This window comes from Cytobacillus kochii (genome assembly GCF_020171845.1).
Taxonomy (GTDB): domain Bacteria; phylum Bacillota; class Bacilli; order Bacillales; family Cytobacillaceae; genus Cytobacillus; species Cytobacillus kochii.
This window is the reverse complement of record NZ_JAIVAM010000016.1, coordinates 1-57,671: the sequence shown is the minus strand read 5'-3', so window position 1 is coordinate 57,671 and position 57,671 is coordinate 1. Positions and strand designations below refer to the sequence as shown.

46 protein-coding genes, 8 tRNA genes, 2 rRNA genes and 5 pseudogenes are annotated in these 57,671 nt (G+C 34.7%); 9 read left to right on the top strand and 52 right to left on the bottom strand.

What is annotated here, in order from left to right:
- The first annotated feature begins 266 nt into the window (after nucleotides 1-266).
- Nucleotides 267-617, top strand: coding sequence for an AbrB/MazE/SpoVT family DNA-binding domain-containing protein (locus LCM23_RS22750; RefSeq protein WP_066194450.1), 351 nt, complete (start codon nucleotides 267-269; stop codon nucleotides 615-617).
- Between the two features lie 827 nt (nucleotides 618-1,444).
- Here the strand turns inward: LCM23_RS22750 and LCM23_RS22745 are convergent.
- The 3 genes and pseudogenes from LCM23_RS22745 to resA form a co-directional block, all read right to left on the bottom strand.
- Nucleotides 1,445-1,780: a hypothetical protein gene (locus LCM23_RS22745; protein WP_083957290.1), complete on the bottom strand. Its 336-nt coding sequence runs from the start codon at nucleotides 1,778-1,780 to the stop codon at nucleotides 1,445-1,447.
- A gap of 509 nt (nucleotides 1,781-2,289) precedes the next feature.
- A pseudogene (locus tag LCM23_RS22740) lies at nucleotides 2,290-2,549 on the bottom strand (disulfide bond formation protein B); the annotation flags it as partial.
- 41 nt (nucleotides 2,550-2,590) lie between these two features.
- Nucleotides 2,591-3,118: a thiol-disulfide oxidoreductase ResA gene (gene resA / locus LCM23_RS22735; RefSeq protein WP_066194453.1), complete on the bottom strand. Its 528-nt coding sequence runs from the start codon at nucleotides 3,116-3,118 to the stop codon at nucleotides 2,591-2,593.
- Between the two features lie 483 nt (nucleotides 3,119-3,601).
- Here resA and LCM23_RS22730 point away from each other — a divergent pair, with 483 nt between their 5' ends.
- From LCM23_RS22730 to LCM23_RS22720, 3 genes are all read left to right on the top strand, one after another.
- Nucleotides 3,602-3,778, top strand: coding sequence for a hypothetical protein (locus LCM23_RS22730; protein ID WP_157090510.1), 177 nt, complete (start codon nucleotides 3,602-3,604; stop codon nucleotides 3,776-3,778).
- An 840-nt stretch (nucleotides 3,779-4,618) separates the two neighbouring features.
- Nucleotides 4,619-5,272 carry a recombinase family protein gene (locus LCM23_RS22725; RefSeq protein ID WP_224938932.1) on the top strand — a complete coding sequence of 218 codons (654 nt, stop codon included), beginning with the start codon at nucleotides 4,619-4,621 and terminating at the stop codon, nucleotides 5,270-5,272.
- Nucleotides 5,273-5,580: 308 nt separating this feature from the next.
- The gene (locus LCM23_RS22720; protein WP_224938887.1) at nucleotides 5,581-6,072 is read left to right on the top strand and encodes a hypothetical protein; all 492 of its coding nucleotides are present in this window, start codon (nucleotides 5,581-5,583) and stop codon (nucleotides 6,070-6,072) included.
- A gap of 344 nt (nucleotides 6,073-6,416) precedes the next feature.
- On the opposite strand, the gene LCM23_RS22715 is transcribed toward LCM23_RS22720, so the two are convergent.
- The 19 genes from LCM23_RS22715 to LCM23_RS22620 form a co-directional block, all read right to left on the bottom strand.
- Complete coding sequence (locus tag LCM23_RS22715; protein WP_224938886.1) at nucleotides 6,417-6,827, bottom strand: GNAT family N-acetyltransferase; 411 nt, start codon at nucleotides 6,825-6,827, stop codon at nucleotides 6,417-6,419.
- A gap of 273 nt (nucleotides 6,828-7,100) precedes the next feature.
- Nucleotides 7,101-7,322 (bottom strand): hypothetical protein, encoded by a 222-nt coding sequence (locus LCM23_RS22710; RefSeq protein WP_224936466.1) that lies wholly within the window; start codon nucleotides 7,320-7,322, stop codon nucleotides 7,101-7,103.
- 437 nt (nucleotides 7,323-7,759) lie between these two features.
- A complete protein-coding gene (locus tag LCM23_RS22705) occupies nucleotides 7,760-8,200 on the bottom strand; it encodes a pyridoxamine 5'-phosphate oxidase family protein (protein ID WP_224938885.1) in 441 nt (146 codons plus the stop codon).
- Nucleotides 8,201-8,289: 89 nt separating this feature from the next.
- On the bottom strand, nucleotides 8,290-9,090 hold the full coding sequence (locus LCM23_RS22700; RefSeq protein ID WP_224938884.1) for a GNAT family N-acetyltransferase: 801 nt from the start codon (nucleotides 9,088-9,090) through the stop codon (nucleotides 8,290-8,292).
- 259 nt (nucleotides 9,091-9,349) lie between these two features.
- Nucleotides 9,350-15,940 (bottom strand): SNF2-related protein, encoded by a 6,591-nt coding sequence (locus LCM23_RS22695; protein ID WP_263624398.1) that lies wholly within the window; start codon nucleotides 15,938-15,940, stop codon nucleotides 9,350-9,352.
- 25 nt (nucleotides 15,941-15,965) lie between these two features.
- Nucleotides 15,966-16,949 (bottom strand): Fic family protein, encoded by a 984-nt coding sequence (locus LCM23_RS22685; protein WP_224938883.1) that lies wholly within the window; start codon nucleotides 16,947-16,949, stop codon nucleotides 15,966-15,968.
- Between the two features lie 134 nt (nucleotides 16,950-17,083).
- On the bottom strand, nucleotides 17,084-17,530 hold the full coding sequence (locus tag LCM23_RS22680; RefSeq protein ID WP_224938882.1) for a hypothetical protein: 447 nt from the start codon (nucleotides 17,528-17,530) through the stop codon (nucleotides 17,084-17,086).
- A gap of 44 nt (nucleotides 17,531-17,574) precedes the next feature.
- On the bottom strand, nucleotides 17,575-18,924 hold the full coding sequence (locus tag LCM23_RS22675; RefSeq protein ID WP_224938881.1) for a DUF3991 and TOPRIM domain-containing protein: 1,350 nt from the start codon (nucleotides 18,922-18,924) through the stop codon (nucleotides 17,575-17,577).
- A 46-nt stretch (nucleotides 18,925-18,970) separates the two neighbouring features.
- The gene (gene mobP2 / locus LCM23_RS22670; RefSeq protein ID WP_224938880.1) at nucleotides 18,971-20,194 is read right to left on the bottom strand and encodes a MobP2 family relaxase; all 1,224 of its coding nucleotides are present in this window, start codon (nucleotides 20,192-20,194) and stop codon (nucleotides 18,971-18,973) included.
- Nucleotides 20,194-20,610: a hypothetical protein gene (locus LCM23_RS22665; protein ID WP_224938879.1), complete on the bottom strand. Its 417-nt coding sequence runs from the start codon at nucleotides 20,608-20,610 to the stop codon at nucleotides 20,194-20,196. Before LCM23_RS22665 ends, mobP2 begins: the two co-directional genes overlap by 1 nt.
- Before the next feature lie 24 nt (nucleotides 20,611-20,634).
- Nucleotides 20,635-20,877 carry a hypothetical protein gene (locus LCM23_RS22660; protein ID WP_224938878.1) on the bottom strand — a complete coding sequence of 81 codons (243 nt, stop codon included), beginning with the start codon at nucleotides 20,875-20,877 and terminating at the stop codon, nucleotides 20,635-20,637.
- A 328-nt stretch (nucleotides 20,878-21,205) separates the two neighbouring features.
- Nucleotides 21,206-22,018, bottom strand: a complete 813-nt coding sequence (locus tag LCM23_RS22655; RefSeq protein ID WP_224938877.1) for a coiled-coil domain-containing protein — start codon at nucleotides 22,016-22,018, stop codon at nucleotides 21,206-21,208.
- Nucleotides 22,019-22,037: 19 nt separating this feature from the next.
- Nucleotides 22,038-23,123: a bifunctional lytic transglycosylase/C40 family peptidase gene (locus LCM23_RS22650; RefSeq protein WP_224938876.1), complete on the bottom strand. Its 1,086-nt coding sequence runs from the start codon at nucleotides 23,121-23,123 to the stop codon at nucleotides 22,038-22,040.
- Complete coding sequence (locus LCM23_RS22645; RefSeq protein ID WP_224938875.1) at nucleotides 23,107-23,736, bottom strand: hypothetical protein; 630 nt, start codon at nucleotides 23,734-23,736, stop codon at nucleotides 23,107-23,109. Before LCM23_RS22645 ends, LCM23_RS22650 begins: the two co-directional genes overlap by 17 nt.
- Complete coding sequence (locus LCM23_RS22640) at nucleotides 23,737-25,632, bottom strand: VirB4 family type IV secretion system protein (protein ID WP_224938874.1); 1,896 nt, start codon at nucleotides 25,630-25,632, stop codon at nucleotides 23,737-23,739.
- Between the two features lie 4 nt (nucleotides 25,633-25,636).
- Entirely contained in the window at nucleotides 25,637-26,221 is a 585-nt protein-coding gene (locus LCM23_RS22635) for a hypothetical protein (protein ID WP_224938873.1), read from the bottom strand.
- Nucleotides 26,211-26,528: a DUF5592 family protein gene (locus LCM23_RS22630; protein ID WP_224938872.1), complete on the bottom strand. Its 318-nt coding sequence runs from the start codon at nucleotides 26,526-26,528 to the stop codon at nucleotides 26,211-26,213. Before LCM23_RS22630 ends, LCM23_RS22635 begins: the two co-directional genes overlap by 11 nt.
- A complete protein-coding gene (locus LCM23_RS22625) occupies nucleotides 26,528-28,396 on the bottom strand; it encodes a hypothetical protein (protein WP_224938871.1) in 1,869 nt (622 codons plus the stop codon). The genes LCM23_RS22630 and LCM23_RS22625 overlap by 1 nt, the downstream gene beginning before the upstream one ends.
- Before the next feature lie 161 nt (nucleotides 28,397-28,557).
- Nucleotides 28,558-29,127 carry a cupin domain-containing protein gene (locus LCM23_RS22620; protein ID WP_223254522.1) on the bottom strand — a complete coding sequence of 190 codons (570 nt, stop codon included), beginning with the start codon at nucleotides 29,125-29,127 and terminating at the stop codon, nucleotides 28,558-28,560.
- A 300-nt stretch (nucleotides 29,128-29,427) separates the two neighbouring features.
- Between LCM23_RS22620 and LCM23_RS22615 the strand changes: the two genes are divergently transcribed.
- Nucleotides 29,428-30,345 carry a class I SAM-dependent methyltransferase gene (locus LCM23_RS22615; RefSeq protein ID WP_224938870.1) on the top strand — a complete coding sequence of 306 codons (918 nt, stop codon included), beginning with the start codon at nucleotides 29,428-29,430 and terminating at the stop codon, nucleotides 30,343-30,345.
- A gap of 161 nt (nucleotides 30,346-30,506) precedes the next feature.
- On the opposite strand, the gene LCM23_RS22610 is transcribed toward LCM23_RS22615, so the two are convergent.
- The 4 genes and pseudogenes from LCM23_RS22610 to LCM23_RS22595 all read right to left on the bottom strand — a co-directional run.
- Nucleotides 30,507-30,980, bottom strand: coding sequence for a GNAT family N-acetyltransferase (locus tag LCM23_RS22610; protein ID WP_036578618.1), 474 nt, complete (start codon nucleotides 30,978-30,980; stop codon nucleotides 30,507-30,509).
- Nucleotides 30,981-31,238: 258 nt separating this feature from the next.
- On the bottom strand, nucleotides 31,239-31,595 hold the full coding sequence (locus LCM23_RS22605) for a glyoxalase superfamily protein (protein ID WP_036578620.1): 357 nt from the start codon (nucleotides 31,593-31,595) through the stop codon (nucleotides 31,239-31,241).
- Nucleotides 31,596-31,802: 207 nt separating this feature from the next.
- The gene (locus LCM23_RS22600; RefSeq protein WP_141130782.1) at nucleotides 31,803-32,153 is read right to left on the bottom strand and encodes a VOC family protein; all 351 of its coding nucleotides are present in this window, start codon (nucleotides 32,151-32,153) and stop codon (nucleotides 31,803-31,805) included.
- 215 nt (nucleotides 32,154-32,368) lie between these two features.
- A pseudogene (locus LCM23_RS22595) lies at nucleotides 32,369-33,634 on the bottom strand (DUF4158 domain-containing protein); the annotation flags it as partial.
- A gap of 285 nt (nucleotides 33,635-33,919) precedes the next feature.
- Here LCM23_RS22595 and LCM23_RS22590 point away from each other — a divergent pair.
- Both LCM23_RS22590 and LCM23_RS22585 read left to right on the top strand, forming a co-directional pair.
- On the top strand, nucleotides 33,920-34,765 hold the full coding sequence (locus tag LCM23_RS22590) for an AraC family transcriptional regulator (protein ID WP_010731423.1): 846 nt from the start codon (nucleotides 33,920-33,922) through the stop codon (nucleotides 34,763-34,765).
- Nucleotides 34,766-34,904: 139 nt separating this feature from the next.
- Nucleotides 34,905-35,240: pseudogene (locus LCM23_RS22585) on the top strand (recombinase family protein); the annotation flags it as partial.
- 276 nt (nucleotides 35,241-35,516) lie between these two features.
- On the opposite strand, the gene LCM23_RS22580 reads toward LCM23_RS22585, so the two are convergent.
- Nucleotides 35,517-35,780, bottom strand: a complete 264-nt coding sequence (locus LCM23_RS22580) for an AbrB/MazE/SpoVT family DNA-binding domain-containing protein (protein ID WP_373370967.1) — start codon at nucleotides 35,778-35,780, stop codon at nucleotides 35,517-35,519.
- Between the two features lie 270 nt (nucleotides 35,781-36,050).
- Here LCM23_RS22580 and LCM23_RS22575 point away from each other — a divergent pair.
- Nucleotides 36,051-36,422: pseudogene (locus LCM23_RS22575) on the top strand (glutathione-dependent formaldehyde dehydrogenase); the annotation flags it as partial.
- Between the two features lie 283 nt (nucleotides 36,423-36,705).
- Here LCM23_RS22575 and LCM23_RS22570 read toward each other — a convergent pair.
- The 14 genes and pseudogenes from LCM23_RS22570 to sigW all read right to left on the bottom strand — a co-directional run bounded on the left by LCM23_RS22570 (nucleotide 36,706) and on the right by sigW (nucleotide 54,557).
- Nucleotides 36,706-37,686, bottom strand: a complete 981-nt coding sequence (locus LCM23_RS22570; RefSeq protein WP_001993829.1) for an SDR family oxidoreductase — start codon at nucleotides 37,684-37,686, stop codon at nucleotides 36,706-36,708.
- A 390-nt stretch (nucleotides 37,687-38,076) separates the two neighbouring features.
- Entirely contained in the window at nucleotides 38,077-38,241 is a 165-nt protein-coding gene (locus LCM23_RS22565; RefSeq protein WP_002006642.1) for a hypothetical protein, read from the bottom strand.
- Between the two features lie 239 nt (nucleotides 38,242-38,480).
- Complete coding sequence (locus LCM23_RS22560) at nucleotides 38,481-39,614, bottom strand: zinc-dependent alcohol dehydrogenase (RefSeq protein WP_000649059.1); 1,134 nt, start codon at nucleotides 39,612-39,614, stop codon at nucleotides 38,481-38,483.
- Nucleotides 39,615-39,877: 263 nt separating this feature from the next.
- Nucleotides 39,878-41,410 carry a Tn7-like element transposition protein TnsE gene (locus tag LCM23_RS22555; RefSeq protein ID WP_000043576.1) on the bottom strand — a complete coding sequence of 511 codons (1,533 nt, stop codon included), beginning with the start codon at nucleotides 41,408-41,410 and terminating at the stop codon, nucleotides 39,878-39,880.
- Entirely contained in the window at nucleotides 41,391-43,259 is a 1,869-nt protein-coding gene (locus LCM23_RS22550; RefSeq protein WP_224938869.1) for a TnsD family transposase, read from the bottom strand. The genes LCM23_RS22555 and LCM23_RS22550 overlap by 20 nt, the downstream gene beginning before the upstream one ends.
- Nucleotides 43,260-43,270: 11 nt before the next feature.
- Nucleotides 43,271-44,962: an ATP-binding protein gene (locus LCM23_RS22545; RefSeq protein WP_043897415.1), complete on the bottom strand. Its 1,692-nt coding sequence runs from the start codon at nucleotides 44,960-44,962 to the stop codon at nucleotides 43,271-43,273.
- Nucleotides 44,937-46,811 (bottom strand): Mu transposase C-terminal domain-containing protein, encoded by a 1,875-nt coding sequence (locus LCM23_RS22540; RefSeq protein WP_224938868.1) that lies wholly within the window; start codon nucleotides 46,809-46,811, stop codon nucleotides 44,937-44,939. The genes LCM23_RS22545 and LCM23_RS22540 overlap by 26 nt, the downstream gene beginning before the upstream one ends.
- Nucleotides 46,812-46,978: 167 nt before the next feature.
- A pseudogene (locus LCM23_RS22535) lies at nucleotides 46,979-47,121 on the bottom strand (hypothetical protein).
- A 151-nt stretch (nucleotides 47,122-47,272) separates the two neighbouring features.
- Entirely contained in the window at nucleotides 47,273-49,072 is a 1,800-nt protein-coding gene (glmS, locus tag LCM23_RS22530; RefSeq protein WP_224938867.1) for a glutamine--fructose-6-phosphate transaminase (isomerizing), read from the bottom strand.
- Between the two features lie 487 nt (nucleotides 49,073-49,559).
- Complete coding sequence (glmM, locus tag LCM23_RS22525; RefSeq protein WP_224938866.1) at nucleotides 49,560-50,906, bottom strand: phosphoglucosamine mutase; 1,347 nt, start codon at nucleotides 50,904-50,906, stop codon at nucleotides 49,560-49,562.
- 36 nt (nucleotides 50,907-50,942) lie between these two features.
- A complete protein-coding gene (locus LCM23_RS22520) occupies nucleotides 50,943-52,271 on the bottom strand; it encodes a CdaR family protein (RefSeq protein WP_224938865.1) in 1,329 nt (442 codons plus the stop codon).
- Complete coding sequence (gene cdaA / locus LCM23_RS22515) at nucleotides 52,264-53,106, bottom strand: diadenylate cyclase CdaA (RefSeq protein WP_095371070.1); 843 nt, start codon at nucleotides 53,104-53,106, stop codon at nucleotides 52,264-52,266. Before cdaA ends, LCM23_RS22520 begins: the two co-directional genes overlap by 8 nt.
- Nucleotides 53,107-53,350: 244 nt before the next feature.
- Nucleotides 53,351-53,980, bottom strand: coding sequence for an anti-sigma factor family protein (locus LCM23_RS22510; protein WP_095371071.1), 630 nt, complete (start codon nucleotides 53,978-53,980; stop codon nucleotides 53,351-53,353).
- A 13-nt stretch (nucleotides 53,981-53,993) separates the two neighbouring features.
- Complete coding sequence (gene sigW / locus LCM23_RS22505) at nucleotides 53,994-54,557, bottom strand: RNA polymerase sigma factor SigW (protein WP_095371072.1); 564 nt, start codon at nucleotides 54,555-54,557, stop codon at nucleotides 53,994-53,996.
- A gap of 321 nt (nucleotides 54,558-54,878) precedes the next feature.
- Between sigW and LCM23_RS22500 the strand changes: the two genes are divergently transcribed.
- Nucleotides 54,879-55,043 (top strand): aspartyl-phosphate phosphatase Spo0E family protein, encoded by a 165-nt coding sequence (locus LCM23_RS22500; RefSeq protein WP_095371073.1) that lies wholly within the window; start codon nucleotides 54,879-54,881, stop codon nucleotides 55,041-55,043.
- 24 nt (nucleotides 55,044-55,067) lie between these two features.
- On the opposite strand, the gene rocF is transcribed toward LCM23_RS22500, so the two are convergent.
- The 11 genes from rocF to LCM23_RS22445 form a co-directional block, all read right to left on the bottom strand.
- Complete coding sequence (rocF, locus tag LCM23_RS22495; protein WP_224938864.1) at nucleotides 55,068-55,964, bottom strand: arginase; 897 nt, start codon at nucleotides 55,962-55,964, stop codon at nucleotides 55,068-55,070.
- A gap of 413 nt (nucleotides 55,965-56,377) precedes the next feature.
- Nucleotides 56,378-56,450: transfer RNA gene (locus tag LCM23_RS22490), tRNA-Lys, on the bottom strand.
- 5 nt (nucleotides 56,451-56,455) lie between these two features.
- Nucleotides 56,456-56,530: transfer RNA gene (locus LCM23_RS22485), tRNA-Gln, on the bottom strand.
- 79 nt (nucleotides 56,531-56,609) lie between these two features.
- Nucleotides 56,610-56,693, bottom strand: a tRNA-Tyr gene (locus tag LCM23_RS22480).
- Between the two features lie 18 nt (nucleotides 56,694-56,711).
- Nucleotides 56,712-56,787, bottom strand: a tRNA-Thr gene (locus LCM23_RS22475).
- Between the two features lie 20 nt (nucleotides 56,788-56,807).
- Nucleotides 56,808-56,883, bottom strand: a tRNA-Val gene (locus LCM23_RS22470).
- Between the two features lie 4 nt (nucleotides 56,884-56,887).
- A tRNA-Glu gene (locus LCM23_RS22465) sits at nucleotides 56,888-56,962 on the bottom strand.
- Between the two features lie 24 nt (nucleotides 56,963-56,986).
- Nucleotides 56,987-57,059 (bottom strand) — tRNA-Thr (locus tag LCM23_RS22460).
- A 31-nt stretch (nucleotides 57,060-57,090) separates the two neighbouring features.
- A tRNA-Asn gene (locus tag LCM23_RS22455) sits at nucleotides 57,091-57,165 on the bottom strand.
- A 19-nt stretch (nucleotides 57,166-57,184) separates the two neighbouring features.
- Nucleotides 57,185-57,301, bottom strand: a 5S ribosomal RNA gene (gene rrf / locus LCM23_RS22450).
- 273 nt (nucleotides 57,302-57,574) lie between these two features.
- Nucleotides 57,575-57,671 (bottom strand): 23S ribosomal RNA (locus tag LCM23_RS22445); the annotation flags it as partial.

Below are 57,671 nucleotides of genomic sequence, written 5' to 3'. Positions count from 1 at the left end.
TTATTTATATTATCGTAGCATCATATTAAAAAAAATTAACAAAAAAAAATATTTCATTTTCTTTTCAATTAATATTAATAATAAAGACATTAAGCGCGTCAAAGGCATATTTTTAATATCCAAAAACTTTGCTACTAATTTCATATTATCTGCACAAAATAATCATAAGTTTTCAGTATAGTAATAAGGAAACTAAAAGTAGAGTTATTAGCTATTCTACATTATTAATAAACTTTTTTATTTGAATAAAGGAGTTAGTTAAAATTATGTATTATCTCAGAAAAATCACAACAAATGGTCAAGTTTCGATACCTAAAGTTTTCATTGATCTCCTTCAAATTAATGATGGAGATTATGTATTTATATATGTAGAAGGAGAAAAACTCATTATCAGAAGGTTTCATCCTGATAGTAGGTTAAACCAATGTATTTTTCGAAACGGGAAATTAACAATCCCCATTGAAATACGGAAACAATTTAACATAACAACTATTACTGTTTTACTTGTGCAATTAGTTATCGAGGATTCAAAAATTGTTATTTCTCCTAATTCTTCAGATGTGTCTTCTAGGTATTTGGAGAATCAGTGTGGTAGATTAACTCAATTAGAATGCTAAAAGTATTTATTATGTTTTAAATTTAAAATACACAATATTATCTAACCCCGCACTGGAGTAGCTGTTTAAGATACTTACATCAAAAAAAGCAGGTCCACTTCTTCTATTGCATGTTCAAATTGAAAGTTAAATAAACATCTAACGACTTAGTATAAATTATTCAAACGATGGAAATATTAAATCGTGTGTCTGCTCCCCCCTTATTTCATAATTCAATTAAAACTATAATTATAGTTTTCTAGTAAGTACTATGTATATAAAGGAATATGTTTTTTTAAATGAGGAAAATGAATTAACTTATATAATTGATATTTCGGAGCTTAAACAAATTGAAATAATAAGTGGAATATGTATAATAAGATATCTATGATTAAAACTGAAAGTATTAAAAATATAGAACAGCAAATTTTAGATATTCAATCTTAGAGGTGAGGTAGGGAAAAATCATGATGAGAGTACTAAGATTGAATATCTAAAATTTCATCCCCCTTTTAACAACCAATTAAATTTAGGTGTTACTCATGATATAAAAGGAAAAAGGTGGAACACTGATATTTGGGAAGGTATCTTCAGTAGGTTCCTCCCAAAAATTAAAAAATTTTTTAAACTGTTGAGGGTAAAAAACAATTTATGAATCATTAATTATTGACACAGATAATTTAGTTGAAGAATTTTTAGGTAGAACATTAGAGCTTATAAAAGAAAACCAGTTGGTTTCACTTTCACCATTAATGACCACTTGAAATACTAATTTTATTCAGCAATACATTATACAATATATTGGCTATAAATTTCCTTTTTAAAATTATGAATAAAACTCTTATACTCTACCAATTATCCCATAATTTATCTATTATCCCTATTTCTTTTAAGATACTTACAAACATATTATCTTTTTCCGCTTTTAAAGCTTTTTCGGTACATGCTGAATGTGGTTTATAATTTAATTTTTGTGCAGATTCTAAAGTAGAATCTGCAAGGAAGTTCGTAGGGTTAGATTCTTCAAAGCATGTAGGTGCAATATAAGATTGATAAGTATGTTCTAAAATAATTCTAGTATCGGGAGATGGTAAAGTATCCCTTGGAATATTTAAAGTTATAAAAATTAACAGAATAACTGAAAAGGGAAAGAAAATAAAAAATAAGGTGCGCTTTCTTATCATAGTATCAATCCTCTATACTTAATAATTTTATATCTGATACCATTTCCTCTAAAGGAAATTCAAGCCATTATATTCCTTTACGACATATCCTTCTTTATCTATTAAATAAAAGGATGAACCATGTATAACTTGATTACTAGCATCGTCTTTTTTTACACTAGTCTTAAAATTCTTTAATGCATAATCTTCAATCGTTTGTTGGGATTTATCCAGTTAATAGATTCTAATTGTTTGAATCCAATTTATAATTTCTAGCATATTCCTTTTAAACTTCAGAAGTATCTATATCTGGATTGGCACTGAATGAAACAAATTCTATATCTAGTCCTTCTTCTTTCATTTACGTTGAATTTTTGCCATTTAGTCATCATAAGTAGACAAACACAGTGGTACAGTTTGTAAATACAAAACCTGCTTCCCATATCTCCCCCTTTAGATTCTGTAAACCAAAATCTTTCACATCTTTATTTATAAAATCAATTCATCTAATTTCCATTCTTAAGAATTCTTAATACCCTTGAGTTACAGGGAATACCGTTGGCACAAGGTTTTATTTCTGCTAGTACTGGTATTTTTTGAATCAAGTAATGATAGAATGAATACACGATCCTATTGAAGCCATTGGTAGTAAAAACTTCTTAATAGATGAATCACCTTAAAATGTGACAATTCCGAGGATAATTATCAAAGGATACATGAGAATACGTTTATACGAGCATAGTTCACAAGGTATAAAGCTACGTATTTTGCTAAAGTAAAGACTCTCAAGGGTTTTGTTCCAATTTCATTCATCTAACTAAATATTATTATTTATGGTTGAATTAGTTTCATGTAATTTATTATATCCTCTTCAGACATAGTACCTGTTATTACTTTAACTATTAAACCATCCTTATCAATTAAGAACGTAGTTGGAATAGGGGTAATGTCATAAGCTTCTGTCACTTCTCGGTTTCTATCTTTTAATATACTAAAAGTAAGTTCATGCTTGCTTTTAAAAGTATTGATGGCCAAATCACTTTCCCCAATATTGACTGCAAAAGTTTCTACACCTAATTCTTTAAATACTCTATATTGATTTTCCATATAGGGCATTTCTTTTTCACACGGTTTACACCATGTTCCCCAAAAGTTAAGAAAAACTCCCTTCCCTCTATAATCAGATAGTTGGATTTCATTCCCAACCATATCCTCTAGAATAAAGTCTGGTGCTTGATCTCCTGCCTGAACACGCACATTTTCTGTGAATAAATTTTGATAAAGCGTATAGGCAATTGCTGCAGTCATTATAAGTAATAAGCTAGAACGGATTAACAACCTAGTTTTCTTATTTTTCATAGGAATACCCCCATTTAAAGTTTTTTAGTTAGGCTTAGTATGGATTTTCTTAGAGAAAAGGAAAAATGGTAACATTCAAAAAAATACTCAATCAAAATATAAAATGTTACGAATATTAATTCTGTATAAATCATTATTCCAATAAAAAATGATTTGTTTATAACAAGAGGAGATATATAAGGATTAGTAATTTATAGCATCACCCACAAAATTTTCAATACTAAACATTAGAGCCCAAACATTAACTTGATATTAGTAGCTGCTAATTATTCTGTCAATTATGTTACCAAAAATGTACAAAAATATATCTTTCTACAACACACTTTCTTAATATTTATAATAGAACTATCGTTATAGTTAAGGTACATACATACTACTGAACTATTAATTCTTGCAAGTTCCACTCTTTTTAAATCAACGTTATGTCTCTTCAATATGATTCAGTACGTTTATCTAATATCATAATAGATAGGAAGAAGTATTTTGAGGAAAAAATCTAAAGGGTTTACACTTCATTATTTTGAAGAATATACAAAAGAAGAAAAAGTTTATCATATTTATAAAACAGACTTTAATAAAGCAGAAAGACAAGCTTTACAAAAGTTATCTGAAATCAGAAGAATCGACTTCAAAAAAAGATATAATCACCTTAAAAAGTAATAAATCCGGTACAGTTTATCATGCTAAATGGATTAAACCTAGTCCCATAATGGATAAGAAGAAAAAGTTTCAACTTGAGAAATTTGTTTATAAGACAATGAACAAGAAAAGTAAAAATAAGAAAGTGGACATATTCGGAATAGAGATATATCTTCTCGCTATATTAACTTTTATGGTAGGAGTAATTTTGACAACATTCACTGAGTGTATCCCCCTTGAATTATCACCTTACTTAGATGGTTCATTTTTATTTATGCTATTAATTTTCACACTGATCAAAGATTTTTTATATGAGAAAATTCATATAAATATTAAAAATGAAAGGATAATAGGTGTTCATATATTATTATTTAAAGGTTTCTTAGCCTTTGGTAACTTCACTACAATCTTTTCGTTTTTTTTATTCAGTACAGAATCTATAAGAATAAAAACGAATTGAAAAATAGAGATAAGTTCCATAATAGAATTGATTAATTATTGTCAGATGAAAAATTGAATCATTTTATTAATGTATAATTTATTATATTCATAATTATAAAAATACAAGGAAAATATTCTTGTCTTTTTTTGTTTAAAAATAGTTTATAAAAGTATACTTTTAGGACGACAAGGATACGTATTAATTAAATGTTTATAAATGTGTAAATTTATATTTATAAACGTTTTTTAATTATATATACTTTTAAGGACAAAATGTATTATAATGGAATTATAATTAAAAAAGAAGTGTAAAGAAGATTTATGCTAGTTTTTAAGGATAAAAAATAAGGTATTAAAAACAGAGCAACTAAAAAAGTATTGATTTAGCTAAACAGAAAAGGAGAATGTATTTTGGTTAGAATGGCTTACGTTAGAGTTAGCTTTAAAGATCAAAACGAAGGTAGACAAGTACTAAAAATGAAAGATCTAGGTGTTGAGGAACGTTTCATTTTCATAGATAAGGCCTCTGGAAGAAACTTCGACAGACCAAATTATAAGGTATTGAAAAATTTCATACGTGAAGGTGACCTAATTTATTTTGACTCCCTTGACAGACTTGGAAGAAATTATGATGGCATTATCGAAGAATGGAAAGATATAACTAGGAATCTAAAAGCAGATATCGTAGTACTTGATAATGAAGAATTGTTTGATAGTAGGAAATTTAGAAACATGGGTGACCTTGGAAAAATGCTTGAAGACCAATTCTTAAGTTTATTAGCTTACGCAGCCGAACAAGAAAGAAAAAAAATTAAACAAAGGCAAGCCGAAGGAATTGCCCTAGCCAAATCTCAGGGAAAAGCATTAGGTAGACCACAAAAAAACTATTCTAACTTAACTAATGAAAAAAAATTCTTTATCGAAAAAAATTATAATAGATGGAGGGCTGGCGATATAAAGAGTATAGAATTTATGAAACTCTTAGAATTAAAAAAGAATACATTTTATAAAGTAATTAGGGAATACGAAAAATTATATAGATTAAATAGTAAAGATTCGAAGGAGCACTTATGAATAGAAACGATCTTATGATACATAATCATACCAATATACAAGAGTTAATTAGATTTATAGACCAAAAAGCAGCAACCTTACTATAGTAAGTAATATGCAAAAAACAAAAAAGAACCAAGAACTAAAAAAGAAAAAATCGATATTTAAATATGTTATTAGAATATTTTACAAAACACTTACATAATTGTGTTTATATAAAAATTTAGTGTAGATTTTAAAGAAATTTTGCGAAGCTTTTACCCTTTAATATGATTATTTAAAAAATTTTTTGTGCAAGTGAATGAAATAAGTAATGGAGGCTAACAAGAATGAGCGATTTATCAATGGTAAGGGATTTCTTTATAATAAAAGAAGCATTTGAAAATGGTGATTTTAGTTTGCAGACAGTCTCAGAACTAATAATAACAATTAGACGGTATAGAGATGAACTTACGAGTGAGCAGGCAGTTTTGTTATTAGAAATACCACTAAATGTATTAGAAAATGATGTAGAGCTAAAAGAAGATGGGTTATGGCAAAAATCTAATAGAGACTACTTTTCAGGCAATATGAATGTTCATGATTCTGATTATATAAAAGAATTAAAAGAGAGAATTACCTTAGCAAGTTTTGGTTTGGAGGATATCTCTGATCTTACAAAATATATACAAGGTAATTTTAAAGAATTATCCATGAGTGTAGAGTTCCTCTTACGAAATGTAGAAGTAACAATAAGAGATGACGTAAAATTGAATGCACATAGCACTTTTAATAAAAGTGGAAAAGCATTCGCTCACTATATTGAACGCTCTTTTTTATAAGCAACCAATTAATCCGAATTCCCAAATTAAAAAAAAGCATTCAAAACGAATGCTTTTTTTTGATTTTGAAAAAAGTTTAGTTGTGCTTTGAAATAAAGTTTGAGCAAAAATATCTCGCAAATCCTTATTTTACGATAAATAAGAAGAATCCATTTGAAAAAAAGATTGATCAAAAAGGATTCTTCTTTAGCAGATTTAAGTTTGGTTTTTATAAAAAAGTTTGATCATTTTCTACCTGTGTTGCTCAACAATCGCGCCCTATTCTTGAATAAAATAGATCGGGAGGTTTCAAAAGAAATTCTCCCGATCATTTATGCACACCTATTGTTTTCTGATAATAACCCTTAATTCATCTTAGCAAATGCAACCAAAGATCCCTTGTCGCAAGATTGAAAGCCATTCTTTTCGTAAAAATGTCTGACGTCAGGTGCTTCCTCAGTCAGAAGAACCTTTTGCCGAACACTATTGTATTTATTCAAGGTTTGTTGCATTAGTTTGGTAGCAATTCCTTGGTTCTGATAAGAATTTAAAACAAGTATGTCTTGTATATATATAATTGTTAATCCATCACCAACAATTCGAATGAGTCCAACTAACTCATTGCCATCCCAGGCAGATCTAACATCCAGCGACTGTGATAGCGCTTGTTGCAGAACGACCAAATCCTGTGTATACGCATACCATTCAACGTCGTTGTATAGCTTTTCCAATTGGTCAACATTTATATTTTTACTGTTATTAAAACTTATCGCCATTTATTATCCTCCTCAAAATATTATTTTGAAGAGTTACTCCATAGTTTTTCCACTGTCTTATACCTCCTTTAAATTACGTTCCGAACTTCATTGTCTTGTTATTTACTATATCGATTTTCTTCAAATTGTACAACAAGTTGGTTCACAATCTGGCACTTATTATGTAATATGGAGCGCTACCTCGTTATTAAGGAATAGCGCCCTTTTGTAGAATAATCTAACTGTATATTATATAAATGATGCGCAACTTTTTTTTAAAATCATCACATTAAACTATTCTTTATTATTATTTGAATCCATTATTGAGCCAATTATTATTCCAATAAGCATTCCTATTCCAGGTCCAAAAGCCCAAGTTAGTGGAAATTCAAAAAACATTCCAACAATAGATGAAAATACAGCGCCTCCAAGCAATCCGAAAGCAACTCCAAAACCCACATATGAGTTCCTATCATTATTATCCTGTTTTTTATTAATATTATTTTTGTCAGTCATATTTAACCGCCTTCGTCCGACCTTAACTTTCACTGTTCACTTTTCTACAACTGCGCTAAAGATAGTATGGAAGCGATTCTAGTATAACCTTATTCAATAATTGCGCCCGATAACAGAAGAACTTCAATAAGCTATTTTTATCCTTCTCGAGATTTTGATATATAATAATTTAATGGTCCTGCAAAAATTAATCCCGCGACAACTGTCCCCAAGAAGACTGCCGAATATGAGAATAATTCAATGTCACGATCCAAAAAGTAATCCGTAATAATGCGGAGTATAGTAATAATAACTGGTAATCCAAGGGAGCAAAATAACTTTATTTTTAAACCTTTAGACATTACTTTTTCTCACTTCCCCAAGAAAACCTATTCAACTAAATGGCCGGATTCTGACACAACTTATGTCATTAAAGCGCCCGATCGTATTATTAAATATTATCTATTGACGTAATATGATTGATTCCTAACAACTACAGTTTCAGGTACAAAACGAATGAAAACATTTTCAGGATCTTGATTTTTGAATCTAGCATCCCACTCCTTTTCTTTTGAACCCAAATATTTAGCAAATAACCGTTTTGCTAAATTAGAGTTAAATGGCTCTACGGTTGCTTTTCCTCTAAAACCTGCATGTAATACCTTCCCTGTAGCCGGATCAAAATCTACAATACCGATAGCACAATTCGGATTTTCGTCTATTCTTAATGGAAAAGTATCTACAGGAGTTCCTATAATCCAAAGACATTTATCTTTCCAAAAAAACCACACTGGAGATTCTCTTGGTCCTTCGGAAGAAGCCGTCGATAGATGAGCAAATAATGGTTTCGTTAAGAATTCATCCAAATCAAAACTTCGTTTACCCCTTATAATCTCCATTTATTCCACCTCTTAATTATAGATAAGCGCCCAATAATGGAATACCAAATTATCTTCTTTTTTCTCTTTTTTGCAAAAGTGTTTTCACATTAATTCTTCTTAAACGAATACATCATCCAAAATCCGATATCTTCAAATCCAATTCGTTTATAAATAACTCCCGCACTCGGATTATCATAAAACAAGCACAGTTCTTTCTCTTCCTCTAGCAATTGATCGCAAAGCTTTACCATACACTGCGTTGCATATCCTTTTTTCTTATATGCATCTAAGGTTGCTACACCCACTACCATGGCTGACAGAGAGTTTTCTGCTGCTGTGGATGCCGTGGATACCATTTTTCCATCTTCCTTGATAAAGAATGAACGGGAAACACCATCTTCTAATCCACGACGCTTACGTTCAACAGTAATGATAGTGTCATTAAACTCAGGAATAGAATTTAGTAATTGGACAAGCTCTTCTGCATCCCCAGGAACTGCTTGTTCTACTAAAGAAGTATCTACATCAGTTGTAGCAGGAATCATTTTTGTACATTTAGCATAATATGTCTCTCTTTTTCGTTTTAATCGATGACTCAAGTAGGGCTCTAATTTTTCTGTCACGTCTTTTAAACCAGACAACATAGAAAAAGCTGGATCACTCAACATAATTTCTGCGAATCCTTTAGCGTTATAATCCCCTTTTGCATAGGGGATATAGTTTTCTTGATATTTTAGTAGAATAGCAATTAACTCGCCGTTATCACTAAAATCACCCCAAAGCTTTTGAAATTCTTGTTCATACCCATAAGCCTCAATATCACCGAGAATAAATAAATTTTCAGCTGGTTTTTCCTTAAGGAGTTGGAAACAATGTCCATGGTCATTTTCCGTTAATCTTCTAATCATTATGCTCTTCCCCCCGTAATCAATCAAAAAAGAATATTCCCATATTTTACTTTAAATAGCATGTGTTTGGAAGGTAGATTTAGAACATTTCTATTATTTTGTTATTTTTACTTGACCTCTCTATCTAGTTAGGCACCGCAAAAAGAGAAAAACTTACTATGGATAGTACAGAAAAAATGGATAGTTTCTACAAGAGTGACAGCCACCGAGTTGATTTAAATAACCATCCATATATCAAAACAACACACGCCTTTATTGTTTAAATTCTTTCGGTAATTAAAGCTTTATTCTTCACTCTATTCTCTTGATTACCGGAAGGGATATTAATAATTACCTCAGACGATGCCTCTTGTGAAGCCTCGCTTACTTTCTGAGCATTATTTTTCTCTCTTATCTTTTCTTCAAACTCCATCTTTAAGTTTAGTTCATTTTGCTTCTTAATTAACTCCTTCAGCTCTTGTTCATGCGGAAAGGTTTTTGTTAATTCATTCTCAACATACTTTAATTGTGCCTTAGTTTCTTCAATCTTTTCTTTATACTCAATAATTTTTTGAGGATAGTCTTCTATAATATTAGTGAGTCTTTGTATATTACTTCTATCATGGTGGCTTCGCAATGGTACGTCATACTGACTCTCACCTTTTAATCCAATGTAATACTCATTAAATACTGTTTTTCTTACAAACACTTCTAACCCCTTGAAAGACCCAATTGATACAGGAGCATCTTCAATGCCTTTTTTTGAGCTTACAATGGGCTTAATGGCCTGTCCTGCCTCTTTTTCATCATAATAAGTCATTCCCTCTAGTTCAATCTCAAAATTCCCTGGATTCCTTAGAACAGTGGAAATATCTGATTCCAGACCTATAATAAAATTTTCATATTCTACTACTCTTTTCGGATAAACAATAGATATATTTTTCTCCATCACTGCCTTTTCATTTAACCAACGATTATGAATCATCCTAAAACGACTGACATCATTATCTAAGGTCATCTTTTCTAAAAGTAATGGATTATCTGTTGCAATCGCTTTTACCTCTGCAGCAGTTAATACTGTCTCCTCAGTATCATCGCAAGACCTAGATATATTTTTACCTGTCATAACTTGCGAAATATATCTTAATTTTTGTTCTTGTATCTGCCATAAGTAAGCATCAAATGTCCCCTTCGTTACATATCTAAATATGGAAACCTGTTTATTTGAATTTCCTTGACGCAAGATCCGTCCGTCACGTTGAGTTAAATCTGCAGGCCTCCAAGGACAATCAATATGATGGCCAGCAATAAGCTTATCCTGAACATTAGTGCCTGTACCAACCTTACTTGTACTTCCAAGTAACACCCTAATGTCCCCATTTCTCATTTTTGCAAACAATTTATCTCGCTGCACATCTGTTTTTGCATCATGAATAAAAGCAATTTCTTCTGAAGGTATCCCTTTTTTTATTAACTGATTTTTCACTTCATCATATACATTAAACTCATTAGGTTTAGGTGTACCACTATCGCAGAAAATCATTTGAGTTGATTTATTTTCTTTAGTGTTATCCCAAATTTTAAAAACATTATCTATACACTTATTTAGTTTTGATGTTTCATTAATTGGCGCACCTTCATTGATTAATCGTGGGTCAATAGCCATTAGCTTTGCTTCATGAGTTAACTTCAACATATTATCCTCACTAGGGTCTACTAAGCCCTCCCTAATCATTTCTGACCTTTCCATAAAGCTTAGCATCATTTCTTGTTGGTATGGAGAACACTCGGAAACAATGATTTGTGCCTTACCAGTTTCTAAGTCTGGAACAGGCAGCTTCAACATTTCTGCAGTTTGTATATCTGCTACCATATTAAACATGTTCATAAGCTCTGGTAAGTTATGAAATTTTGCAAATCTGGACTTCATTCTATAACCAGAACCTTCTGGAGTCATTTCTAATGAAGATACAACCTCACCAAATGTACCTGCCCACTTATCAAAAAAGTCTAAGCCCGTACTATTCAAAGTATCAGGTTGTAAAAAACGCTGCATAACATAAAACTCTGACATACTATTAGTTATTGGTGTACCCGTAGCAAAAATGACACCACGTCCTTGATTAACTTCCTGAATATATTCACACTTCATTTTCATGTCGGAAGCTCTTAAACTACTTGATTTCCCTATACCTGCAACATTCGTCAATTTAGTTACCGTATGAAGGTTTTTGTATACGTGAGCTTCGTCTACAAATAAGCAATCTACACCAAGTTCTTCAAAATTTATTACTTCGTCTTTATATGGCTCATTTTGTAACTTCTTAAGTTTATTTTCTAATGATTTTTGGAAAATAACTAATTGTTTTACGCTCCAATCCTTGCCTTCCTCCTTTTTTGCTTGTTTTATTTCATAAGTTAATGTGCTAATTTCTTTCCTCAAACTTTTCTCTTGTCGCTCTTTAGAAATTGGGATTTTCTCGAACTGGCTATGACCAATGACGATGGCATCATAACTTCCCGTCGCTATTTTAGAAACAAATTTCCTTCTATTTTGCTTTTCAAAATCCTTTTTTGTAGTAATTAATACATTGGCACCAGGATAAAATCTCATTATCTCTTTAGCCCATTGATCAATGGTATGATTCATAACAACAAACATAGGTTTTTCTATTGCTCCTATTTGCTTAAGCTTCATTCCGGAAGCAATCATAGCAGCCGTTTTACCGGCTCCTACCTCATGAGCTAATAATCCCCTTCCAGTTGATATAACCCTGGCCACAGCATCTTTCTGGTGCTTTCTTAATTGCATCTCCTCATTCATATTTGGGAATGTCAGATTTTCACCATTAAATTTACGAGGGAGAATCTTATTAAATTTTTCATTGTAAATCTTCAATAAGTGACTACTACGCTTTTCATCTTTAAAAAGCCAATCTTTGAACCCTTGCTGTATTTCTTGTTGTTTAGACCTAGCAATCATTGTTTCCTTTGGATTAACTACATATTTCGTTTGTTCTTTACCGTTTCTATCAGTGTACCTTTCAGGATCTCTTACTGTTGCATCCTGCAGATTGAGACAATCTTCAAAAATTTGATAAGAATTTCTTCTTTTTGTACCATAAACAGAATTTGCTACTATAGATTTATACTCTCTATCTTTTCCGTTAATCCTCCAAGTATTTGTTGCTGCTAAAAATTCAATTTTAATTCCATATCTACTAATTCTATTAAATTCTGAGGTACTAAATTGTTCATACATAAACTCTTGGTAATATTCAACCGGAATCCAAGGAGAGCCTATTCTAAAATGTATATCTCCAGGTAATAAAGGAATAGGCTGATTATCTTCTAAAGCTTGTACATTTCTTGAGAATAGCTCAGGATAACTTTTGGTCATCAACTTGGCATATTCCAATTTATCTAAAACATTTCCAGTCAGATATTCATCGCTAGATTCCCATCCACTATTTAAATCATCTGTTAACTTTTCTGGATTTAAGTAAATTTTGTTTCCTAATTCTTTAATCAGGTCTTCAGGTTCTTTCCCTGTTAATTCAGCCATATAATAAAGGTCCACTTTCATATCCCTATTCAAAGACATTTCTAATGCTTCCTGAGCGTTCTGTGCATGTGTTCGAACAACTTGGGGGCGAATAGTTGCCTTGTGAAATATAGCAGCCTTTTTATAACTCTTAGAATCTATTTCTTCCTCTAAAGATAAAAGCAATGGCAACTGATCATCTTCATAAAACGCTCTTTGGTTAGAACGCTCATTTATATAACCAAATTTCTTAACAAAATCATCGTATTTTTTATTGAGCGTGGATTGAAGAGCCTTTAATTCCGATTCATCATAAGGTGCAGCCTGTACCTTGATTACTTCCTGTAATGCAGTACGAACCCCACATAAACCTACTATTCTTTCAGTATCCTTTTTATTTAAATTTTGTGGTATTAGGGCATTGTTCTCACAATAAAAAAGCTTCCCTTCTTTAACTACATATGTGTAATTCTTAGTTCCAGGAGGTACTTCTAAAGAATCTTGTGCTATACTCTCATTCTCTTGATTAATGATTGCCGTCTTTTCCTGTATGGCAGTAAATTCCCCTTGGATTCTACTAATAGCTTTATCAAGTACCGGCAAAAGCTCTTGGCCTGGAACAGGAACGCACTTATATTCACTAGTGCCACCATAGTGGTTTGCATATTCCATTTTCCCAAGTACCATTTCAGGGTGTTGTTGGAAATATTTATTAATCTCAATTCCACTTCTACCTTCGATTGGTTCTACATTCAACCAATCAAACTCTAATTCAACACCTTTAATATTTATTGGTGCTTCTCGTTTCTTGAGGAAAAGAATATCAGTTGTAACTTCTGTCCCAGCAATGGACTTAAAAGCATTATTAGGTAGCCTTATTGCCCCTAAAAACTCGCTTCTCTCAGCAATATATCCCCTAGTAAGTTCACTTTTCTTATCCATCGTTCCCCTAGAAGTAATAACTGCAAGTATGCCTCCTGGTTTTACTACATCAATTGACTTGGCAATAAAATAGTCATGGATAAGAAACTTATGGGCATCATATCGTTCATCCTGCACCTTTATATTATTAAATGGTATATTACCAACTACAATATCAAACTGATTATCATTGAATTTAGTTGTTTCATATCCTTGCACTTGTACATTTGCTTCAGGGTAAAGTTGTTTTGCTATTCTACCTGTGATACTATCCAATTCCACTCCATAGAGATTAGATTCGGACATTTCTTTTGGTAAAACCGAAAAGAAATTACCAGTCCCCATTGCAGGATCTAGTATGCTTCCATTCTTAAAACCAAAATTTTGTAATGCTTTATAAACCCTTTCAATGATGGCAGGGTCAGTATAATAAGCAGTAATTGTACTTTCCATTGCATCCTGATATTCCTTTTCAGACAGCAATATCTTTAACTCTTTGTACTCTTTAGTCCATTTATCACTATCAGGATTAAATACATTTGCCAGACCTCCCCAACCCACATATTTAGCTAATATTCTTTGTTGAGAAGGAGTAGCAACATTTTTATTCGCTTCTAATTGTTTTAATAAACGAATGGCAGCTACGTTATTTTGATACTTTGTCTTTTCACCACTAGGATATAAATTATCTGAAGGGTCATATTGATAATTTTTCGTTGGAATCACTAAGTTAGGTTGACCTTTTACCGAACTATCTTCACTAACTTGTTTATTTACAGATTCCACAGACCTTGTAGCTTTATGGGATTCTTCCTTTTTCACAACAGTATCTTGGGTGACTAATCGCCCTTTCTTCTCTTCTTCTGTCAGGTATCGATTAAGTTTAATTAATTCCTGTATTCGGCTTGCTGCATCTTTCCATTTAATTTTTCTTTCTACCCCAGGATTTAATAGAGGATTTTTTGATGTTACGGTTATTCCTGAACTGTCATACATGACACTTGGCCCATTAGGACCTCCCCAACCACCAATACCATATTCTTTCTTTAAGAAATCTACTGCCTCTTTACTTGTTGGATTTTTCTCCATAAATTCTATAACCCGATTTTTTCCGCCCTCAAAGCCTGTACCACGAACAAAAATAAAATCATTTTCTTTCCTTAGCTCATCTTTAACAGAATCAGTCTTACTTTCGCCAACGGCTTCCCAATCATTAAATAGCTCTAACTGACCTAGTTCCTTATCATTATTGTCTGAAGATAAAACAAAAGAACCTGTTTCTTTACTAGATACAGGTTCTTTCTGTTCAATATTTGGTTGTATTACCTTACTTGGTAAACCACTTCTTTCAATACTATTTCTTCTGCTTGTTCCTTCAATTGGTTTTTGTGTTGAGCTTTCTTCAGTATGTCCTCCGTTACCGGCATCGGATTCTTTTTCTCCAATTCCATCATCCTGTCTAGAATGCTTTCCTTCGCTGCTAGATCCACTTGGTGAAACACTTCCATTAATGTCCCTTCCATTTGTAGTTCTTGAAAACGGATTGGATTCTTCTCTTGCAGGTATTCCATCCCCATTTTCCCGTATCTTCCTAATGGAAGCTTCATGTGATTGTTCTCGCTGCTTAGTTCTATCTTCGGATAAAGATTCCCGTCTTCTCTCATTTCGTAATTTATCATTACTTTCAACCCTTTCTAATGAATGTTGTTTTTTTAATTTAGCTATTTGACTCATAACTACCTGGGTAGTATTCGTGGTTAAGTATCCTAAAATATTGACTTTTGATACTGTATTAAACTCAGTAATTGCTGAAAAATCTTGAACGTTCAGTTGTTCTAGACCACTTTTCTCACGAATTGCGTATAATGCACTGTTTACTGCTAAATGATAAAAGTCTTTAAGCTTTTTATCTCTTTCACTCCCAGGTAGATTTTTAAAAGCTTCTTCAAAATGATCTTCGTTCTTTAGGTATAACTGTGTGGCTGCTTGTCTAGTGAAGGCTTCAACACTCTCCTCTAATGTTTCACCTGCCATATTAGAATTCAACAAGGATTGATGGATAAACGCCCTTTCTTCTTCTTGTATAGCCCATACAGGCTCTCGAAGATGCCCCCCTGTTGTCTGTGTAACGTCAAACAAGTAATCAATTACCTGTTGGCCACTTTGATATTTTGTTACTAAAATCGCTTTTGATTGTGGAATAATTTTTCTGTTAAATTTACTCCATATATCTTTTGATGCAAGCATCGTCACATTAGGATTTTGTGCATATACAAGTGCTGTCTGGTCAAATGGGTACTTATGAATTCTGGAACCAAATGATAAAAAGTTGGTCCACTCTTTCTCAGAACTAACCATTTTTTTAAGAACGCTTTTATAGACTTCCCTTAAATTTATCGTACTCATAGGTGAAATTACACTTCCATTCTGTTCATTCTCTTTTCGGTTCTATTATTGTATTTTCAATTGCTTTCTCTGGCATAATTTCAGGATTTTGAGCAAGATTTTTATTAGCAAACCTATTAAGTCTGTCATCTTCAGCGTTAATTAAAGGCATTGCAAACGATAAAAATTTTTCACTATCTTGATTCGCTAAGATATTAAAATATTTAGCTTTATCTTTCGCTTCAATAATTAATGGCGGAATTCCATTCTGAAACAGTGAATAATTTAAAACTAACCTTCCAGTCCGACCATTTCCGTCTGAAAAAGGATGAATACGCTCAAATTGAATATGAAAATCCCCGATTATTTTAATAATTCCTTCCCTATCAGATGCTTGAGCTAATTGATAATTTAAATTACCAATCCACTGCCCCATTAAATAAGGCGTATCTTCAGGCCTAGCAGTCATAAAATTAGCACCCTTTATGGCGTTTTGTGAAGTTTTAAATTGACCTCTATCATGCTGCAACTTATTAGTTAACAAGTGATGAATATCTTTAATTGTATCTATAGTTAATGGCTGCTCATTTTGTATTTGATTAATTACATAATCAAAAGCTTCTCTATGATTATCAACTTCATATAACTCACATAATTTAACCTGACTAGGGACCATATTATAAATTAGTATCGATACTGTGTCAGGAAGACTAATGCTATTGCCCTCGATGGCACTTGAATGATGAGCTATCCTCACTAAAACATCTTCTAAATAGTCCTGTGGTAAACTCTCTTTCTCCAAAGTAAAACTCCGTTTTACAAAATGGGTTAGCATGTTGTCTTCCCCAACCTTCTCAATTATAAAATCCCTAAGTCCATCATCAGGAATAACCCATCCTTCTTTTCTAGACTTTCGGTAAGCTCCTGGAATCATGCCCTTACTTAAATATCTTCTAAGAACTACAGCATTACTTATTATGCCTTCATCTTCAAGTATTTCTAATGCCTCATATGTTGTAAAATATCGCAATTAAAACCACCTCATGGTCATTCTTCGCAGTATCATTATATATCATATTATAATTTTAATGATACTATTTAGCAACATTTTCTTGAAGATATTTTATCACCCCCCTTAAATTAGATAGATTCTAAGGAACTTTTCTAATAGGGCATAACCTCCTTAACACCCCAATTTAAGGAAGAAAACGTCAATGTTTCATTATTCAATAACTTTTCTTTATAGTATTTAGTTATCTCTTCATAAAATTGAATTTCGTTTAGTTCGACATAACAAATTGGATTGACACAAGGATATAAAAATTTCCCATCACCCAAATCAAATTGAATATAGTCGCCTTTTGTTTCATCATAAAATTTGAACTCTGTTACAAAAACTTCATCATAGTAAGGATTGTCAGAATTTCTAACCATAATCTTGTTTGTTTTCTGATCAAAAAAAGGTTGAAATGAAAAGCATTCTTTCCCTTCTAACTTACTAGCTATAGAAAGTGCCTCTCTTTCGTTTGTTGCCTCATACTTATAGTTAGTTTCCAATGTGATTTCAAAGTCATCATTATAATAACCAAATACCATAGTAAAGTTTTTCATTATATATCCCCCTTCAAAAAAAGTAGCCCTTTAGGGGCTACTTTTTATCTGCTCACAGCTACATCTTTTTGTTTAAACGTGTTTTTAGTCTTTATGTTTTTTTCCGATATTAATTTATCATTCCAATCCTTTGTCATACTCTTTGTTGGTAAGTATCCTAAATTGGAATATTTCTCGGAATATCTTTTCACTTTATTAATAAACTTTTTTAAATCGCCTAATTCATGCCCTGGTTGGCTCATAGTCCTTTCTAAATCAAACTTTCCTGCAAAACGATTCTTGGCCAATGATTTAGCACATTCATTAATTGAATCATATAGATTGATTTCTTTTGGTTTTTCCTTATTCTCTAACACCTTTCCAAAGAATTTTCCTAAGCCGAAATAATTAGCTATCTCATTTGTCTTGCTTAAATTTGTTTCTGCTTTATGAATAGCAGCAATGTCTTTCCAGTCAACATTATGATTAATGGCTGCATCTTGATAAAGGGGTATATATTCCTTCGGTATTTCTAAATCATTAGGAATTAAATTATGAAAAGGGATCTCCTGGCCATCTTTTGTCTCTAATAACATTTGTTCAAATCGATCCACAAACTTATGACCAGCGACATCATTATCTACCCCTAAGAAGATACCTTCAGTAGGGTACTGGCCTCTCGAAACATACGTATGTTTCATCATGTTCATAACTGTCCTCGGCTTCAAACCACTCATTGAAATTAATCTACAATTCTTCAAATGTTTATTTAATGACCAATAACTAAGTAAATCAATAGGCGCTTCAAAGAATAATAATTTTTTAGGTACTCCTAGAGAAACATTAAAGCCATAATTAGATTTTGAATCCCTAAAAATTTGCTTAAACGTCCCCCTTTTACCAAGGTTATTTTTTGAAACCGTTCCTTGGAGGTCTGCTCCTACTCGTCTACCAGTTTCTCCCCAAACAAATACTATGTTCTTTTTATGGTCCTGCCTAATGAGCCCCTTCTTAATAAGTGCACTTACTATGTCTTTATCGATACCTCGCTCATTAACTAAATAATCCTCTGCTGCTGCAGTTGAGGTATCATGTTCAATTTCATAAACGAAATTCTTTTCAGGTTCAACATAGGTATCATTCATTTTTTCATATTCTTTTGATGTCAACATCGCTACTGCTTCTGGAAATGTCTTATTAAAAAAGGTCTGTGCAAATAAAATAGAATTCCCTGAAATATTTTGGGAATTCCAATAGAACTTATTTTTATAACTATCAATAACCAAACTGTCATGCTCTATTCCAAAGTAATATTGATTTGTTTTCTTTTCAATGGCATATCCATACTCTTGGCACAAACTAACAATACTAGTTTTTTCGGCTTCAGCAATAAGATCATCACTTACTCTTTTCAATAAAATACCTCCCTTTATAATAAAAAAGGCAAAGACTTTTGAGTCTTTACCTTCCTTTTTCATATTCAATTTCTTGTTGGAGCCTTTCATATTTCCTTCTATTTTTCAAACTTTGATAATCAAGACTTAGAGCTTTTTTCAACCGTCTTATTTGTTTATTTGAAAGCATTTTTTCATTTCGTTTTTCCCAATTATTTTTATCTGGATTCCATTTACCTTGTGTAGCCAATTTGCCTCGTTCTTCTTGTCTTATTTCTTTCATTTCATTCAACAGTGCATTACCCATTTTTGAATACAATTCATGGTGCTTATTCTTTCGATAATCCTCATAACGTTGAGTCTCAATATCTCCATTTCCATAAACACCTTTTCTAAATTCCATTTCCTCTTTCAAAGCTAAATCTAATTCAGCAAAATCTTCTTTATGATATTTTTCAATATGCATAGTGATTAGATTATCAATTTTTGGTCGCAAATCATTCAATGCGTTATTATTATATTTCCAAAGCCGCATGTCGGATGGTAACTGCTTATAAATATCGTTATAGATGGATTTCATATATGGTTGTTTAGGCTTGAATTTATATCCTTTCGGAGCAATTTTTTCGTGTATTAGCTGTGAAATTTTTGCTAATTCCTTATCTCTATCTAATAAAGTATTTGCTACTTTACTTTTGAAGTTATCAAGTGTTGACTTTTTCCTATTCCCTCGCCTTGCTTGATAGTATTCTCCAGTAGATTTATTCATATATGTGCCGTATTCTTTTGTTGGATACGGTTCGACTGAGGCTATATGGACATGGATGTTATCTGTATTAAAATGTATCGAAGCCGACCAAACGGCACTTTCCTTCATCTTTTCTTTAGTCAATACTTCATTCATACCTTTACGAATTGATTTTTGAAGAGCCCCCTCATTTATCCATCCAGTTTCTGAGTTATAAAGTCCATTCTCTTCTAACCATTTATTATCAAAACTAATAACGTCTTGCCACATCACAGAATCATTTTCCTGTGCTATTTTAAATATTTCCTTTAACTGATCTTTTTCTTTTTTTGATAACCTGTCTTTATTTTTCGTAAAGATACCATTACTTTTTTCTGGATTACCCATGTACTGATTATAGCCATCCAAATCGTTTACATTGTACTTCTCGAATGTCTTTGTCCTCGTGGCCTCATCCCTGTTTATATAATTTACGTATGAAGTAAATTTTTTTGAATTACCAGTTACGTATTTTGAAACTAAAACAACTCCAGGTGAGCCCATTAAGAATTACCTTTTTTCTTTTCTCTTTCTAACTTCCTTTGCCTATAGGCAGCTATATCATCTGTAACTTTTTTAGTTGCTTTTTCTAAAGGAGTTGTCATAAATTCATCTGTAGTTACGTAGTTATCCTGGTCATTCGTTAATATAAAACCATTCCACAATTCAAGCGCTATTCTAGTATTTTTATCGGCATATCCAGTCCTGACACGAATAACATCTAAATCCTTTTTAAATCGAGAATAAATTCTTTCGACCATTTCATCCTGGTTATTTAACATCCTTCTAAATTGATCATGTTCGGCAAATATTCTTTCAATCGTTTCATTGTAATTTTTCAAACCATATTCATCTTTCTTTTTGTTTAAATATTTGATACCAAATTCTGAATCACTAAATCTTATATTTTTCCTTTCCATGTTGTTATGCTCCTTCAAATTTTTTTAGTCTTCCTGATATGCTTTAACAAGTTCTTTCATAACAACCGTATTTTTTTCAACTACTTGTAACATGCTTTTAACCAACTCTTCGTAGTCTTCTCTTACCCCTTCAACTTCTTCAGATACAACATGTTTTTCTAATAAAGTAATGATGTATTTGTTCTTTGAACACCCTGCCTTTTTCGCTTTTTCTGTTAGCTTGTTATTTGTTGATGAGGACAATCCTTTTACAGTGATATCCGCCAATTTTTTTCAAAACCTTTCTACATATTTTTAGGCAATGATAGGGACCGCACTATCCCCAAAAATCGTTTATTCTTTCAAGTAATTAAGCGCAGCTTAATTACGATCCCCTTTTCAAAGAAAAGGGGATGAAAGGCAATAAAGAGCATAAGGGGAAACTGCAACCATTTCATGGTTGAAACCGCAGTGCGGTTTGTTTCTTAATGGTTGCGATTTTTTGTTTATGTGCGCCAATATTATGGTGATTGACATTCCAAATATTAGGTTAATGTGCCAGATAGGCGCCTCTTAGACTTAAAATAAACAAAAAAATTAATGTACTCTCGGCATCTTAGTACACTAATTTTGATTTCCTTTCTTTTAATTTTTCTATTCTCTCTTGATATTCTTTTAGATTGTCATTTAGCTTTTTCTTTTCACTATTTAGAGCATCAATATTTGTTTGTAATGAAGCAATATTTTGCCTTGTGTTCTCTTTTTCTGTTCTAGTTTGGAACTCTTGTTCAGCCTCTAATGAGCTTATTTTTTCCTCGATTTTTTTTATATCAGCTTTTGCTTTATTTATACTATCTGTATCCTTGGTAATCATCTTCTTAGTATCATCTAGTAAAGTATCAATATATTTCGCTTCATAATAATCCGATTTTTTTACTGAAAAGACTTCTATTTTCTCTGTCTTTTCTTGAGATACATATAACTTACTAGCCATACTTAATGACGAGGAATTTTCATCGTTCTTATCATTAATAATCATTGAAACACTTTTCCATTTATCCGGTAGATCATGGACAAAGATCACATAATATTCTTCTGTAATCTTTGTGATTTCCGTCTTATATTGTTTTTCTGTATCAGATTTTTCGATTACATCTACTGATAAATCCAATGGAGTTACTGACCCTTTTTGTTTTACGATTACATCAACTTCTAATAAGTTTTCATCCATATAAAACTCTTTACTAGCAATCTCAACTTCAGTATTTGAGAATGCAACAGGTGTCCTTAAAGGAGTATCTTCATTCTCACCTTCAATATTAAATATTATTCTGCTGGTTAGAAAAAACAGAAAAACAGCACCCAAAATATAAACCATTTTCTTATACTTTTGTCCATGTTTCTTACTGCTTTTCTTTTTTGAAAACATTCTTTCACCACCTAATTTCTTACTCGGTAACTCTAACAATTACACCATTAAATGTATCTGCCCAATACCCACTCTGCATTGATGCAACTCTCACACCACCGTTAGATTGACAATTTAAAAACCGACCATTTCCAAGATAAATTCCAACATGTCCATTTATTTTATATGTGTCAAAGAATACTAAGTCGCCTCGTTTAACCTCCGAAACAGAAACCTTTTTCCCCATTTTTACGAGCGTATCAGTTGTAACTGAAGTTAAATTTCCTAATGTCAAACCCGCCATTTTAAATGCATAATGTATGAAACTACTACAATCAAAATATCCTCTATCAATATCCCTTTGATTACGGCCTCCACCAAAAACATATGTCGACCTTCCAATATATTTTGATCCTTCCGCAATAGCTTTTTCGATTGTTGCATGCCCTCCAGGTAATGGCTCAATACCTCCTCCATTAGAGCCATCATTGGCAACTAAGTATCTCATTACATTTTGGACATAATTTTGATCCCCATATCTCCATTGGCCATTTTCTCTCTTAGTTCCATTGCTCTTTATTCGTGCAAATTCAATTGCATTATCGTGAGTCCAACCACCTTCATGCCCAATGGACCAGGATATAAATCCAAATCCATAATTATAACCCTGCAGCGCTGTCTCATTTGCATTTTTACTTGCTTTTTCTCTAGCATGTTTAAATCCTATTGCAAAATAAGCAACCCCTATCTCAATGGAGAGATAGGGGTCAGTTATCGAATTTGGTGGCAGCCCTTGAGATTCACTTGCCTGCATTACGTCTGGAACTCTACCACCACTTTCTTGCATCATTATGGCCAGTAATATATCTACAGCCTCTGGTATATCATTCTTAAAAGCTTCTTCTTCTACCTTACTTCTATAGCGTTCAACTTCAGGTGAAATGTTTATAGGAGACATGTTAGAGTCATCCCAATTACTATTATGATTATTAATATTCGAGACTGCACCAACAATAATTAAAGTAACAAATAACCCTAACAAAATATACAGACCTGTTGTAGAAAATAATAAAGCTAATAGCTTTGCAGCTATCCCCCGTTTAAGGAATTCAATTATTATCTTCAATGCTTGTCCCCACCATAGTTAAATATGATATTTTCCAATCGTTTTTTACTTTTACCATATCTACATAAAATTCTACTTTAACGGTACTTAACTTTTCCTTATTTTCGTCCAGCAATTCTGCTGTTACTTCTGCTAAAAATGAAGGAACATTATTAACAATTTCATAGCTTACTAATTTAATATCTTTAACTTCTCTATAAGCAAAGACTGGCACCTTTGTATTTTCACTTTGAGACAATTTTAACTCTTTGTAAAAATCCTCAGTAAGGGCAGATTTTGTATCTACAAGGTTTTGATCAACATTCTCATAATCATACCTGTAGTAACCATTAATAAAGGAAAAAACTGTGTCTTTCATGGTGTCTAAATCTTTATCAGATATTTTCACTGAACTATCTTCTTCTGTGTCTTCAGTATTCTCATTTTTATCGTTATTTTCATCAATAATTAATGAATCTTCTTCATCATTATTTTTATTCTCCACATCTGTTTTTCCCTGCTGTAAAAAATACAAAATTATCGCACCTATAAATATTACGACTGCAATAAGGTAAATTTTTTTAAGTTTACTATTCCTTTCACCTTTTACACCTGTCTCATTATTATCTTCCATTTAAGCTCCTCCCTTAAATAAGTCTAATTCATCCGGAGTTACTTCTATATGCATAACCAGATTTTGATCCCCAGCGATTGAGAATACACAATCACCTTCAGGTAACGTTGTCATTATGCCGTATTCTGTATCTGTCATTTCGTTTCCGAAAAGGTCTTTAATTAAGCTAATTGAGCTACTAGGCTGCCGAAAAATTGCTTTATACTGTGTCAGCCCAAATATCTCAGATAATTTATTTGAAGCAAGCACCATCTTATCACTAGAAACATTATTTGCATTTGGAAACATTCTCTCTAATCGTTGTGTTGCCAATACTAGCCCACCAAAAAACTTTCTTGCTTCAGACATAAAAGTAACAAAATAATCTGCTGTGTAAGCCTTTTGGATATTTAAAATGTTGTGACACTCATCAACAATGATTAAGAACCTTGTAATATCCCACCAATTTTTCTTTTTGTTCTCAAAGGCCTCCTTCTCTCTCTTTCCAATCGTCATCATTGTTGCCCAAATTTGTGATAATGCATTATAAACCTGGATATCAAAAATTTCCGGTTTTAACTGTGATAAGTTACCAATGTCAAAGAATACAATTTGCTCATTAGACATATCTGGAATAGTCGTAATTCCATCAAACAAATCTGCATACTGACGAACAAGGTTTCCAATGGATTTAGAAATATCTCCTATACGACCTTTAAACCTTTCATCGGTCTCACTTTCATATCTCTCAAGAGTATAATTATAGAAATCCGATAGTATTGGATATTGATCAACTCTTAAATTTGTAATACTTTTAGTCCCCATCGGGTCCCATAAACCACTACTAATATAAAACTCATAAATTAATTCATCAAACTGAGCTAAATCTGCATCTGATGAATTTGGATTAATCATTCTGAAACACATATTCAACTTCGAAACATGCTGCCTAAAAGATGCAGTTTCATCAACTGTTAGTTCATTTTCTCCCTCATAAGTAACTGACGGAAACACTTGCATTAAGTTAATTCTTCCACCAGTACCATCTAAATTTACAGTCTTCCCTCCTTGATCTTGGGTAACAGCTAGAAACTCTCCAGACTTATCAAAACCTCGTATATAGTTACCTTTTGCTGCATTATCTCTTAGTATTTTTTTCAAGAAAGTTGATTTTCCTGAGCCCATATCTCCACTTACAAATAAATTGTAATAAAGCCTCATAGCCGTCTTATGAAAGATATCCCAATAGACTGTACCTCTAGTTCTTGTATAACCATAATAAGCTCCTGTGGGGTCTTTCAAGCTCGTTTGGTCATGAGAAAATCCCAAACCTATTACTTCGGCTGGGATTTCAATTCCACTTCTTTTATTGGGTAATTTTTGCTGTGATTCGTAATCTAAAAACTTAGCTTGCCATTCTTCTTTCTGCTCATCTAAAAAAACTATGCTTTTGTATCCATCACTATCAAGATTTTTTTGTATTTCAAAAATCCTTTCTTCAAGTGCCAATTGAGTTGGAGCATAAATATATATTCTGATGTGCATTTTTTTAATTACTTCACCATTTTTAGCTAGATTAACACCTAATTCCCTCAAAATTTCAAACTCCAAATTAGCAACATCATATTCGTTTTGCGTTTTGGCATTTTTTTGTCTTGCTCCATACTCTTCAATAGAATGAGTTACCTTTTCAGTGTAATTAATATCTTGTTCAGTGTAAGTGTCTTCAATTACAATTGTATTCTCAATACTAGTAATCTGGTTCAGCCAAAATTCAGTGAAGTTATTGGGGAGCCTATATATGTGAAGGCATGCCTCGTATCCGTCACCCTTACGGTTATAATACTCATCCTTAAAAGAAATTCCTCCCATTGGCTGCGTCTCATAAATAACTTCTAAATCTTTTTCTAAAGACAAAAGATCACCCTCTTGTATTATGATTATTTAACCTAAATAAAATTTTTTTCTTTTTTTCAATACTCATTTTTTTGGTTCCTAAAAAATTATCAAAACGTTTTACTACATCTATCCTCTTGTTCAATTCATCACTATTCTTAGCAAATATGAATAAATAACAATCCCTTGTTTCATAGTTTCTTTCAATGTGTTTTAGTTTCTCTAATTCGTTATTTAATACGTTTATTTGTATCGGAGAAGTTGACGTTTCAATTTTATGTTTGAAATATTCCTGTTGAAGTTGGTTTTCTTCAGGGAAGTTCATATAGACTTTCTTTATCGGAAATGATACTTGTTTGTGAAAGTTCCAATTGTTTTCCGTTACAAAATTAAATTCATTATCATCCATCATATAGAGGTCATACTTTTGAACATCTAATATTTCAAAGAACACTTCTGTAAATCCAACCTTACTTTTAATAAATCCTTCTGCAGTGATACCTGCAATAGGATAAACTTGATTTACTTTATTAATTTGTTTCGCTAATTTCTTGTCTTTTCTATTTTTAGGTCTTTTAGAAGCCTTTTCTTTTATAGCATCAAATTCCATCTTCTTGACCCCTTTCTAAGTCTATATCTTCTAATGATATAGACTTATAGACTTTTCTATCTTTCCGGAATACTGTAAGTGCAGTTTGAAAGTTCTTCTTATGTGGTACTGTACTAGGTAACAATAAAACAAATAATGCTATCGGAAAAAAGCCCACATAAAATATTTCTAAATACGGGTGTACAATCCACTTAGTGAAATATCCAATTGCAATACTAGATATAATAATTAAGCCATCTAATACTGTAAGTTTAGCCCACTTTGGGTCAGCCGAAATCTCTTCAGGTACTCTTACTGACCTTCGCATTATTTATCATCATTCCTTTTTATAACTGAATTTTTAGACATGTCATAAGCTTTTCTCATATTTTGGATTGGTTTAGAATCATAGACCTTTTGTGTAGTATCTGCATATTTCTCAATTGCTGTTTCTCCAATGGTTTGAGATGTTACTGGTGTTTGCTGAATACTGTTGTTGAATTGTTGCTTCGCTGCTGAAACATAAGAAGGAACATTAACACTCCTAGGTACATTCATATTCGGTTTGATTGAACCTCTTATAGGTGAAGCTATACTAGGATTTATTACTGTATTTTGTAATCCTAAACCACTTGAAGTTGGAAATCCTTGCTGAGAACCTCCTAAATTTCCTAATGTTCCTGTGCTTCCATTATTTGAACCTACACCCTTTATTGGAGTTCCCTGTTGAGTTCCTCCTAAATTTCCTACCGGTCCTGTGCTTCCACTATTCGAACCTACACCCTTTATTGAAGTCCCTTGTTGAGTTCCTCCTAAATTCCCTATCGGTCCTGTGTTTCCACTATTCGAACCTACACCCTTTATTGGAGTTCCTTGTTGAGTTCCTCCTAGATTTCCTATCGGTCCTGTGCTTCCACTATTCGAACCTACACCCGATATTGGAGTCCCTTGTTGAGTTCCTCCTAGATTTCCTATCGGTCCTGTGCTTCCACTATTCGAACCTACACCCGATATTGGAGTCCCTTGTTGAGTTCCTCCTAAATTTCCTATCGGTCCTGTGTTTCCACTATTCGAACCTACACCCTTTATTGGAATTCCTTGAGAACCTTTACCTCCTGATTTTTGAATACCATTGTCCCCCAAAGGAGTATTGCCATTGTTTGCATTGAAACCATTACCTAATGTATGACCCCCACCTACATTTACATCATTAACGTTTGGTGCAGAATTATTTTGCATTTGATTTCCACTATTATTGCTCTCTGGATTCCCCAATGGTGTATTACCCATTTCATTAGCTCTGAACATTCCAGAAGGTTGATTTGTATTTTGACTTTCTTCCCTTCTTAAATGAGAGCCACTTCCATTAGCATTAAAATTACTACTATTTGAATTTCTTTGTTGCTTATCTTTCGCACCTCCAAGTGGTGTATTTCCTTCAGTCATAGTTACTGTTGGACTTCCATTTTGTGAAGGACTTTCATTACCTGTTTGTAATGATTCAACAGAATCGTTATTTTGTTGATTTTGACTTTCTAATGGTGTAGCATCATTTCTATTATTCTCTTGTCTTGAACTATTGTTTTCTTTAGAATCTACGTTTTGATTTCCATTTGCATTCAATAGAGAGGACCCACCAGTACCTCTATTTCCACTGTTATTATTTTTATTTTCTTTATAACCGTCGAGCGCACCTTTAGCCCCTGCACCAATCGTACCTGCAGCACCAAGAAGTTTACCGGTTCCTTTTGCTCCTGTTTTAAGTGCTTTACCTGCAGTTTTCAAACCTTTCCCTACTGCACTAGTAGCCATTTGAGCTCCTTTAGCAGCACCTAATAGTCCCAATATCGTTCTACTAGCACTTCTTAAACCAGCATCAATTCCAAATAGTTCTTCTATAAAGTTTGGACCATCAATTACTAAAAATGCTGCAGCTAAAATAACTAAGAGTTTTACAGGATCTGAAATAGTAGTTGTAGAAATATAATCAACAAACAAAAGGTAAATATTTAACAAAAGCATTATGATATACAAAATAATAAAAGTATTTCTGATTTTCTCTATTAATTTTTTATTCCTTTGACCAGTTTCTACATCAGTTAAAGCCGTTGCCTGGGTAAGAATTTTTAAAACACCTAACTCTATGATGAGTTGAGTGTAGCTTTGAAATAAAGTTTGAGCAAAAAGATCTCGCAAATCCTTATTTTACGATAAATAAGAAGAATCCATTTGAAAAAAAGATTAATCAAAAAGGATTCTTCTTTAGCAGATTTAAGTTTGGTTTTTATAAAAAAGTTTGATCATTTTCTACCTGTGTTGCTCAACAATCGCGCCCGATTCCAGAAGACTATAGATTTCTAACCTTCGGCATCTGCCTTTGTTCTATGAACAGTACCAAAAGGATGATTAGGTGGTGCATAAATTGAATAAAGCTTTAACGGTATATTACCTGTATTGGTTACATTATGCCAAGTATTGGCAGGTACTATAATGGCAAAATCATCACCCGCATTTCTTACAAAATTCAGGTTATCTTTACTCTTACCCATCTGAACAAGTCCTTGACCTTCCTCAATTCGTAGAAATTGATCAACCTTAGGGTGAATTTCCAACCCTATATCATCTCCAACGTCAATACTCATTAAGGTCACCTGCAAATGACTTCCGGTCCATATAGTATCTCGATAGGTATTATTTTGTTTAGCAGCCTGATTGATATTTATTACAAAAGGTTCTTTTCCATGGTCATTTAATATGGAACTAGTATATCCCTGAGTGTTTGGATATGACCAATATTGATTTGCATAGCGCCTAGCATATGACATATTTCCATAGCCAAGACCAAACATATTATCATGATTACACATTTGCCCATTACTATAATAAGTGTTCGAATAATAAGGATACATATAAAAAGGGTTATTCATTAAAACATACCTCCAAAGATATATGATTATAAACCCATCATATGTCCCGCGGATTTAGAAGTTCATTGCTAATTCTTATTCCGTTATCTGGCCCGATTCTGGTATAACCTTATTCAATAATTGCGCCCGATTGTTGTATTGTATTTTTTGATTTTTTCATGAGATAACATTTAAATACAAGTCAATATTATTGACAAAATAATTTAATTATGCTATAATTTACAGTTATTATATTTTCGTATATAATAAGATTCTCCTGGCCAGGGGAATCTTATTTTTATTATATGGGGGAATCAATGTATGGAGAAAAATGAATCCAGTTTAACTTCCTTAATTTCAGCTTTTGGTCGAGCATACCATAGTAAATATGACACACCAAAGATTTTTGATGATTATATTGCAAAAGATTTAATTACCCAAAAGGAATTTGAAGATATTCGTAAAAACATGATTCAAGGAATTCAATTTTTTAATCATGAAATTGCTATAAAATTTCAAGATCAACCCGATGAAATATTAAAATGGATTACACAAGTTCAACTCTCACCAACTCCATTAGCACGTGCTGCCTATTGTGAAAAAGTATTATTCCATGAGATAGTACTAGGAGCTGAACAATATGTCATTCTAGGAGCTGGATTGGATACATTTTGTTTTCGGAACCCAGAATTAGACCCTAAGTTGGAAATATTTGAAGTTGATTATCCGTCTACACAAGATTTTAAAAGGAATAGGCTAGCCAAATCTAATTATCAAATTCCTTATAATTTTCACTTTGTTCCAATGGATTTCACCAAAGATATTATCCTACAAAACCTTATTGATGAGGGTTTTCAACCAAACAAAAAAACCTTTTATAGTCTCTTAGGTGTTTCCTATTACTTAACAAAAGAAGAAATTTCAAATTTAATTAAAGAATTATTTGCAGAGATTCCATTGGGAAGTTCCATCGTTTTTGATTATGCAGATGATAAACTATTTGAAGAAAAAGGATTGTCTAACCGAGTTCAGAATATGGTGCAAATGGCATCCGCTAGTGGCGAACCAATGAAATCATGTTTTACTTATGACGAAATAGAAATATTGTTAGAAGATGCAGGATTACTTATTTACGAACATTTATCACCCGATGTTATAAATAATAAATTCTTTAGCGATCGTTTGGATTATTTAAAAGCCTTTGAAACGATTCATTACATCCATGCTGTAAAAAAATAATTATTTGTTTAATATCAGCTTACCCCTTAATCCTCTATTTGATTGAGGGGTAGGCTTATTATTAATTATTACACAATCTGGCCCTTTAACGGCGCAATGCTTATTCAACAACTGCGCCCTATAAAGGAATAAACACAATAAACACTATAGTTTGAATTTCTTTAGTTAAGGGTGAGAATAAACTCTTCAACATCCTTACCACGCGCGTTTGCATACCCGCTATCTTCACCCGAAATCATGAACCCACATCTTTTTAAAACCTTTATGGATCCAGTATTGTCTTTTGCAGCGCGAGCATAAAGTGGACGAATTGAAACCTGTTTTAGAAATTCTTGTAAAGCGTTGGTTGCGATTCCCTTACCCCAGTATTCCTTTCCAATCCAATAGGTTACTTCTGGTTTTCCGGACTGCTCGAAGTGTACAATATGGCCAACTACGGTGTTCTCAACAATGATAGTTTGCTTAATAATATTCTTATTCGTAAGTATTTTGTTCCAGTGTTCAGCGAAGCTATTCCAATCATTAGGGTCCTTACTTGTAAAGGCGGCCATTTGGTTTGCCTCACTGTCCCGTTGATGCTTAAAAAAAATAGGAAGGTCATCCTCATCCACATTCCGAAGCACTAAATTGCTCATTAAACTCACCCTCTGTCGTTTACTTTATTCTAGCAAACGTACGTTCCCTAAGCAATATATTTTATCGTGTAAAACCACCTTGATATGCTTAGTACCAATTCATTTCCTTGTTCAACAAAATGGCCCTAATATGCAAGATGGGTGCTTCTCCTTATTAGGGAATAGCGCCCGATGAATCAACAATATGCGCAAGGCTTATTCCGCGAATGAGCCCTATTGCTGGAGATCAAACCCTTTAAATTAGTATTAAAAGATTGTTTATAAACGAGTACATATGCGTAATTGATTTCCATCAGGATCTACGACTGTCATCATACGAAGTCCTTCAAGATCCTCATTTGGAGGTTCCGTAATACGGATATCTTTTTTACTCTTTAATTCGTAGTACCATTTATCAACATTGGGAACAAATAAGTGAATTAACCCACCCGTTTCGCAGTCTCCAGTATGTTCAGTTAAATAAATAGTCATTTCGTCCTTAGTGATCTGAACAAAAACAGGAAAATCAGGTTCAAACCGATGCTCCCAATCAATTTGAAATCCCATTCCTTCTACGTAAAACGCCTTACTCTTTTTATAATCAGTAATGCGGAATGCAGGAACCACTTTTTGCATATTGACATCCTCCATGATAAGTTATTTCTAATTTTCAACAAGCAGGTTAGATGATCCTGCCTATTTAGTCTTTTTTAAAAAAATTAACCTCTAAATATCTTTTAGCCAGTAAACTTTGACAATCTGTCCCTTAAATGAAAACAGACGTATTTCTTAGAGAAACGCGCCCTAGTCTGGAATAAAGTCTAAACTATGTATTACTTTACATTAAATTTCTTGATACAAGCCAATCCTATTTCCGTATGGGTCTTCAAAAGAACACCAAGCAGCTGGGACACCTTCTCTGGTGTTAACACTTTCTATCTCTATGTTTAAAACTTCCACAAGCCTTCTTCTTTCATTTTCAATGTCTTCTACACCTAACCTCAATGGACCATTCCCATTTGTTGGTTCACCTTTAGCAACCTGAAGCCACGTGTTAGGAACAATCTCCCACTCTGCAAAGTCCCCGTGTGGTATGAAGTCAGGTTTCCTGTTAAAAAGCTTTTCATACCACTTTATCCCCTTTTCATAATCAGTAATTCTCACTTGAAATGTTACACCGGTATTCTTCTCCATTGACATTACCCCCCATTAAAGTAAACTGCTGCTCTTTTGTACAAAAATAAAATCAGATATAATACTACTTCGACAACCTCAGAAGCTTCTGCTTATACAACAAAATGGCCCGATTGCGGAATGAAAAATTCCTGCATTGATACAGGAATTTTAATCAAACTTTATTATAAATTATCGAACTTTTTTACAAATTAGCAGACTTTATTTTAAATCAACATTAGTTGGATAGCCTCGATAATCGGCTGATGAACTTGATTATTTGAGCGAAAAGTAAGGTTGTTTAAAATTTTAGAAAGGGACTTTCGATAATGACCTTGGTAAGAAGCGTGCATTTTCGTATAGATTTTTTCTTTGTATTCCCGGTTATTTTTTGTCATGTCCTTAATAATATCCCGAATCATATCAGAGCTAACAATAGGGAATAGAGTATCTTGAATGACCCCTTCTGGGTTATCTACGGTCGCTTTTAATAAATTGACAATATGTTTATTTTTCCCTTGGACTCTTTCTAATTCTTCTACTGCTTCTTTTCGGGTTGTATTTTTGGCCTTATTTCCGAATTTTAGCGCAATTTCATCCAATAAATCAGCTAAATAATCAATGACTTCCTCATGACGATGCGAAAATAAAATGGCAAGAAGGGTATAGCGTATAGGTGCAGGGTGAGCACGCAATTCCGTTACGGTTTCGGTAGCTGCACGTAGTCGATATTTTTTTACTAGTTTAGGAGACATCTGTTTACATAAACCATCAGGGATTTGAAGATGTTGAATGGCTAATAGTTTTTTGATTTCCATTTCCATCGTACTTACACTTGGTTTGCCTGGAGAGGATAGCAACTGGCGAAAGGTTAAAATGTCGTTGTTTTCTTCATCAGGAATTTTAGCTTCGAAATAACCATCGGACCCTTCATCAGAGTGTGATTCAAGAAAGGCATCTAATCGTGAACAGGTCTTAGGAGAAAGTTGTTGATAGGTCATTTTATATAAATTCTTTTCAAAATGATCGATAGCAGATTCAATCATTCGCTTCAAACTTCCTAATGAAGGAGGTTCAACTTTCCACGTACGAAAGAAACTGTATGCTTGATTTTTCAAGTAGTCGGTATCATGTGTAAACTGAACCTGTTCTCCTAACCACTCTGCGAAGAGATGTTTGTCGTTTGCAGTAAGTTCTCGAAATCCAAAAAGGTTACGTATTGCCTTTCGATGTTCCGTATAACTTCTTTCTTTTCCACCCCAACCATAGTTGTCAAAAAAGTCCTCTACCGAAGCATCTACTTGATCAGCTACATGTTGGACAACTTCTTTGGGCACATCTTGCTTCTTGTTAGGAAACTGTGCTTCCTGTTGGAAATATTTAAGAAGGACAGCAAACCCTAAACGGTTTGCGCTTGTTTTCTTACTTAGCACTAAGTGATTTTCATTTGGCAATAAACTAAAATGTTCATCGAGTTCATTTTGATTCCAATTTCTCTTCAATGGTTTCCCTCTTCTCACTATGTCATTTTATAAACAGTATAAATTTCGACATAGTGAGCTATCAACAATACTTATCGAAATTATCAAAAAACAACTTTACTTTTATTGGAAATAATCTTGCGGACTAGAGCAGCTACCCTGTCACTAAGCCTATCGGAAGGAAACAAATAGTTTGTCCTGATTCTATCAAAAGGTTTATTTTTTGATACCAACATTTTTAGGCATGAAATGTCGGCAATTATTATCTATTTTGTTTTAAAGTAAATATTGAAAGGGAGTAAACTTATGGATTGGCTAGAAAGAATGAACAATGCGTTAAACTACATTGAAAATAGCTTGAATGAAGAAATAGACTACAAAGAGATTGCAAAAGCAGCTAATTGTTCTGAGTTTCATTTTTCAAGAATGTTCTCTTCAATCTCAGGTATATCGCTATCAGAATATATTAGACGTAGACGGTTAACACTCGCAGCATTTGAAATTCAAAAAAGTGATATTCGGATCATTGATGTGGCAATTAAATATGGTTATGTTTCTTCTGATACTTTCTCACGTGCTTTTCAAAAAATGCATGGAGTAACCCCTTCCAATGCTCGTAATAGAGGGGTACAGTTAAAAGCCTTTCCCAGAATTTCCTTTCAAATTTCTATTAAAGGAGATACCGAGATGGAGTACAGAATTGAAAACCTTGATTTTGAATTAAGAATTGTTGGAAAAAGTAAGCCAGTAAAAACAAGCAGAGCATTTAAAACAATCCCTACGCTTTGGAACACTGCGAAAAAAGATGGATTTATGCAAGAACTAGTAGATATGTCATGGGAAAATCCAAAATGCACGCTTGAAAGCCTTCTGGGGGTTTGCGGAAAAGAAGCTGCCATAACAGATGAACAATTTTCCTATTTCATGGGCGTAAGATACGATGGGGAATCCCCAGAAAATATGGAGACGCTTATTATTCCCGCAAGTACATGGGCAGTTTTTCCGAACATAGTGGATGCATGGAAACGTTTATATTCCGAGTGGGTCCCTACCTCCGAGTATGAACTTGCAAATTTACCGTGTATAGAATGTTATTACGGTCCGAAGCATAAACCAAGACACGAACTCTGGGTCCCTGTTATCCCGAAGTAAATTACATATTCAGTAATAGAATGCTGTTTATGGAGTAACGAAAAAAGAGCCTAATTTCTCAATTTAGGTGATGGGAAATCAGGCTTTTTATATTGGAAATTCCTTATCGTTGTAAATCCGCATTTTCCTGACGCTACCCCAGTTAGAAGAGATGGGGGTGCAATTCATTTCTTTAAAAGAAAATATGGATACAAGAACCTCTACAGGCAAAGCCATGTTCCAAATGATGTGTGTCATTGCAGAATTAGAAAGAAACCTTATTGCTGAGAAAGTAAAGGAAGGACTTGAAGCAAGTAAAAGGCGTGGGAAAACATTAGGTAGACCCAAGTTGGATAAAGAAAAGCTTGCTGTTGCGCTAAGGATGTATGATAGTGAGGAATATTCCATAAAGGAGATTGTCTCGGCAACTGGAATATCACAAGGTTCCTTATACAGAGCAGTCAATAGAAGAAAGCTTGAAGAACTAAAAAAATAGGATTTTATTACTTCTCCAAAGTTACTTTGCGGTCTACAGCAGGAACCCTGTCACTAGGCCTATTATAGCTCCATAATAGGTAGCAAAAAAAGGAGCCCATATAGTTAAATCTCCATTTGTTGAATCCACTTTAAAGTTAAAAAAGGTATAATTCAATATTAGTGGGAAAAGCATTAATAATATAACAAATGTTATTGCACTACTTAATATAATTTTCTTATGCTCATAAGCTTTTTTCATTATTCCAGTAATTTTCAATTGACTCTTCTTCTTTCCTTATACTGTAATATAGTCTTTTAATTCTTCTTGAAGTAGAAGAATTGCAGCAGTACTTAATACGATCTTTCCATTAGCAAGTTCAACATTGCTATCGCTTATCTGTCCCGTAATTATACAAGCTCGTGCATGTGAATATTTACGAAGAATAATCTTATCTGTATCAACGAAAATTTCTAGTGGGTCTTTAATGTTAATATCCATTACTCTTCTTAATTCAATTGGTATTACAACTCTTCCCAACTCGTCTACTTTTCTTACAATTGTAACTTTAAAATAAAGTTTGATCAAAAACGTTCGACAAATCCATATTTTACGGTAAAAGAAAAGAATCCATTTTGAAAAAAGATTGATCAAAATGGATTCTTTTCTTTTTGAATGAACATTCCTTTTTATAAAAAAGTTTAATTAAAACTCACATAGAATCCTTTAATCGAAAAGGAATAAAACGGTGCAACTTTTTTGTAAACGGTATAACTTTCTTTAAAACGGTACATCTTTTTTATAAACGGTACGACTTTATTTCAAATCCACAATTGTGTAGGTATTGACGAGAATAAATCATCTTTGGAGATTCTTGAACAAAAATTAAAGTTGCCAAGGTGGAACCCTTGGACCTATTCAAATTTCTACAAAAGCTGTGCAAAAATATGGAACGGTCCAATTAATAGATGTTTATGGGGGCAACTATAATGTGTTTCCATTGGGTTGAGTTAGGAATATCAATCTGAGAATGGGACTGGCATCAGTCATACATTTTATGCCTGAATCTTTTGAAAAAATAACGAATAACGAGTTTGACCCACATACAAAGTGGCCCTTGGATAAGCAAGTCATGGTTATCAAATGTTTAATAATCGTGAGGACGACTGTATAAAAGTCGTTTTAAAACCGTTATCCTATTAGTTTAAATGGATGAATTGAAAGTTAGCATAATTGCGAACCCTAAGCGAAATGTTGAATGGACTTCCACACTGTGTGTAGAAGTCTTTTTGTCTGTTATTATTTAGATTATTGGATAATTCAGCTCGTAACTTGGGTAGCAATAATATGGTGGTCTCAGTCCTATTTTTGGCATGGGCCAGGAATCCTCCATATAGACCATCCTTACTTTTTCATTTGAATGGTTTACTAGCAATAGCTTTACTTCTGGATTAAATTCATATCTCAAAATGGTAACCCCCTTCCATTAGGAATGTGTGGATTCTCCCCCATCAACATGAAGAACTTGACCAGTAACAAAACGAGAATCATCAGAAGCAAGATAGACAAAGGTTGGTGCGAGTTCAAATGGATGGGCAACTCGTTCCATTGGATTAAATGCTCCATATACAGCGACTTGGTCTGACGAGAAACTTGCTGAAATAAGTGGGGTCCAAATTCGGCCGGGGGCGACGGCATTGACTCGGATCCCTTGTTTCACGACATTTTTAGCCAAGGCACGTGTCCAACCAACTATTGCGCCTTTTGTGGCCGTATAATCAATCATTTGCTGCTCACCTACATACGTCACCACTGAAGAAGTGCCAATGATTGAGCTGCCTGGTTTTAAATGAGGAAGCGCTGCCCTTGTTGTGTAAAAATGAGAGTATATATTAACTTTGAAGGTGTCATCGAATTGCTCATCTGTAATGTCAAGCAGACTTAGTTGTTGGAATTGGATACCAACGTGGTTACAAAGAATATCGAGACGTCCAAACGTATTTACTGTTTGTTCTACAATGGAGATACACTGTTGTTTGTCTCGCAAGTCCCCAGGCATTAGAAAACAACGTTGTCCGAGTTGTTCAATCCTCGTTTTTGTTCTATTTGCATCCTCATGTTCATCTAAGTATGAAATAGCAACATCTGCGCCTTCTTTAGCAAACGCAATTGCTACTGCTGCACCAATACCACTGTCACCCCCTGTAATAAGTGCTACTTTTCCTGTTAACTTTTCACTCCCTTTATAGTTCGGGTTTTCGATAATTGGAAGGGGTACCATAAATTTTTCCACTCCGGGATGGCGCAGCTGGCGCTGTTCAGGTAAACTTATCGGAATTTCTTCGTAACGTGTGATTTTCCCATAGTTAGGGTACATGGGATAAGGTTGAGTTTTCATGTTCGCTTTAAACATTTGTTGCATTTGCTTTATTTGGTCTAATTGACGACTTTGATCCTTTTGATCCATGGAAACCTCCTATAGAAATAATTTTCTTCTATAGAATGTTTATGTTGTTCACTACAAATAAATTAAAAAAGTTTGAAAAAAGTGGTTTACTTTCAACACAGAAGCTTATTCTTCCTCAAAAGAGACACCTTTTTTCTTTATTGAACTGAGCTTTAGGACAAGGAGCTTTACTCAATATTCTACCCCTTTAACGGATCAACTTATTTTTACTTAACAGTTCTTTAATCCCGGCTACCTCAAGAATAGTACCTAAAAAAATAGGTCAACCAGAAAAAACCGGCTAACCACATAATACGATTTGACCCTATTGCTGAATAACAAAAAATACGTTTTGTTGTTCCACAAATTCTTAATATCATGAAGTAATTCTGTAGAGATGTTCAGTTTCCATTAACCAATCTCGGCGAGCAACGAGAGTTCTAAATGTGATAAAGTCGCTCTTTTTGCATCCTCTTTCAATTGATTCCATGGACTGTTTGTAGAACCTTCTGATACCTCGAAAAGTTGATTCACGCTCTCTTTTTGATTTTCATTAAGTAAGTTATGATAAATCATACGATAAGACCTTTTTCGAACATCATTGGCTGCATCTTTTAAAGTATTGTAGATGGGAAGTTCATATTTTTAATGTATTAGCTCTTCAATTGCTACATTGACTAGGTCAGCAGGTTCGTCTTTACTGTATGCGAGTTTATTCATTGTATCTATCAATTACTTTTTGACCTTCTTGGCTAAATGGTCGAATAAAAAGACTTCTATACAAAGTATGAAGTCTTTTTGGAAAGAGAAGAGGATTACGGTTTTAAAACGACTTTTATACATTCATCCTCACGATTATTAAAAATTCGATAACCATGACTTGCTTCTTCAAGGGACATCTTGTGTGTGATAATATCTCTTGGGTCAAATTCGTTATTTGTTATTTTTTTAAACAATTCTGGCATAAAATGAATGACTGGAGCCTGTCCCATTTTAAGATTAATATTTCTAATCCAAAATGCACCTAATGGAAATAGATTATAGTTACCCCCGTAAACACCAGTCATTTGCACTGTCCCATACTTTCGGACAGCTTTAGTAGAAATTTGAATAGGTCCAAGGGTTCCGCCCTGCAGTTTGAATTTTTGTTCCAGAAACTCTAGGGGTGATTTCTTTCCGTCCATACCTACACAATCGATGACGACATCTGCCCCACCATGTGTGATCTCTTTTAAATGTTCGCCCATATCAGGGTATTTTGTGAACTCAAATACCTCAACATTGTTCATCTTTTTCGCATGATTGATCCGGTAATCCAAGTAATCAACTGCTATTACACGCTTTGCACCTTCCATCCAGGCAAATTTTTGTACCATCAACCCAACAGGTCCGCATCCAAGAACAATAACTGTATCGCCTGATTTTACACCTGCATTTTTTACACTCCAATAAGCTGTTGGCAGAACATCCGATAAAAAGAGCAGTGACTCATCCTCCAATTCGCATGACTCCGGGATAACAAAGGGAGTGAAGTTTCCAAAAGGGACTTTTAAATATTCAGCCTGACCACCCGGATGGTTACCGAACTTCTCAGTATAACCAAAGTATCCGCCAGAATCATAATGAGGGTTTGAGTTATCACATTGGCTTTCCATTTCATGTTGGCAATAAAAGCAATGTCCACATGAAACATTAAAGGGAACGACAACACGGTCTCCCTTTTTTACTTTTGTGACTTCAGGTCCAACTTCTTCCACAATACCCATTGGTTCGTGGCCAATAATATATCCTGGGGGTAATGGCATGTTACCTTGATATAAATGCAAATCAGATCCGCAAATAGCAGTAGAAGTAATCTTAACTATAATATCGTCTTTTTTTTCTAATTTTGCATCCTCTACTTGATTAACCTGTACATGATTTGGTCCTTGATAAGTTACAGCCTTCATAAATGCAGGGCCCTCCTATTTCTAATACTGTTAACACTCTTAACTATTGTCAACAAAGAAAGTAAATAATATACTTAGTCACTCTTAGCGTAATTGTTTTATGTAAGTTAAAGAAGTCGCACCGTTTTGATTACGAAGTATTGGTGATAGCTCTCGAATTAGTTATTGTAAGTGTATATAGCGTGAATTAATTCGGGGAAATATTTGGATTATTCTTTGAGGGAAGAGGTATTTCATTTATTCCTTTACTCAAATCTTCACTGCTATTCTAACTTATTTAATAGAATTTCAGCCTTATGCTTAACCCCTTTAGAACTGTGTTTAGCTTTCATCACTGTAACCCTACTCTCCTCAATACTTTTCAGCGACTTACTTGTCCACGTACCACTATCATTCACAAGGTTTACTAACAATCTATCATAAATCGATTTCCAATCATTTATTGCAAGTGATGATAAAATTAGCATTGATAAAGAGCGATCTTCTCGCTCAACTTCAATAATATTGAATTTCTTCCCACTTATCATATATACTTCTGCAATCACATAACGTCGTTTCGTGATATTATCACTCAATTTCGTAAATCTGCGGTCTCCAATTCCCTCTGGTAACACATCTATAAATGCTCGTATCGCACTTACTTCTGGATATTGCTCCATTATTCTAAGGACATTAATGAAATCTTGCAATTCACCTTGTACTTGAATTTCAGATAACATTTGATGTTCTATTCCTCTTGCTAGTTTTTGACCTCCAGTGTCTGCTGTAGATCGAATTGAATCATTGCTGCCATAGTATTTCTTAGTATTTTCATCTTCTTTCGTTCGCTGCTTTGAGGAACTACTTTTAATTCGTTTGATTTTGGGTACCGATGTATATTCATGTTTCAACTGATTCATTTGTACAAGATCAAAGTCTTCTGTAGAACCATCTACTTGTTCATCTAATGTAAAGCCCTCTTCATCACCCTGTCTATTTAGAAAACGATAAGTGTATTTCTTTGCCTCATTGGATTTCTCTTGATTTTGTATTTCTGGATGCGAAATCGAAATATGTTGGTACGGAATATCTTTATTTTTCACATTAACAATTTGTAATACTGTACACGTGTTATTCTTCTCCTTTACACGAGCTGTTATTGTAATCGGTTGTGTAAAGTTCCATTCGAACTTCAAAGTCTTTTCCTGCAACCAAGTAAATGCTATATTTTCATAGGCTTGTCGTAGGTCTCGATTCGTTAGCAACCACACCAATTGATAAATGAACGTTGTCTTTGTGTATTTCAATTCATATTGTGATGAAAAGCTAAGATGGATTTTATTAGGTTCATATGTTTCTGTGAAGAACTGAGGAAATGAATTCGATTCAAACAAGCGATATAAAAGGAAGCCGTTCGGAGCTAAAATGCTACGCAATACTTCAATGACTGGTAAAATCACATTCTTTCCATCAAAAGAGAACACGAAACTACGGGAAGTTGCAGGATCACTGCTTCCTTGAATAGACCAAGGGCGTTCGTGAAATTTAACTTTATTAGGATAAATAGTCATATCGATTTCTTGTACACTTTCAGAAACTTGACTAGCCGTTATGATGCCATCAGTATAATAATGTTGGATTGCTAAGCATGGTAATGTACCCCAATCCATTAATATACCTTCTGTACGACCTTGTGAGCGAAAATAAGCTTTGATTATCATTTTATGATCATATCGAAATGGCTCACCAATCCATATTAGTTGTGCTTTTTCACCTTTAGCAAAAGGCCAAGCTAGTTTAACCTGTTGTTTGCTCATAACTTTTCACTTCCTGTTTTGTTCGTAAATACTCTTCCAAATACGGTTTTATTTCGTGAAAATGATGTGACTTAACAGCGCCAATACGCTGTACTTTCCATAATAAAACTGGTTCTTGCTCCAGCAACATACGATCAATAATTTTACAGCATCGTCGAATCTGAAACTGTTGTATAGATTCCGTAATTTTATTTAGATATTTTTCAGTTTGTGGCAGCTTATCAAGATGTTTCTCCAAATTTGATAAGATTCCTAGACGTTTCCCAATTATCGAAATCGTGATACGTACGGGCTTTTCCAGTTCAATTAATTCTTTGTAAAGCTGTTTAATTTTAGAAAGATATTCTCGATCACGTACGTCCCAATTGACAATTGATTTTGGCTTTTCCTTCGCCTGAATTATAGGTAACTGTTCAAACAGCCATTCTTTATCATTTCGATATAAGTAAATATATTCTTTCGGTAAACATTGACGAATTTGTGTTCTCGAGTAACTTGGATATTGCTGCATTCCTTTTAATAATTGCTTTCGATACATATGTAACATTGGTGGGAAAACTTTATCAGGTAATTTCTCTATTTTCTCAACTGAGGCAAGATGTCCTTTAACTGTTTTCGAATCCACGCCAAGCATTCTAGCTAATGCTCTTATACTGTAGGTTCCATCAACTGCTAATTCACGTAATTTAGCCTTCCAGACATCTCCATACGCTTTTGTACGTCCAATACGATATTTATCTTCAGATAATCTATCAGGACCCTTTCTAGCGTAAATAAAGCCACAAGAGCATTCAAACGTGCCAATGGGTGCATTTGATTTAAAATCCCTTGTAACATTTACTTCATGAATCACAAATTCCTTATAATGATTAGCTGCTTTATTTAAACAGGGCCATGGGCCACTACCGAAAGGACCTGTATCAGCTTCAATTTGTAAAAAGGACTCCAAATCTTGTTCTAAGAAATAAAGAATAAGCAAATGACGGAAAGGATGTACATGACGTTTTAGATTGCGTGTAATGACCTTCAGCCAATTGTATTCATCATTTACATTGATTGCTGATTCGTACTCATCTAAAAAGCCTTTTGGGAACTTTGATTGAAATGCTTTGTATAGCTCCTTTTGCCGAATTCGATTAGACGTTGTTATTAAATTACGCTCCCGTAAAAGAACACGATATTTAAGATTAATAGATTCTCTTGAAAATTGATGTATTGGAACTTGCAGCAGTTGATAAGCCATCTTTGCTAAAGCAATTTGAATGGCTATAAACTCTTTTAGTTCAACTTCTTGAATCATTGATAAGTTCATTAGCTTTTTATCAAATCGAATAAACTCAATTCGACTTTGCTTTGAAAAATCGATAGGATACTTCATTAATTTCAGTTCATGATGTGCACAGAAATCAATCCCTTGTAGCTGGTGCTCACGATGAAAATAGGGTTCTCCATGTTGCTCAATATCATTAGTTGCACACTCTGGGCAATAAAAGAGTCCATTCTTTCTGCAAATGCTTCCTGCAACTATGCCAAGTCTTGTATAAAGTCCTTTTCCATCTACTTGAACATCTTGTAGAAGTTCTTTCTGGCGTTGCTTGGAAAGAAACGAAGCATAGTAAGGGTAGATCGTATGCTTAGCTAATAAGCTTTCAACAGAATAGTTGGAGCCTAATTGCTCAGCTAATATAGAAAAATGACTACCAATCTCTACACTCGGTATTACAGAACGACTTTGAAACACTTCTTCCAATGTATCTTTGTAATCAATATTTCCACTGTAAAAGTGATATCGCGCAATCGCCGAATATATCAATTCATCTGGATATGGATCCGTAAAGAATGGCAGCATTTGATTCCCTCCTAGTAGAATTCCTTCAAAGGATTTTTAATGTATCCATTTGCTTTCAATAATTCATGAGGATGTTGCTTTTTGTCCAATGCTCGCTTTCTTAGCGTTAGTAATGGTAAAACCTCTGCATTTTTCACTTTTGGCTTATCTTTTTGTTCCTTCTTTTGTTGATTTAATGCAATCGCCTGCTGAATTACATCTGATTTAAGCTGGTGAAAATCAATATCAAGTGGATTTTCACCGACTATTTTTTGTACGAGTTTTTTAATGTCGTTATCTTTCAAACTATCAAAAATACCTAGGGCTGCCACTTCGACACTTAAAGTTTCTATAGTGTCTTGGCGTTTATACTGGATTGTATTTTGGCGTTCCCTAAACGCTTCTTGAATACGCCCTGTAACTTCTGTATTTCGCTTATGATTCAGCATTATTTCATCAAGGTTGATCATGATATCTTCATATTTCGTCATTTCAGCCAAATTGTTCTTCTGAATAGCTGTCATCATCGGTTGAATCATTTGCATATCGTCTTTGGCAGTCTTTTTTAATACTTTTGGTGTAATAATTTCATTCGGATTATCCTCATCAAACAATGCTCTTTCTTGTGCTAGAATAAATAAGTTTACAGCAACAGAAGTTATCCCTTGGCATTCATAATAAAATGCCTTTTTCGTTTCCTCTGTAAGCTTGGATTGGGTTTTTAAGCACTGTAATTCCCAAAGCGTTTCTAGGAAGAACTCCCATTCTTCACTATCTTCCGCCATACGATCCCAAATAACTGCTTCACTTGCAGCACGTCTTGCCTGTCTGAAGTTTCCTTTGAATAGTTTTTGCGCTTTAGAAGTACCGATTAAGACTGTTGGAATACCAACTGTATTGGACAACGTTACAAAAAAATTAAGCATTTCTTCCTGATCGTTTTTAGAATGTAATAAGTGCTGGATTTCATCAATTACTAGAACACCGATACCATACATGCTTGCCAGTGATGTCATATGCAACAGCATTGTCGATGTCACCCGGTTTAGGTACCCGAATTTTTCAAGATATCGTGTTTCTAGTAAATCATCAATCGCTTTAAAGAAGCTTTTACAAAGGGTAGATAAGCTTCCGTCATAAGGACAGTCAATTTTGAGCCATACAATTTGGGTTCGATTAAACGGTTGTCCCTTATATTCTTCATGCTTGATCACCTGTGGATACATAAGCAAAAGACGTTCAATTGCTGTTGTTTTACCAATTCCAGAAATACCGATAATGGATAAGCTATCGGCAGTTGAACGAATATAATTTAGTCGTTCATCTATATATTTGTGAGCCGTTTCCTCTTCCTCACGCAATTCATGCAACACACGAACACGTTCTAGAAATGTTCTATCTAATGGGTTACGCGCTAAATAACCTCGCCGAATCAATGTAGACAATCGACGTTCTACCTCGAAATGAATCGGTAACGGCTGGATAAAATTTTTCACACGTTTTAAGACGTGGTAACGAATATTCGTTTCACTTAACTTATCTTGATCACTAATTCGTGGGGTCACCATAAATCGCTCTAGCACATCATCCTCATTGAATATAGGTGGAAGAGCTTCGATGAAGGGATTATTGGTATATTCACTTAAAAGTTGCTCCTTATAGACACCTTTCTCAAAATCTCCTTTTAAGACAACCATGTCATTTGTCTTTCCCAAATTCCTCATCTCGCTTCTTCTTTAGTTTTTCCATAAGACGTGAGCTTGATTTCTTAGGTGGTGTTTCATCAATCTTCTCTTTTGTAACGAAGTCGATTACTTCAGCTGCTTCACTAACTTTATTAGGTGATAAATCAAACTTTTCAGTTTCACGGTTTAACTGTTTTTCAACATCCTTGTTATCACGAATAGCAGCTATTTTAGCTTTCTTACTTGTTGGTTGATTAAAAGATTGTTTTTTGTTCTTCACAGCTTTTTTAATAATTTCTTCCAATGCAGCATCAGTATTTACTGTGAGCTGAATTTGATTTGTTCGTTCCATTTCTTCTAGTTCATTCCGAAGTTGTTGTTGGAAGACAATTTCTTCTAAGAAGTCACCTTTATATTGCTGACTAGGTTCTAATAAAATACATGTTTCAAAATCCATTCCGTTATCGTGAGGAATATAGATTTTTTCAATATGTCGCGGATCATAAACGATTTCTAAACTTCTATTTTTCAACTTCAAATACCATTGCTCTTCAATCGCTTGGCGAGAACCATATAGAAGGTTTTTAAACTTGATTCCAGCTCTTGAAACTGTCGCTTTTCCTCTTGGAAGCACGTTCAAACGAAGTACATTTCTATCAACTTTTCTTAGTCTTCCTTTACGATTTTGAATGCCCCAATTCCATAAGTTAATTGGCGTTGGCACTAGTCCATCAGCTACCATTTCTTTTTCAACAGGATATTTATCAATGACCTTTTGGTTATGATACAGCGCCATTGTAATAATTAGAGATGTAAATTCCTTTAAATTCAGAGTAGCATTTAAGCGATAATCCTGATCTCCTCGTTCTCGATATTCCTTTTGAATTGCTCCGGGAGCTTTTTGCTTTACCTTCCCATTAAACGTACGGAATTTCCTTTCAACAATCCCTTTCAAATCCCCACGATAAGCTGTAGTATTCTCAATTTTAAGATTAAGATTATTAATTAAATTCTCTACCGAATACCCTTCAAACTCACCTCGGTCAGCAATAATAATTTCAGGCAAATGATGTGTTGGCCATTGCTCAGGAGTAATATCAATTCCATATTGCTTACAAAATTCTACTTTATCTGCGATCATATTATCTAAAGCCATCATTGCACCAATCCATGATGGACCTTCTAGTCCAACATAAAGACCTGTAATAATACGTGAATACACATCAAGTACTGCATAAATAACTGGTCGCCCAATTACTTTATTTACATCAAGCGAACTAACCAAGTAAATATCCGCAATGGTAGCATCAACTTGAAATCTAGTACCTGGACCATTTGTTTCCGATTTAGAGTCACTTAAAATAGGGCGATATTTCAATTCATATTCTTTTGTACTTTTACGGAACTGAATATCTTTTTTTGGGTCTTCAAGTTTTTTAAACCAATAGTAAAATTGATGATATGAGGGAATTCGAGTGGCATCCCAAATACGGTACTTCATCTCACCATTTTCCTTATAGCGATCAGAATAGAAGTCACGCAGAATGAAATTATAAACATCTTTCAACGAATAGTTATTTGAAGCTCGGTAATACTTGTTAATGGCGTGTTCAAATTGAACTTTTACTTCATCCGTAATATTAATACCTGTTTGATATTCATTACTGATACTCACCTTTCGTGGGCGACCTACCTTAGCTTTATTTAAAGTTTTTGTTTTACCTTTTCCTCCCGAATTCGAGTAATCAGGGAGCATTGCATTTTTCGTCATACCTCGCTGCCAATAACGGCTAAGTAGCTTTTTTATTTTCGTAGAACTTGTTCCACTTTCATCTGCAATTTCTTTTATTTTCTTTTCACGACCACCTTTTTGAAGCAATGCTTCCATGTGTTCTAAACAATAATGTTGAATAATCGACCAACCCTCATCTCTTTTCTGAATTCGAAGGTCGGATAATTCACTGCTCTCTTATATCTGTAATAACATCAGAAAATTCAGTCAAGTAAAAGTAGTTTCGCTCTAAGTCTGATAAAAATTCGTGCTGTCTACTAGTTTTAATGCCTTTTAACCTCGTTGACCGACCTAATGAGGAAACATCTTGAATCTTTAGCCATGGCCGGTAGTCTGTACCTGTTCCTGTACCACGACCTTCTTTGATCCATTTTTCCACTGTAGATGTTCTTTTTCTTTTGGACATAAAAACACCCCTTTAGACAATCATATCCAAAGGGGTAAAACGGTGCAACTTTTTTATAAACGGTTAATCCTTTTTTAAAACGGTCAAACTTTTTTATAAACAGTTAAACTTTATTTTAAAACTACAAATTCTAAAATCCAACAAAATCCTCTTATTCAACAGTTACCGACTTAGCCAAGTTTCTTGGTTTATCTACGTCACAGTCACGGTGCAGAGCAGCGTAATAAGAAATCAACTGCAATGGAATAACTGAAACAAGTGGTGAGAGCATTTCGTGTACTTCTGGGAGGACGAATGTGTCACCGTCTTGGTTTAGGCCTTTCATTGAGATGATGCATGGGTTAGCTCCACGTGCGACGACTTCTTTAACGTTGCCGCGGATGCTTAGGTTAACGCCTTCTTGTGTTGCCAGGGCGATGATTGGTGTACCGTCTTCGATCAGAGCAATGGTACCATGTTTGAGTTCTCCTCCAGCAAAACCTTCTGCTTGGATATAAGAGATTTCTTTTAGTTTTAATGCGCCTTCAAGTCCTACGTAGTAGTCAATACTTCGACCGATGAAGAAGGCATTTCTTGTTGTTGATAGGAAGCTACGTGAGATGTCTTCGAAAGTTTCTTTTGAATCACATAGTGTTTCCATCGCATTTGCAACAATACCTAATTCTTGTACAAGGTTAAATTCTAATTCACGTCCTTTAGCAATCGCTGTGACCTCCGCTAAGATTGCTAATACCGCTACTTGGGCAGTGTATGCCTTTGTAGAAGCGACAGCAATTTCTGGTCCAGCATGTAATAAGAGCGTGTAGTCTGCTTCACGGGATAAGGTTGAGCCAGGGACATTTGTAATCGTTAATGCTGGGTGTCCCATTTCTTTCACACTAACTAATACCGCACGGCTATCAGCTGTTTCCCCACTTTGTGAAATAAAGATGAATAACGGTTTTTCTGATAGCAACGGTGTGTTATAAACAAATTCACTTGAGATATGCACTTCAACAGGAACTTTCGCTACTTTTTCAATATATTGCTTACCGACTAATCCAGCATGGTAAGACGTACCGGCAGCGATAATGTAGATACGATCTGCACTGTTCATTGCATCAAGAATCTCTCCATCAATCGCTAGCTCTCCTTGGTCATTCTGGTATTTCTGAATGATCTTACGAAGAACAAGTGGTTGCTCATCGATTTCTTTTAGCATGTAGTGAGGGTATGTTCCTTTTTCAATATCGCTTGCATCAAGTTCTGCTGTATAAGGTGCACGTTCAATTGTTTCCCCTTTAAGGTTTTTAATTGTTACACCATCTTTTGTCACCATTACCATTTCTTTATCCATGAGTTCTACATATTGATCTGTGATTTGAATCATTGCCATCGCATCAGAAGCCACGACATTGAATGCTTCTCCTAAACCAACTAATAATGGACTTTTGTTTTTCGCGACATAGATTGTGCTCTTGTCTTCATTATCTACAAGCGCAAGAGCGTAAGAGCCTTTAAGCTGTTGCAAAGTTTTGCGGAAAGCTTCTTCAGTGCTGAGTTCTTTAGCAAATTGATCAATCATTTGTACGATAACTTCAGTGTCTGTTTCACTTTTCAGCTCTATACCTTGTAAAAATTCACGTTTCATCTGTTCATAGTTTTCAATCACACCGTTATGAACAAGTGTGTAACGACCTGAATTACTTTGATGAGGGTGTGCATTTTCTTGACTAGGTACCCCATGTGTTGCCCAACGTGTATGACCGATTCCTGTATTCGCTAAAACTTTTTCGTCTACAATCGCACGAAGGTCAGCAATTCTGCCTTTTTCTTTAAAAACTTGCACGCCAGCTTCATTAACTACTGCAATACCTGCAGAATCATAGCCTCTATATTCTAGCTTTTCTAAGCCTTTTAATAAAATTTCCTTTGAATCTTGGTTACCAATATATCCAACAATACCGCACATACTTCTTCCTCCTAATGTAGAAGGGGCAAGAAGCCTTTAAGGGCGTACTTGCCCCTTATCTCCGTATTTTTTCAATGTGAAAGCAAGGCATGACATAGATGCCTTTACGTTCTTTATTTATGGCATTCATCTCTCTTTGTCCATTAGGTTACCCTAATGATTTAAAGACATGATTACGGTTGTGCTTTTCAACCGGGAGGTACCCGCCGATGCTTCGATAAACCTCCTCCTCGTCAACTAACCTTCCATATCCGTTCAAAGGTTAGCCCGGGCGCTTTAATTATGAAAATTGCTCTTCTAAACCACCCTTCTTTTTTATATACAAAAACATGATAAGCATAACCGATACGCTGTTGAAAGTCAACGAATAACCATCAATTAATAGGTATTTTTTACTATAAGTGGAAGTTCTCCATGCTTTTTTCATACATAAATAAAATATGCATAAGAAAACAGAAGCGTTCCCTTATGCATCAATATTACACGCTTATTTCAGTCCCATTTCTTCTTCTACAACAGCAGCAATACGGTTTACATATGCTTCACAAGCCTCTTCTGTAGCTGCTTCTGCCATGACGCGAACAAGCGGTTCAGTTCCTGAAGGGCGGACAAGAATACGTCCATCACCATTCATTTCTTTTTCAACTTCACTAATAACAGCTTTAACCTTTTCATTATCTGTTACATGGTGTTTATCCGTTACTTTAATATTGACGAGCTTTTGTGGAAACTTCTGCATTTCTTTCGCAAGCTCTGAAAGTGATTTGTCTGTCACTTTCATAATGTTCACTAGTTGTAATCCAGAAAGGAGCCCGTCACCTGTCGTGATATGATCAAGGAAGATAATATGTCCAGATTGTTCGCCACCTAAACTATAACCACTCTTCTTCATTTCCTCTACAACATAGCGGTCACCGACTGCCGTTTGCACACTTTTCATCTCATTTGCTTCTAATCCCTTATAGAAACCGAGGTTGCTCATTACTGTAGAAACAACGGTATCCTCTTTAAGTCTACCTTGTTCTTTCAAGTACTTCGCACAAATGAACATGATTTGGTCACCATCTACCACTTGCCCTTTTTCATCGATAGCTATTAAGCGATCACCATCACCATCAAAGGCAAGCCCTACATCTGCTCCTCTTTCTTTCACAAAAGCAGCTAAGGCTTCTGGATGTGTAGAGCCCACTTCCTCATTGATATTTAACCCATTGGGTGAAGCACCCATCATTGATAAATCGGCATCCAAGTCAGCAAATAAATGATTTGCTAAGAATGAAGTCGCTCCATGTGCACAATCTAAAGCGATATGAATGCCAGAAAAATCATCATCAACAGATTGCTTTAAGTATTGCAGATATTTCTGTCCGCCTTCAAAGTAATCATTCACTTGTCCAAGATCACCACCAACTGGTCGTGGTAGGGAATCATTCTCCATGTCCATTAGTTCTTCGATTTCATTTTCCTGTGCATCTGAAAGCTTGAAGCCATCTGGACCAAAAAACTTAATTCCATTATCCGCAACAGGATTATGGGAAGCAGATATCATTACGCCCGCTTCTGCATCTAATGCTTTCGTTAAATAAGCCACACCTGGAGTAGAAATAACGCCCAGTCGCATCACTTCTGCGCCGATAGAAAGAAGGCCTGCTACCAGTGCATTCTCAAGCATATGTCCTGAGATTCTTGTATCTCTCCCAATTAAAACTTTTGGGCGTTCTTGATCTTTTGTTAATACATATCCACCAAATCTACCTAGTTTAAAGGCTAACTCTGGCGTTAACTCACTATTTGCCACTCCGCGAACGCCATCCGTACCAAAATATTTTCCCATTATTAATCGCTCCTTCACTTTCCTCTGCTGTTCCATCTATTCTTTTTCTGTAATATTGATTGTTGCCGTCTCACTCTCAAGTTGGGACTCAACACCAGGAGGTGCGTCTAATTGAATATTCACCTCATGTTCTCCAGGATCAAGGCCAGATACATCTATAGATAGGGTAAAATCACCTTTACTTAAATTATTCATATCCTTTTCATTACCAGAAACCTTCAAGCTTGTCTCACCTTCATCAGGGCTTTGAAATGTCACATCATATTGGTCGTCTAAGCCTGTGATTGTTATCGGCATGCCTGAATAGGTTCGATTCACTGTTTGTTCATTTGCGGCTTGTTCCTGCTCTTGTTCTTGTACTTGTGATTCTTCTTCCTCACTGCTGCTATCTTCTGGTGCTTCTTGTTCCTTAACAGTCACATTGGCATTAACCGTCACTTCTTTAGGATCAACACTAGTAATTCCGTCAGAGATGATCACAGGTAATTTTATTTCCTGATTTTTATCGAGTTTGCTTAAATCGACCTCTACCCTAACCGTTTTGACATCACTTAGAACATTTTCTGGAGCAAAAATGGTTGCTTCTGTTTGGCTGAGCTTAAGAGAATCTAACTCAACTCCCGAAGGAAGGCTCCCGGTTTCAACAATATCGATGGGAACCGTCTTACTTAAACGCTTCACATCGACCGAAACCTCCACCTCACCTGGATTTACATCTACATCTAATTTATTCATATTACGATCGAGCACATTAATCGCGGCTGTTTCTGTAAATGATTCCGTTATAGAACCTTTTGTATTAACAGTTGCTTTGACATAAGCAATCGATTCAATCACATTTTTGGCACCTGTTATTTTGACAGTACTAGGTTCAGCAAGTGCTGCTTCGGCCTTGTAACCTTCTTCAAGTAAACTATTGTTAAATTCTGCTTCCACATTGAACTCTTCAGTTACTTTTTCATCAATTGTTACATCTACAGTAGAAGGGTCAATTATATACTCAAGCTTATCGGATAGATCTTTAATCCCTACCTCTACTTCTTGTCGACCAATTTCTGCATCTGATAAGTCCACAAACACTTCAAAGTTCCGCTGTGCCTTCGCATTTTCCAAATGGCTCCTTGGGCCATCTAACGTAACAGCCACTGTTTCTGGAAGTCCGGAAACGACAAGATTATCTGTATCATAGTAAGCTGTGAGCGGAACATTTTCAATGACAGCTGAGCCATCATCTCCAGGTACATTGATACTTCTATTATCGTTATTCGTATCATAAACCGAATCAAACAGGAGCAGAGCAATTAATAAAGCCACTACCTTCATAAACCATCTGGTATCAATGAGCTTATCAATATATTTATCCATTTTTCTTTCCCCTCCAGTTCCAAAGAGTGGAAGAAGATTGTTTTGATTTAGCTGAGTGAATAAGCTTCTCATTTAAAAGTTCTTTGAGCTGATCGAGTTTCAAATCGCGTGTAAGTTCACCATTTTTCGCTACAGATATTCCACCTGTCTCTTCAGACACAATAATGGTGATACTATCTGTTACTTCACTAATTCCCATCGCTGCTCTATGTCTAGTACCTAACTCTTTAGAGATAAAAGGACTTTCTGATAAAGGCAAGTAACATGCAGCAGCTGCAATTTGACTTTTCTGTATAATAACGGCGCCATCATGTAATGGTGTATTGGGAATAAAGATATTAATAAGTAATTCTGATGATATTTTGGAATGCAATGGAATACCAGTTTCAATATAGTCACCCATACCAGTTTCACGTTCAATCGAAATTAGCGCACCAATTCTCCGCTTAGCCATGTAATCAACAGACTTTACAATTGCAGTAACTAATTGATCTTGATCCATCTCTTCTTGGTTACCACTTCTAACGAAGAATTTACCCCTACCAAGCTGCTCTAGTGCACGACGCAACTCTGGTTGGAAGATAATAATAATGGCTAGTACCCCCCATAAGAGAACTTGTTCCATCATCCATCCTAAAGTTTGCAAATGAAGGATATCACTTAAAACCTTTACAATCAGAATAATAAATATCCCTTTGACTAATTGGACGGCTTTCGTCCCTTTAACAATCATAATTAATTTATATATAACGAACCAGACAAGGAGAATGTCTACTGTATTCGCTAAAAGCCTTAATAAAGGTAAATCTGTGAAAGATAAATCTAAAAGCGACATTTTCCTTCCTCCAAGTATTTATTTCCACCATTAAAATAGTCGTTTAACCTACTTATTATACCATATTTCTAATGAAATCCAATTTTCTAGTTATGTATACAATCGTGAACGTTATTAAAATATATCCTACATTTTTATTACTACATATGCAAAGATTAAGCGATTTATTAACAAATAATTACATATTTACACTTCTTTGAACAAAGGAAAAAGCCACCGCATTATAGCAGTGACCTATATTCCCTTACTCTTTTTCATCCTCTTGTGTAACAGTCGAGATTAAACTTTTACTTGTATTTTTAATGTGATACCATAACCATTCAAAAAGCTGGTCTACTTCTTTTATTTCTCCTGTGACGTTACCAGCGGAGGCTAAATATTGCTCACCATTAATGACCGTTGCATCCCCTTCGACTTCACCATTTATCTGCAAGTTCCCATTCTTAACAACAACATCTCCCTTGACCACTTCTCCTTCTGGGACAATGACCGTATCGTTCTCAATCACTAGATTAGATTGCTTGGAAACAGACAATGCACTTTCTTGATTCCAGGCAGATAGAACACTTCCAGACATTAAGATAAGAAAGAGCGATGCTGCAGCAAGCATTGGGTGCTTCCTGAGCCACCTTTGTGCACCTACTTTTTTCTTTTCCTTAGGCAGTCTTGCCATCACATTCTCAGTAAAACCTGCAGGCGCTTGGAAATGTGACGTACTCTGGACAAAGGCAATCGCTCGTTTTAGTTCATGAAAATGCATGCGGCATTCTTCACATTGCTCTATATGTGTTTTTAGTAATTGTTTATGCTCATCTGTTATTTCTTCATCTAAATATTCATGCATATATTCAATAATTTCTTCATTACATTTCACTGAAATCACCTTCTTATACGTAGCGTAATTGCTTTCTTAAAGCTTCTCTTCCCCTATGAATCCTCGTTTTCACAGTGCCTAATGGTAGATCTAAGGTCTCACTGATTTCATTCAAGGACAGTTCTTCAATGTACTTAAGCACGATGACCGATCGATATTTTTCCGGTAGCTTCGAAATTTCCATTTGTATGGTTTCCTGCAACTCCATTTTTTCTACATCTTCTTCAGGTAGTTTCGTACTCGCGGGAATTTGTGAGTACATATTTAAACCGTCTGTTCCTGCTACTTCCGCGTCCAAATAATAGTCAGGCTTTTTCTTCCTGATCCGGTCAATACATAGGTTTGTTGCAATGCGATATAACCATGTTGAGAACTTTAAGTTCGTATTGAAGCTTTGTATATTTACATATGCTCGTAAGAAAGCTTCTTGTGCAATATCTTCAGACTCATGTTGATTACCCAACATTCGATAACAGATATGATATACTCTGTCTTTGTATATTTCTACTATTTCAGCGTAAGCATCTTGATCTCCTTTTAATACTTGTTTAATTCTTTTCTTCACCAACAATTCCATCTATTTACCCCCGCTCTATGCGGCTTATCGATAATCATTTACGAATCGATAGCAAAAAGGTTTCACATATTTTTTATTAGGTTCCTTTTCCTCCATAAGTACTTTGGTTATATAAGAGTTATCACATAATATTTTAACAAATTTTAACTAAAGTAGTTTAATTAATTTTCATACTGGGTATAAAGGATTTAAAACCAGTGTGTTGACGAAGGAAAAAAGACCTTCCCTTCAATATTTTTGCTCCAACGAACAAGAGACCATACATTTAAAAATTGTCTACGTGCTGGAATAAAATTTTCAAATGGAAAGGACAATGATCTCATGTATACGGAGGAACTATTAAAAGATATTGAAATCCACAGAGCTAAAATGGTTGAACTTGCTTCTATTTCTTCATTTTCAAACCACCAAGTTCTTAAAGCGAGCATTGAATTGGACAATCTAATTAATAGATACTATACATTAACATTAAAAAAAGAAGCTTGAGCATCGACTCAAGCTTCTTTCACTTTATAGTAATTTTTCACCGAATAGCGAGCCCATTAAGGCCACCGCTGCATCAGCTGTTTTATTTCTTTCATCTAATATTGGATTAACCTCAACAAATTCGGCCGAAGTAATCATTTGAGATTCTGCCAGTATTTCCATAGCAAGGTGGCTCTCTCGATAACTTATCCCCCCCATAACTGGTGTACCCACACCAGGTGCATCAGATGGATCAAGACCATCTAAATCTAGCGAAAGGTGAACACCATCTGTTCGGTCTTGTAAATAACTAATCGTCTCTTCCATTACCTTCGGCATCCCTAAGCGATCAATTTCATGCATCGTAAAGACTTTTATTCCCTTGGCTTTAATCAAATCCCTTTCTCCTTGGTCCAAAGACCTTGCTCCTATAATCACAACATTTTCAGGCTTTAACTTCTTATGGACTCCTCCTACCTCTAATAACAACGGATGCCCATACCCTAGAGCGACTGCTAAGGACATCCCATGAATATTACCGGAAGGCGAAGTTTCTGCTGTATTTAAGTCCCCGTGTGCATCGTACCAAATCACACCTAAGTTATGATAATGCTGTAATAAACCAGCTAATGTACCAATAGCGATACTATGATCCCCTCCTAAAACTAGAGGAAATGCTCCTTTTTTTACTACCCCATCAACTTGATCGGCTAAGATTTTAGTCTTTTCTGCAATTAAGTCCAAGTTTCTTAAACCTGTTTCCTTATCTATTTGTTCAGTCGACCTACCTATTTCAATATCACCTAAATCATCAACTTGGTGATTAAGTTGTTGTAATCTATTTTCAATGCCCGCATATCGGATGGCACTTGGCCCCATGTCTACCCCTCTTCGTAATTGTCCCAAGTCCATCGGCATACCAATAATCGAAATGTTTTTCATTTAGTTGCTCCCCCTACTAAAGAATGAATTCTCTCTCTATTGTAAACGGTTACATTCTGATGGTTCAACTGTGCAAAATTTTGTATATCTATACAAAAAAAGGGCATTTATTGGGTTAATTACTGTGGTCAGGACAGTACAACACAAACGGAGAATGATATATTTCTTAACACAGCTTGCAATTACAAATCACCGAAAATAGATGCGCTTAGTTAAGTTAGAGGAATGGTACGAAGAAAGGCCATTTGATATCTCATACAAGAAGTATGTATACACTTTTGATGATTTATATGTAATGTGAGTAATTTCGTTGAATCGCCGCAAAATTTGGGTTTTTCCTTATGTTTGACCTCATGGGGAAAAATACAAGATAACAAATAAAAACCCTTAAACATAAATGTTTAAGGATTAAGTGAGCCATGAAGGACTCGAACCTTCGACCCTCTGATTAAAAGTCAGATGCTCTACCAACTGAGCTAATGGCTCGAAAATGGCTGGGCTAGCAGGGATCGAACCTGCGAATGACGGAATCAAAATCCGTTGCCTTACCGCTTGGCTATAGCCCATCGTATGTAAAAAAACAAAATAAAAAGGACTAATTATATTATGTCCGCTTTTTGGATTTTCATTCAAATAAAATTGAAATGGTGGAGGGGGGCAGATTCGAACTGCCGAACCCGAAGGAGCGGATTTACAGTCCGCCGCGTTTAGCCACTTCGCTACCCCTCCGACATAAATATATTAAAATGGTGCCGGCCAGAGGACTTGAACCCCCAACCTACTGATTACAAGTCAGTTGCTCTACCAATTGAGCTAGGCCGGCCCATCTATAGTAAATTGAAATGGTGGAGGATGACGGGATCGAACCGCCGACCCTCTGCTTGTAAGGCAGATGCTCTCCCAGCTGAGCTAATCCTCCAAAATGGTGACCCCTACGGGATTCGAACCCGTGTTACCGCCGTGAAAGGGCGGTGTCTTAACCGCTTGACCAAGGGGCCAAAAATATTTAAAGTTCTTACCAGAGCTTCCAACCGGGCTCGAACCGGTGACCTCTTCCTTACCATGGAAGTGCTCTACCTGCTGAGCTATGGAAGCATCAGCTAAATATCTTTGATTTTGTTTAAAATGGCTCCGCAGGTAGGATTCGAACCTACGACCGTTCGGTTAACAGCCGAATGCTCTACCACTGAGCTACTGCGGAATAATATGATAATATGTATGCCCGGCAACGTCCTACTCTCACAAGGGGACAGCCCCTAACTACCATCGGCGCTGAGAAGCTTAACTTCCGTGTTCGGTATGGGAACGGGTGTGACCTTCTCGCTATCGCCACCGGACTTATTAAAGACATTTATTATTATAACGTCTTTTATGAAAATTTCAAGAGAAATTTTAAATCATTCTCTGAAAACTAGGTAATGTTGAAGAAGATATTTATTGAGTAATCGCCTGAATGCGTGCTGTAGGCTACTACTTACGTAGTACTGTCCAGCTGCGGCGCCTAGGTGCTCGAGGTCATAAGTCAAATTTGTCATGAGGTTAAAGAACAACCTCCTGTCAAATCCGTCTTATGCTTGTCGCACCTGTGCAAGGCGCCTCCGCATTTCAAATTGGTTAAGTCCTCGATCGATTAGTATTAGTCAGCTGCATGTGTCGCCACACTTCCACCTCTAACCTATCAACCTGATCATCTTTCAGGGATCTTAC

Bases quoted from the DNA above. Each gene is read 5' to 3' on its own strand.
- LCM23_RS22555 (WP_000043576.1), bottom strand. From the start codon at position 41,410: ATGAGCAAACAACAGGTTAAACTAGCTTGGCCTTTTGCTAAAGGTGAA.
- LCM23_RS22565 (WP_002006642.1), bottom strand. From the start codon at position 38,241: ATGATTTATCATAACTTACTTAATGAAAATCAAAAAGAGAGCGTGAAT.
- LCM23_RS22600 (WP_141130782.1), bottom strand. From the start codon at position 32,153: ATGGAGAAGAATACCGGTGTAACATTTCAAGTGAGAATTACTGATTAT.
- resA (WP_066194453.1), bottom strand. From the start codon at position 3,118: ATGAAAAATAAGAAAACTAGGTTGTTAATCCGTTCTAGCTTATTACTT.
- LCM23_RS22725 (WP_224938932.1), top strand. From the start codon at position 4,619: ATGGCTTACGTTAGAGTTAGCTTTAAAGATCAAAACGAAGGTAGACAA.
- LCM23_RS22700 (WP_224938884.1), bottom strand. From the start codon at position 9,090: ATGATTAGAAGATTAACGGAAAATGACCATGGACATTGTTTCCAACTC.
- sigW (WP_095371072.1), bottom strand. From the start codon at position 54,557: ATGGAATTGTTGGTGAAGAAAAGAATTAAACAAGTATTAAAAGGAGAT.
- LCM23_RS22570 (WP_001993829.1), bottom strand. From the start codon at position 37,686: ATGGATCAAAAGGATCAAAGTCGTCAATTAGACCAAATAAAGCAAATG.
- LCM23_RS22655 (WP_224938877.1), bottom strand. From the start codon at position 22,018: ATGTTTTCAAAAAAGAAAAGCAGTAAGAAACATGGACAAAAGTATAAG.
- LCM23_RS22630 (WP_224938872.1), bottom strand. From the start codon at position 26,528: ATGCGAAGGTCAGTAAGAGTACCTGAAGAGATTTCGGCTGACCCAAAG.
- LCM23_RS22590 (WP_010731423.1), top strand. From the start codon at position 33,920: ATGGATTGGCTAGAAAGAATGAACAATGCGTTAAACTACATTGAAAAT.
- LCM23_RS22500 (WP_095371073.1), top strand. From the start codon at position 54,879: ATGTATACGGAGGAACTATTAAAAGATATTGAAATCCACAGAGCTAAA.
- LCM23_RS22750 (WP_066194450.1), top strand. From the start codon at position 267: ATGTATTATCTCAGAAAAATCACAACAAATGGTCAAGTTTCGATACCT.
- LCM23_RS22545 (WP_043897415.1), bottom strand. From the start codon at position 44,962: ATGAGGAATTTGGGAAAGACAAATGACATGGTTGTCTTAAAAGGAGAT.
- LCM23_RS22720 (WP_224938887.1), top strand. From the start codon at position 5,581: ATGAGCGATTTATCAATGGTAAGGGATTTCTTTATAATAAAAGAAGCA.
- cdaA (WP_095371070.1), bottom strand. From the start codon at position 53,106: ATGTCGCTTTTAGATTTATCTTTCACAGATTTACCTTTATTAAGGCTT.
- rocF (WP_224938864.1), bottom strand. From the start codon at position 55,964: ATGAAAAACATTTCGATTATTGGTATGCCGATGGACTTGGGACAATTA.
- LCM23_RS22680 (WP_224938882.1), bottom strand. From the start codon at position 17,530: ATGAAAAACTTTACTATGGTATTTGGTTATTATAATGATGACTTTGAA.
- LCM23_RS22715 (WP_224938886.1), bottom strand. From the start codon at position 6,827: ATGGCGATAAGTTTTAATAACAGTAAAAATATAAATGTTGACCAATTG.
- LCM23_RS22745 (WP_083957290.1), bottom strand. From the start codon at position 1,780: ATGATAAGAAAGCGCACCTTATTTTTTATTTTCTTTCCCTTTTCAGTT.
- LCM23_RS22540 (WP_224938868.1), bottom strand. From the start codon at position 46,811: ATGGAAGCATTGCTTCAAAAAGGTGGTCGTGAAAAGAAAATAAAAGAA.
- LCM23_RS22550 (WP_224938869.1), bottom strand. From the start codon at position 43,259: ATGCTGCCATTCTTTACGGATCCATATCCAGATGAATTGATATATTCG.
- LCM23_RS22695 (WP_263624398.1), bottom strand. From the start codon at position 15,940: ATGAGTACGATAAATTTAAGGGAAGTCTATAAAAGCGTTCTTAAAAAA.
- mobP2 (WP_224938880.1), bottom strand. From the start codon at position 20,194: ATGGGCTCACCTGGAGTTGTTTTAGTTTCAAAATACGTAACTGGTAAT.
- glmS (WP_224938867.1), bottom strand. From the start codon at position 49,072: ATGTGCGGTATTGTTGGATATATTGGTAACCAAGATTCAAAGGAAATT.
- LCM23_RS22665 (WP_224938879.1), bottom strand. From the start codon at position 20,610: ATGGAAAGGAAAAATATAAGATTTAGTGATTCAGAATTTGGTATCAAA.
- glmM (WP_224938866.1), bottom strand. From the start codon at position 50,906: ATGGGAAAATATTTTGGTACGGATGGCGTTCGCGGAGTGGCAAATAGT.
- LCM23_RS22610 (WP_036578618.1), bottom strand. From the start codon at position 30,980: ATGAGCAATTTAGTGCTTCGGAATGTGGATGAGGATGACCTTCCTATT.
- LCM23_RS22520 (WP_224938865.1), bottom strand. From the start codon at position 52,271: ATGGATAAATATATTGATAAGCTCATTGATACCAGATGGTTTATGAAG.
- LCM23_RS22620 (WP_223254522.1), bottom strand. From the start codon at position 29,127: ATGAATAACCCTTTTTATATGTATCCTTATTATTCGAACACTTATTAT.
- LCM23_RS22560 (WP_000649059.1), bottom strand. From the start codon at position 39,614: ATGAAGGCTGTAACTTATCAAGGACCAAATCATGTACAGGTTAATCAA.
- LCM23_RS22605 (WP_036578620.1), bottom strand. From the start codon at position 31,595: ATGCAAAAAGTGGTTCCTGCATTCCGCATTACTGATTATAAAAAGAGT.
- LCM23_RS22635 (WP_224938873.1), bottom strand. From the start codon at position 26,221: ATGGAATTTGATGCTATAAAAGAAAAGGCTTCTAAAAGACCTAAAAAT.
- LCM23_RS22710 (WP_224936466.1), bottom strand. From the start codon at position 7,322: ATGACTGACAAAAATAATATTAATAAAAAACAGGATAATAATGATAGG.
- LCM23_RS22645 (WP_224938875.1), bottom strand. From the start codon at position 23,736: ATGGAAGATAATAATGAGACAGGTGTAAAAGGTGAAAGGAATAGTAAA.
- LCM23_RS22615 (WP_224938870.1), top strand. From the start codon at position 29,428: ATGGAGAAAAATGAATCCAGTTTAACTTCCTTAATTTCAGCTTTTGGT.
- LCM23_RS22705 (WP_224938885.1), bottom strand. From the start codon at position 8,200: ATGGAGATTATAAGGGGTAAACGAAGTTTTGATTTGGATGAATTCTTA.